We start from the raw sequence: 47041 nt of genomic DNA on the forward strand, positions 1-47041 counted from the left end.
CCGTTGCCGGCCTTGGGGTAGTGCGGCTCTATCACCTGGCACAGGGCGGCCCAAGGCACTATTGTCTCCATGGTCCGCAAGAACTCTTCACGTCGGGTGGGCTTGCGCGACTGCTCGAATCCGTTGTCTTGATCTGCGGCCATTGCCAGGGTCTGCTGCTTCATCTGCGGATAACGTTTGAGAAGCGACAACGGTGGACCTTGATCAGCATTGCCTTAGTATTAGTTTTTTGTGGGGTTCAAGACAGGGCTTTGCGCATCGGCATATCGTTGATTTCCAGCACATGGGCATGCGCTTGGTTCAGTTCGATGGCGGAGACCGTTTCGCGAGCGAAGGGCGGGCAGTGCGGATGGCCGGCACTTTCAATCAGTTTCACGGTAGTTGCGCAGTCTTCGAAGTTCAGAGTGCGCGGCGTCTCGTAGGCCATCTGGCAGGCCAGTTCCTGCATGAACCGACTCAGAACGCCCACCAGGCCACCGCTCAGCAGGTAGCAATGCTTCACCAGCACATCGCGCGGCACGTCAATGGGCCAACCGGATTGGCGAAACAGCTCGGCATACGTCAGAACACAGGACGCAAACGCGCGCTGCTCCTCTACGCTTTGAAAGTTGTAGGGTCGGAACTCGCGCCGGGCTGACGCCCGCAGACGCAACTGCTCGTTGCTTGCGAACAGCCGCTCAAGCCGTGGTACCCCGAAAAGCATCACCGTGATGCCGAGGTTCTCCAGGACTGACTTGAACCAGTCGCCGGCAGCGCGCGGTGGAAGTCGGGCCCCTGGCTCGACCAGATGGCTGGCTTCTTCGAACAGCAACACCCTTGTACCGGCAAGACGCAACTGGTCCGCCATTCGATTGAACATCACGCCTGATGTGATGCCGCGTTGCGGTAGTGGCACACCCAGAGCGGTGAGCACGCTCATGGGCAGCAGCAGTGGTGAAATCGAAGGCGACACCGGCACCGTGAGCACCGGAACGCGACGGACCCCATCGACCTTGGACGAGGGGTAGGCCCGCTCCAACGCATTGATGAGCATGGTCTTGCCGACCCGGGATGGTCCGAGCACACATTCGAGTCTCGGTGCATAGCCTGCCAGCGCATCGTCTGCGCGTCGCTTGAGCAGCTTCAAGTGCTCCGAGAACGCGGCATGCTGCAACTCACAGGTTTCAATGCTGCGGCGCAGTTCAAGGGCGGCGCTCATGCTTGGTCGTCTCCGGTCTTGCGATTGAGAACCGGAAGCGCTGCGACGTCATCAAACGATGCTGCCACAGGCGACGCCGTTGAGGCTTGGTGGACCGTTCTGGCCGGTGGCAGCGGATTGTCCCGGGCGCGGTCAATTGCTTTCACCGCCTTGACGCGCGCAGCGGTTTCGCGTGATTGCTTCACTTTCTTACTTCCACCGGCGGCGGCTTTGGCAGACGTCTCCCGCGAGCGCGCGAAGACATCGCGTTTGAACGCTGCGGCCTCTTCAGATTCGGCATTCCCGTCAGAGGCCGCCTTCACCATTTGTTTGGCCTGTTCAAACGAATAAGCCGGCGTGACCTCGTCGACGTCTTCATTGACCAACTCAATCAACGGTTGGCTTGCGCCCTGCGAGACATAAATGCGCCGGAAATCCTCGGGGTCGACGAGCAACTGCACCTCGGTTTCCCCATGCTTTGCGATGAGGTAGCGAAGGTTATCTCCCTTGAAATTGAACTGTTTGTAGGTGATGCCGGTTTTTCGCGACAGTGTTCTGACTTCGTGTTCGTACAGAGTCATGCGCCAGGCGTCCAGCTCTGGCGGCAGCGGCAGGGCGTACCCTTGCTCCTGTTCGACCGTTTTCCAACGTTGCCAGGGAGTGGTGCCGAGACGCTTTTCCTCGGTGAAAACGCTGTGAACGTGGCGCCGGAGTTCCGTGTTCGCCCACGTCTCAAAGTACCAGCGCACAACCCATTTTTCGAGTTCGGCGAGGGTCATCGGCAGGTCCTGGAGTTCCTTGGGGTCTCTGCGTCCGTCCACCTCGTCAAAGCGTGTGCAGCCCGGCAGTGTCTCCAGCGCTTCTTTCAAAGAGCGATTCAGACGTTCGATGTATGGCTTGCCATGTGCATGCCGTGATTTGCAATGCATGGCGTCGATGCCGAGCTTGGTAAGCCGCTGCATGCGCTCACCCTTGGTCTCCGGGCCGTTGTCCCAGACCACCAGCGCTGGAGTCCCATAGCAGTCCATCGGGAGGTCCAGCCCTAAAGCCGCAAAACGCTCCTTCTTTGAAAACAGGATGGATTCGACGCAACGGAGACTGTCGGACACGGTGGGTGAGCCCACCACAAAGTGCCACCCCACGGGTATACCGGTGTGGCAATCAATCGCATGGACCAGATAGAGATTTCTGGTCTCTCCGTGCGGAGTTCGTATGACCCAAGGAAGGTGAAGTCCGTCCTGCTCCACGCGCATGAGCGGCGCCGACACGCGGATGCGTTTTGTGGCCAACGACTTGGCCGCAGCAGCCGTCCGCGGGTCGAGCCGGTCGAGTTCGATGTCTGAACTCAGGTTTTCTTGAATGGCTCGGAGAACATATTTGCGGCTGATGTGGGAGGTCGGTCCAAGCAGTTGCTCATCGTGCGCCACCTGGTTGACCAATTGGGTGAGGCTGCGGACCGTCCAGCGAGAGGAGGGCTTCAGCAGGCTTTCTTCAGCGACTTTGCATACCATCGCTGTGACGCTCTCGCTGTAGCGGGGAAGTCGATTCCCTTTGTTCTTGTTGCCGATGAGCGCCGGTACGCCGTTACGGCGTTTCTCCAAGTACCTGTACAGCGTTGCTCTTGATGGGAACGGCTTGCCGTCGTTAGGGGCATCCTCATGCTGGGCCTTGAGTGTTCGATAGGCCTGATTTGCACTGATGCATTTGGAGGTCGTCAAGTCACTGACCATGCGTGACAGACGAATGGCCGTTTGTTGGGCGATGTCCCGCTGTTCGTCATCCTGGTAGGCGGCAGGAACCAAGGGGTCACCCTTGCGCTGGATTTTGAGATTGCCAGCCCCGATGCGTGCGCGTAGGTCGCCGAGTTCCACGTAGTGGTCGATGTTTCGTTGAACATCCAGAACGCGGATGCGACCGACGACCGGAACAGGACTGAGGACCGCCATGGTGACCTGCTCGGATTCCGTGTCGAACAACTCATCACCAGACAAGAAATGCCGTTTCATTGTGCGAGCCTCCTCAAGATTTCAAGATGGTCGAGACCTCCATAGGCGGGCGTGACAGGGGCATCGCCGCGTATCTGGTGCTTGACGATGTCCATGCTGAGTGCGCCGAATGCCAAGAGCACTGGAAGCATGCGAGGCGAAATCGATAGACCGGCGCAGTAGTCCTTTGCGGTTGTCGCGCCTGCTTTGAAAAGCTGTTCAATTTGCTCGAACGTTGCGTCAGGAGGGCATAGGTCTTTACGCAGGGCGGCTTGATGAATGAGGGGGACATTCATCCGCAGTGGGTGTTGCCAATAGCTCGGGAAGACCACCTTCGCAAACCCGTACCCGTGCGACCAGAGAATTTCAGCGGCGACGCGCAGCCTGTGCTCGTACTCCGGCTCCCCGGGAAAGGTGTCGAGTTTGATTTCCTGCGCTTCCTTCGTCCCGTCAGACCAAGTGACCGCGAAATCCGGCGTGTAGAAGATGGGCCCTTCCAATCCCTTGTTCTTGGCCCGTGCCGCACTGCGTTGCTCCGGCGTTCGCAGGATTGCTCCGCCTATCAAGTCCACCGTAAATGGTTGCGGTTCAAAGGCCCTGGCCGATGGCTCGAAACCCAGAATGTTCGAAATGAACCGTTCCGTGTCGCTCTCAACGGCCCGCGTGCCTTGGGCTTTGTGCGCGTGCGTAAGAAAAGCGGCCTTGCCGAATGTGGATGCGACTTTGCGAATGCCCGTGTCCGCATTGCGCAATCCAGGCCGATTTGTGTACTTATTTCCCATATCCATGACCTCCTGTGAGTCCCTAAAAAGGTGTCTGGGAGGTGTAGGTACAGCGCGGCTTTAGACCTTGGTCTAAACAAATTGCGAGCCGCTTTCTAAACAAACCGCAGGGCCAGGCCGCGAATATCGGCCGGGAAATATTTCCCAGGCGTTGCTTGGAGACAACGAAATTCGCTCCAGCAATCCGATTCAGCCGAGGTGAAAGGAGTCCACGCATAGAGGTCAACCCTGTGCCGGGGGAGCATTGACTCAGCCGCCAGACCGGATGGCAGCGCGCACCTGGCGTATACACCAAGCGATTTCCGCCGCCGTAAGACCCCATCCCTTCTGTCCCAGCGCCTCCTCGATGCGCATGAGTAGTTCGTCCGGTGTGCGGACCGGCGGTTGAACCTTCTTGCGGTGGTAGTACGCGACAAGCTGCGTCACCAGGTCGACGCATACGTCATAGCGCGTTTCAAGCTCAGCCTGCGTATGGCCACCTACGTACTTGCCGTCGATAAGGCGCACGGCAATCTTTGGATGAGCGCTGCTCAGTGCTGCCGGGTCTTGTTGGCGCGGGAAGTCGTCAGGTATGTTCATGGCGCGCCTCCGAAAAGTGCGAGCTTGTAGGTAAGTTCTTGCTGGGTACTTGGGGCGCTTACCCCATCAAAATCCAGGTACAAAACGTCGCAGCCAGTTCCCTTCATAGCGCCCCCCGCTCCAGTGAGCAGCCGAGGCATAGGTACCCCGCCGAACTCGACGCCCGGGGCTGAAGGTCAAAACTGACTCGGCATGCTCTACTCATGCCATAGATTGGATTACTTTGAGCGTCAGGCTGCTACGGATGCTGGCAGTGTTGAAGGCACCACTGATAGAACTTAAGTTGTGGACTTTTTCTGTGGCCAGAGCCGCGAACGGCACCCAACTTAAAATCGTGAAGGGTTGCCTAAATGCTCTTCGTCTCAGTGTGCTTTGGCGAGGAGACGAATTGCTGATATATATCCAGCATGAGTGGCCTTAAGGACTTTGAGTCGCAGCGCAAGTGCATCGAGCTAGACAAGTTCGAGGCATTTGTTGCGATGGATGCGAGAGCATCGACCGTGCCGCGCCTTGGAAGGGCGGCGCGGTGAGTATTCCTTTGTTCTTCGAGGGCGAGCGCACTCGATTTTTCCGCCCTCTCAACAGTTCCAGACGCGAATTGGTGGTTGCTTGCCTGAGAGCTCTCTATCAGCGTTTGCACAGTCCATCAGCGGACCAACACCAGAACCTTAACCGCGAGCTGTTGCGCGAGCTGTTGCTGCCGGTGGTCCGGGATTATCAGGACAACGTTATCGCGGACGCCGCAGCGGACGAGTTCAACGTTCCGGAGGCTGATGACCCGCAGCAACTGACAACCGTGCTCATTCGCGTTCTGATGGCCGACGGGTGGCTTGAGGTTTTCGCCGACCGTCACGGTCTGGTGAATGCATTTCGCTTTTCTCGTCCTGGCAAGTTTTTCGCCGAGGCCATTTGGACCCTGGACCGTCCTAGCCGCAGTCGCCAGCGCAACATGCGGGGTTGCCGCAATGCATTGGATGCAGCGTTGGAAGACAAAGGTGACGCGCATGACATCGTCGACGCGTTCGAATACGCAGAGAACGTAATTAAGGACCTGAGCGAAGGCATCGACTACTTTCAAGAGCTAGTTCGAAGCCTGATGCAGACAGCATTGATGCACACCGAGTGGAGCGAATTTGTCGAATTTCTGGACCGCTTCCAGCGTGATTACGCCCGCCAACTCACCTCGGACAACGCCACCTTGAACCGTCAGGCTATCCGCCAGAAGCTTGAAAAGCTGCGAATGGTGCCGGAGGCCAAGTTCAAGCGAATGGACTCGCAGTTACATGACGTCGCGCATTGGGCAGTAGCAGAATTCTCTGGAAATTCACTTTATGACTGGATGCTCGACCTTATTGAGGATAAGGTCGATGCCGCCTGCGAATCCAAACAACCCGGCTTCCTGAAGGCGATGGAGACGTATTTGAAGCGGGTCAACGATTTGGCTTTGCAATCGATGATGTTGCGTGCCGGCCAGTCACGGCACGCCTATCTTGCGGCCATCCAGAAGGTCGCTGCGTCAACCCCTGACGACCAGTGCAGGCTCCTGGGAGGCATTGGCGAGCGAATCGCCGCTTCTGAGGTCCGGCTGCTGGACCCGTCCTCTTTCAAATTGCGCACAGCGAGCCAACGCCGCAAGGCAGTCACAGTTTCAATTCGCCCGCGCCCCAGCCGGGAAGAGCGTTTGGCTGCGGCGATGGCGCGCGCCGAATCAGAGGCGTTTTCCATTTCAAATGAGGAAATAGCGCAGGCACTAAGGGCGGACCTACGTCTATTCCAGCACCCACTGAGGTTATCTACCCTTCCCGCCCGTACGGCACGTGACGTGACCAAGGCTATGCAGGCCGTCGAGGCCGCGCGTACCGACGCAGGTGGGGATTTCCAAGTTCGCAAGCTGCCAACCCGTCTAGAAAACGATTCCTATATCGGCTCCGACTACGAAATCGCCCTGAAAAAATGAATATCACCACGGTCGTGCGAGAGCAGCTTGCTGTTGCCAACGTCAAGCCCGAACGGTTTCGTGAAATCGTAGCTAGGCTGTTCGCTTTCGGCGTCGTCGTCAGAGATGAAGACCGCACCGAGCAGCTGCTATATGACGACATGCGTCGTATCGAGGCGTTGCTGGAGGAGTTCTTCGACGTCGCCGGTTTCTTCCTGCACCGCGACGCCAATAGCCAGTTCTACCGGCTCTACGCCCCGGGCGCAGTCGTGGACGGGCTGCAGGAGGACCCGCACGATGCCGTGCCTTCCTTGCGGGCCCGTCTATCGGTGGACTTCGTGGCTGCGGCGCTGGCCTTGCGCTTCCTGTACCAAAACAAGCTAAATAACGGCGACATCCAGCCAACCGGTGAAGCCCTCATTGGGTTTGAAGACCTCGCCGCGACGCTTCAAACCCAACTGAAGCGCCCGCTTCCCTCTAGCGCGACTGAAAAGATGGCCCTGCTCGCAGAGTTGCGACGCCATCGGCTGCTTGGTTACTCATCGACCTTCTCTATCGGAGATGAGGATGCACTTTTGGCCATCCGCCCCACCATCCTGGGCGTCGTAAACAACGACGCGCTCACCGCCGCCTTGGACGCGGACGGCGTCATTGAAATCGAACAGACCGTCGAGGGCCCTGCGGAATGAAGCTCGACCGACTCGTGCTGGTCAACTGGGGACAACTGCGCCCGGGCGACTACGAAATGAGCAACATGACGTTGCTGACCGGCCCTACCGGCGTGGGTAAGTCCACCATGCTTGATGGCCTGCAAACAGTCATGACGGCTGCGTACCAAGGCATTGTGGCCTACAACCCAGGTCAGGACGAGGTGCAGCAGAACCAGCGCCGAGGCAAGACCAAACGCACTCTCGAATCCTTTATATGCGGCGCGGAAGTCAGCCTCTTTTCGAGAAAGGATGGAGCCCAGGGCTACATGGCTGCGGTGTTCCGACCTGGGCCGCACGATGGGGCCACCAAGGCATTTACCGCAGTGGTCGCGGCTGCGGCCCGCGTCGACACCACCGGCGACCGTCGTGAGCCAAAGCTGGAACGGCTAGAGCTCCTCATTGTGGACGACGCTATCCTGTCCGTCGAAGACTTCCTCAAGGACGCCGACCAGAACGAGTGGGTGCCTGTCGAGGACATTCACAAACGGCTGAAGGCTCGCTTTCCGAAGGTCACATCGTTCGACGCGCATAAGCGGGACTACCTATGCGCGCTATACGGCCGCTTCCGTGGACGCAATTCCATAACGTGGGATGAGGCGCAAAACGCTGCCAAAGCGTGGACGCAGTCGATTGCCTATAAACCCATTGGGTCCGTGCACGACCTCGTGCGTGAGGATATTCTGGAGTTTGACGCGAAGCTCCTACAGGAAGGCATCAGCCGTATTGGTGACCTGATGCGTCAGGTCACCTCCCTGCGGCAGGAAGGTCAGCGCATTCAGAGCACGGTCGACCACCTGAAAGACCTGAAGACGCTCATCGGCCGCGCAAGTCAGGCCTTTGAGGAACAGGTGCAGTACGACCTGTTGCTCGCAAAGATGTACATGGCTGCTGACGACGCCCGCATCGCCGAACTGGACTTGGCCATCAAGGAAGACGAAGCTCTGGCGCTGCGCTGCCGCAACAAGGCCGCGAGCGAGACCGTGCTTAAAGAAAAAGTGGACAAGAGCCGTATTGAGGTCAGTGCCAAGCTCAGTGGTATCGCGGCGCACGGGGAAAAAGAACGGTTGGAAGAGAACCTATTGCGCGCCACCGGAATCGCCAAGACTACGCTGGAGTCCCTCACCCGCAACCTGCTCTCGGCCGCACAGCTCAAGAATGTGGCGCAATTGCTGGTCGGAAAGCCCATTCCGGAGCAATTTCCCCGCTTGAAAAAATCTATTCAGGCCGTCGCTCAAGCGATGCGGCAACTTTCTGTCGAGCGTCTGGACGCCCTGCGCGCTTCCATGGTTTCGGCCTCGGAGGACAAGGAGTTGGTGGTCGCCAAGCTGCTGCATCTGCCGCCCGCTTTTGAAGGTGCCAACGGCGGACTGGGCTCCATGCACGATGCCTTGGTCGGCACCGAGGAGAGCGTCGCCATGGCCATCGCTGCTGAGGCGTCGACGCTGTCAGAGCGAATCCAAGCAGCCAAGGTGTCCGTGAACGAGCTGGCTGCAAAGAAGGAGCGACTTGCATCTGGTGCCAGCAACTACAACCGCGGCACGGTGCTAGCGCTGTCACGCATTCGCCAGGAATTGCCAGAGGCGAATGTCGAGGTCTTGTGCGACTTGGTATCTCCAATTTCGGAAGACTGGCAGCCGGCCATTGAGGGCTATTTGGGTGACGCGAGGTTCAACCTCATCGTCAAGCCGGAGTTCGAGGAAGCCACCATCAACTTCTTGCGCAGCATCGGCTCGCGTTCCAGTGTGGTCCAGGGCAAGCGATGCCTGGAGAAGGCCGACCCGTCAAGGTTGCCGCGCGACTCCCTTGTTCACGAGCTGCGAACCGAGCACCCGATTGCGCGGGCCTATCTCGTCGAGCAGTGGGGCTCCGCCATCAAGGTGGAGAGTGTGGCACAGCTGCGCAACACGGCCCGCGGCGTGACCAAGGATGGCAAGGGTGCCGGTTCGCGCACGATGTACGTCTGCGAGGCCAAGGACTTGGTCTTCGGCCGTAAGGCTCGCGAGCGTTCGCTGGAAGAAACTACCCGCCAGCTGGAAAGTGCCGAGCGCGAGGTGACCCGTCTGGAGGGGCTACAGGACACGCTCATGGACGTGCGTCGTGCGCTGCAGAACCTGAAAGAGCCCGTCTTCGACGCCCATCCCCTGACTGCGGCGGCCGCAGATATCGACCACTCACGTCGTTCGCTCGAACAGTTGGACCTCACCGAAGTCACGCAGCTGGAGAAGCACCTTGAAGCGCTGGAGAAGCAGCTTGCGCACCACCAAGGTGAAATCGAGAAGGCCCAGAGGGAGGAGACCCTAGCCGGGCAGCGCGTCATGCAAGCGCAGCAAGTCATTGCCGGCATCATGGGGCGGCGCGACGGCCGCTTTGGCGCACTGGAAACGCAGATTCAGCGCATGAAGCACTTGTGTGAGGCCAACGCTGAAAAGACGTATACGGTACTGTCTCAGCAGGTGGAAGACATGATGGCGTCCAGCACGGTCGACGTCGCCGGCGTACAGGCGCGTGCAAATGTGTTGCGTGTCCAGCCGGAGCAGCTCTTGGGTGACGTTCGCGAAGCGCTGGCCGACTACAACGCCCAGGCGCGTGCGGAAGAGCGTTTCCTGGCAGCCCTCCCGCACCTGCACGACGTCACTACCTTTGACCCGTACTACGGCCCTCTGGTGGTCCTGGGTCGTTCGGTCACCCAGTTGCACGCCGACCTGAAGGGCATCGGCCTGTATCACAACCGAGGCGAGGTGGAGAAGGCGGAGCGCTCTTTCCACGACGTCTTCACCAAGCAGTTCTGCGTCGAAATCAAGACCAAGGTCGATGAGGGCGTCCGCACCCTGAAGCAGTTGAATCTTGAGCTGCAGAAGCTGAAGTTCGGCACCGACCGCTTCACCATTGACTGGTCCAAGTGGGAGCCAGAATTTCAGGACTATTACAGCTTCTTCGGGGCCGTCGCCGAGCTGGCGGACTCCCCCGATACGGTGGACCTATTCGGTGAGACCGAGCTTTCGCCAAAGCACGTGGAGGTGCGTGACCGGCTGGTGAAGCTGCTGCTGGACCCTGACCAAGACCGTGCCGGTCGGGAGCTTTTGCGCGTCGCGGACTACCGCAACTACCGGCGATACGAAATCTGGAACGAGACCGACAGCGGGGGGCGTATCGCACTATCAACCTGGGGCACTGGTTCCGGCGGCCAGCTCGAAACGCCAGCCTACATAGTCCGCGCGGCGGTGGTGACCAACCGAATGAAACTGTTTGACAAGGGCCCGAGCCTACGCCTACTGGTGAGTGACGAGTCGTTCTCCAAGATGGATGAAACGCGTGCTCGTGCTGTGTTGCGCTACCTGCGGGACACCCTTGACCTTCAGGTGGTCAGCGCCATGCCCACGCGCAGCGCGGGCGGCCTTCGGCCGGAGTTTGACCGCGAGTACAGCTACAGCCGCGTGAACGTTGATGAAAACGGGGAGCTCGACTTCGTACTGGAGTACGACGAACGCGTTTTCAAGAAGGACCGCATGCGCGTGCTGTGGGAGGAGCAGCGTGCCGAAATGAGAGAACAGGCCCGTCTTGCCTTCGAAGCCAAAGAAACCGCAACCGCGGTTATCTCCGAAAAGTGAGCCAGCCTCTTTGGTTGGTGTCGGAGCCTATTCAGTCGTTGCTACGGCTGGTAGTTGACCGTCTGGACGCGGCCGAGGTGCGTGGAGCAGAGAAGGCACAGTCGATTGCACTTGGAGAGCGCACGTGGCCGACGTTGTATCAAGCGTCATTCGAGTCGACCAAGGAGGAGCTTTGGGAACATGTCATCGATATGTGCCGCTGGGGGTGGTTTGATGTCCGGCCCAGTACCGCAGGCCGGTCGCTATCGGGATACTCTCAAGCACCGCGGCTCACGGTCATCAACGTTGCAGCTGTTCGCGAAGCGGTTAACCGCCCTACCCGTGCCAAGGGTGCAGGAGAGCTGTGGCGTGAGGCGGTAGCTGCGTATCTGCAGGCTTCAACGGAGTCCAAGAGGACGGCTACAGGCTACTGCATTGAGATTGAGGGGCGCAGCCCTCGCGACATCGTCGAATGCTTAAACCAGCTACCTGGCCTTGCCGACAGTGGAATGTTGCTGAGGGAGGTGTCTTCCCGTCTGTTCTGGGGTATGTCCAAAGTGCTAGACAGCCGTCAGGCGCTGGTAGCCGCCGTCTTAGGGCTTGACGAGTGCCCGTTCCCCGAGTCGCCCATCCAGCTACAGGTCATGCTGCCGACTGGGCAGATGCAAGGTGTCCTATTCATCGAAAACTTGATGTCCTTTGAAAAGGCCATCCGAAGCGGGTCGTCGGTGTATCAAGGGTTGGCCCTGGTCTACGCTTCAGGATTTAAAGCGACTGCCAAGCGACTTCGCAGCGCGCAGGGCGTGTCTCTGTTCTATGCGCGACAGGGCTCGCTTGCTGCGATATCGCATGAGACTTTCGAGAAGTGGCTATTCTCGGATTCCCCGAGCCTACCAGCGTGGTTTTGGGGTGACCTTGACTGGTCAGGCATGCGTATTCTCCGGACCCTCCGTGAAACGTTCCGGGAAGTGGGCGCCTGGGAGCCGGGCTACGCCCCAATGCGTGCAATCCTGCTTGATGGGCGTGGCCACCAGCCTGAAGCGGCTGACAAGCGCGGGCAGCAACCACTAGCAAGCACTGGCTGTGGATATGCGGATGCGCAGTTGCTACCCCTGCTCGGTCGAGGCTTCGTCGACCAGGAGCTTTTCTCCCTTTAGTCGGTTAAGTGTTGGTCCTGTTACGCGCGGGAACGCATTCGCGCTATTTCGCGATGTTTTATGAAGGCTCTGTCACCTAATCGTGTTGGTGGCTAAGATGCCGAACCATGCGCCATCGCGAATTCCAGCGGCTTGTGGACTCTCTCAAGAGCTTGAGCCCTAGGAACCCCGCAGCGTCTTCTCAAGCTCTGGAGATGCAATTTGGTCCAGCCTCCGAAGGGCCCCCTCTAGGTGCGCCATGTCCTTTTGAGACGCATCGAACTTCTCGAAAAACGGCTTCCACGCACGCGCCACCAGCCACACCTCGTGCAGCGCCTTCAGCGCTTCCATCCTGCTCGAAAAGTACACAGCCCAGTGGGTCATCAGGTTGTCCAGGGTGGCTAGCCTGCCCCTTTCCCCAACCTCCAAGTGCAGCATCCGTTCCTGGGCAACAACGCTCATGGGGAGCACGTCATAGAGCGGGCTGAGGGTCCATCCTTTTGCTGCTACCTGGTACAGGAATCCGTGATTGCGCAAGTGGTCATCAGTGTTAGTGACGAAGATGTTGAGCGCCTGCCGCTTGAACAGCTCACGCAAGTCCCGCGCTAGGTACCCAGGGAGCGCGCGGGCGCGCATTTGCTCTGCCAGGGCCTTGTAGGAGCTACGTGTTGCATCATGCTCATCGATGCCCATGAGAGTGAGTGCCGAGCAAAAGCCTATGCGGCCTTCGATAGCCTGCAGGCCTCTAGGTCCCTCCAACGGCTCCCAACTTTCTTTGTCGGGGTTCGGAACGACCCCAGGCTCCGCCCAGTAGCGGTCGAATCGCCGAATGAACAGCACCTTGGCATGGCCTACCTGCTTGACCTTCACGGGAGGCACACGAAGCCCCGCGGCACGTGCAAGCTCCAATGCACCAGCTTCGAGGACAGCGTTACAGGCGCGGTCTGACTTGGATGGGAACTTGGCAAGCCAGAGAACACCGTCATCGGTGCGCACCGAAGCCTTAGGACGCGCGCCGCCGGCGCTGCCAAGGCTTCCGAAGTAGATGGCGAGGTCCTCCCCAACGTGTTCCTCATTCTCGATGCGGTCCGCCGCCTCCATAAGGCGCGCCAGGTCCATCTCGGCGGAAACCGGGGCCGTAGCCTCGGAATCCCGCGCGAGGCGTACATCCAAGGCGCCCACCCGGTCTGAGCCCGCTTCCAAGAGATAGGCCACTTCCGGCAGCTTGTTTACTGCCACCTTGAGCTTGTTCTCAATGACCCTACGCCCCCAGGCATCCGGGGCCGCGTCGCGGATTCCCCCGAACTCCGTGAGTCCAGCCAAGACAAAGCGCTTGGCTCCACCTTCCTCATCCTTCAGTGGCAAGGCGACGGGGTCCACCTCGACTGCATAGGGGCGCTGCACGTAACGCTTGCCGTAGACGAAAACAGGCTGCGGGGTGTTTGCGCCTTCCAGCGAACCCGCTGGCACGAAGTCAGCGCCATGCTCATCCGCCACGTGTGCGAACACGACAACTTCACTTGGGGGACGGGCATAGGGGTTGCGGTCAGAAGTCATACGGGTCCTTTTCAGCCTTGCGCTTGGCGTTCATTTCGGTAGGTTGCCCCGCATCAGACCTGAAGGTCGCCTTGGACCCGCTTTTGATACGAAAAGCGGAGACCAGGTCCTTGCGTCCAGCGCTTGCATTCGACTTGTAGACGCGCTGGACGCGGGGAGCTTCATTGAAGACACGCACGGCAGCCGATTTGCCTGTCAGTAAGCCAGCCAGGGTCAGCTCGGGCTCCAGGGCGTGCAAGTAGCGCAGGACCTGCGAGAGCGTGCGGCTTTCGTCCCCCTTCTCCAGCAGTACCGCGGTGGACCGAGAAACACCTGCGCGCGCTGCCGCCGCACTCTGGGTCATGCCGCGCGCAATGCGCAGTGTGCGGAGCTGGGCGCCAATCTGCTCTGCCTCTTTCAGGCGGACTTCAGGCGTGCGGAGTGATTCGTCATATTTCATGGATTTCCCGTAAAGGTGGAACCCGTTGCTGCAAGGCGGCAGTAACCGGCCGGGCTGTGACATGGCGCAGATGGCTGCGTCTGCAATCGCAGTCCTTGTCACGTATAAGGACTGTGATTACGGTCAATTTCTCATTGAATTCGATGGTGGCAAAGGCGAGCCCACTGCCTGCGATGTCGCTAATAACAATCACTGTAGCGGACAATGACTGTTATTGGCGACATAATATCCTTTGTCTACAGGACTTCGCCCAAGTCCTGGCTATCCCTGACAGGACAACCAAGGATGGACTGGAGTGTTTCGACGCGGGGATGGCCCACGCTAGCGAAGCAGCCGAAATCGGCTTCTACTTCGAGGAAGGCGGATGCCTTGCCATCGTTCTCATACCAGAGGGCAACTTAAAAGTTCGAGCATCAGCTACTTCAGGTTTTAAACGGTCCGACCCATTCTTGCAGTACCTGAGTAAGTTGGTTCTGGCCACCGCCCTCCACGCCAAATTCATACACCGCGCCGACTTGATTCGACTCAATGTAGCTTTTGGCGGCCAATGCAGGGACATCCGCATCACCGGGTACAAGCAGAAGGCAGGGGCTTGGGGCGTTGCCTGATGTCCTCAGGGCATCGTGATAGATGTGAACAGATTCCATGGCCTCCAGCAGATTCGTTCTGCCACTGCGCCACTTGGCATCGAGCACCATGGAGCGAACATCACCCCCATTTACGTCAACCAGGAGGATGTCGGGGTATCGTTCCCTGGAAATGCTCCAACACACTTTTCCCTTAGAGGGTTCGATGGAAGGAAACTTGGGTTGGAAGTGAAGCTCGATTGACCTGTGCTTTGACAGGCTTGCACTGTAGGCCAAGTCAGATTTCACCAGCGCTGAAACCGTTGGAATCAGAGTAAGCCCTAGACTTCGCATGCACTGCAACACAGCTAAGAAGCACCACGTCTCGTAGATGCCCCAGCTGTAATTAACATTGACTTTGTCCTTTTGAATTCCCTCTAGTCCAGAGGCTAAGGCCAAACAACCCAAACGATATGTGCGGTTGTAGGAAGGATTTGCAGCTACTTGGGTAAGTCCGGCCGCTGTAACTTCAACATAAGGCGAAAGCTCAGAAAACGGTTCCATCCGGCAAAGTGCGCGTAGCCGTTCAGAAAGCTGGTTCAGTGCTGCCAGCCGCCGAGTGCTGCGCAGTGCTTGCTCATCCTTGTCACCCTTGAGTTCACAGCGTTGGACCTTGCCTTCAAGCAATCGGGTGCGAGCATGCACTCGACGTAGCAAGGCCAGCAGTGCCCGATTGGCCGGGGTGTCGAAGGTAGGGGTTGAAGTGTGGCTGCGGATTTGGAGGGTATCAAGTTCTTCGCCATCCAATCTGGACGATGTAGCAAGAGCGACTACTCGTCGGTCGCGCATCACACTCGGATGCACTTGGCGAATCCGAGCCAATGGGAGCATGCGCGACTCGGCAGTGAGGCTGCGGTGAGGCGAGCGCACGATGGATGAAACCGCCTCCACAAACATCGGACCATACCGGCGCAATCTTTGGAGTTGAATGTTGGCCGTAAGCAATCCTGCATGGCCTTCCTTGCCAAGCGCCATGGCCGCAGACGCAACGCCTGCCAACAGCGTCTGGTCGAAGTCTCGAATCGCCTCAACCATTTGCACGAACTGCTCATCGCTAGCTTTTGATGCCTGAGGCGAGACGTGAAGACCGAACTCAGCAACCTTGCCGGTTACATCTTCAGCAATGACGGAAACAAAACCTGCAAAGAAAGCCGGTGTCCAGGAATGACGTCCGATAGCTGTTGGGGGTATCAGGACATCGTCAATGTAGAGGTTTGCACTTGGCGCAGTGCAGCTAAGCTGGTAAACGGTTCCCTCGTGCAAGCCTGCGGCCATGCCTCCATTGGCCACCGAGGCCAACAGTTCATTGCCGGACCCGTGCCGAATCTCAAGGACAGGCGTCACGTCAGCGCCAAAACCGTGTCGAACCTGATTCTTCCAAGTCATTGCGCATTTCCTTCACCTTGCCACTGCAACGTGAAAGCCCCATTGACGTCAGGCATTCATGGGTAGCTTTAAGCGCCTGCTCAAATCGCGGTGAGCTGTCCCCTCTGAGCTTCGGGAGGACTTTTGCGTACACCACATCATCCAATGCTGACTCCACACTCCCAGCAAAAGTATTTGTGAACTGGAGGTACTCAATCACATCCGAAATGGTTCGCCAACCAAAATGCATGCGCACCGGCGCGAGGGCTTGGTTGAGCGCATGCAAAAGCTCCCGAGTTTTGGTTTTGATTTCATTCGACAGAGCGTTGTCGTTCCAGCCAGGAAAAGCGTGGACATCAATTTCCCAAAATTCCAGCGTGAATGCACGGTCTAGAACCTTGTCGGACAAACCGTGCGTGGTCTCATCCATGTTGACCGTACCGACGATGGCGAGATTGGCGGGATACTTGATGCGCTGCTGGACCTGAACCTGGTTTTCATCCATCTGGTGCAACTCAATCCAACCATGGGTTTCCATGGCCGACAGTATTGGTGCCAGATACTGCCCAGGATGAGACAAGTTCATCTCATCCAGGATGGCGATATATGGCTGTTCCGGGTCGTCCACCGCACGCAGCAGTAAGTCCAAAAATGGTGTTGAGTGGTATGACGCCTCTTGGAGCGGGTTGACATAGCCAAGAAGGTGTGAAGGGTCGTACCAACCAGGGTGTACGGGTATCACCTTGACTCTGGATTGCTCATTGCTCGGGTCATTGCATAAGGCAAGCCCGTAGTTGAGTGCAAGCTGCGTTTTTCCAGAGCCCGATATACCTGTCAACACTGCGAAGTGCCTTACGGGATGTGACCATAGACCGGCGTGCAGCTGGTTCACAAGTTTTTCGTCAAAGACCATGCGTCCGTTGAGTCGGTCTTGCAGCCTCTTTGTCAATATCGCCTTGTCCGGCAGTAGCGTATGCACTGGACCGAGCGGCTTCTGTTTGTCTATGACGTTTTCGGGCTTGGTGGATTCAGGTTCCCAATTCACTTGTGAACGCCAACGCTGTCCACGCTCGGTGAGGTGCAACTTGCCATCGCTTCCAGTCTCAATGACATTCAGACTGGAGAGCCATGAAAGCAAGGCGTTGGGGGCGTAGGTTGACGTCCAGCTTGGATGCGCGGCCTGGAGTACGGAAATCAATTTCGCTTTTGCTTCCGGGCTATCCCCAAGGTAAACCAGCACGTGGTCTATGCCAAAGATACGGGTCAGCAAATGGTCGCAGAGCTCGTCAGGGTCACGAGTCTCAAGCAAGTTTATTCCTCGTGGACTGAGGAAATAGTCGTCCCCCTGCCGTCGACAGAGGTCAAATTCGCGAGAAAGTGAGTTGATGTTGACCCCGATACTTGCTTTGAGCAGACCGGGATTTCGTTGTGCAATAAGGTCTTCGAACTCGACGCGAGATAAACCTTCTTGTAGCTCCGGCAGCAACTCTAGAAGAGCGCTGAAATTGCCTTTGATGGCGGTCAGGCCCTTGCGGCGTAGTACCGCTGGCAAAGGGTTCAAAGCCTCGCTGGGACGTGGTTGGGGACTCGGTTGGTTTGGGTCCAACTCGCTCATGGTCTTCTCGTACAAGTACCAAGGCAGACTCAGGCGGGCGCAAAATTCGGCAGAAAAATCACCCACCGTGACGGAACCAAGCAGGCTATCAATCCGGTTCTTAATAGCGTGGTGAATGTGAACTATGTGGTCACTTTTGCCGCCGCCCATGGACCTGTGAAGGAACCGTATGGCACCTTCATCAGCAATGGTGGTGAAATGCTCTGGATATATTGCACAAAAGACGCGGTTGACCTTGAGATGCGGAGTCCGACCGCACAGGTCCTTCAATCGCTTTTTGGTTTCGTCATGAAAATCGACCAAGTAATTTTGAGCTTCAATCAGGTCCGCACTTAACGGGGTCGCCACTTTTTGGAAAAACCACTGTCGGAACGCTTCGTTCGCCATGGCTGGCGCAATGATGACGCTACCGTTGCCCGTGGAGGAAATGGTTGTGTCGTCCCAGAGCGACTTGAGATAGGTCTCCGACTGCAATGCAGCGGGAATATCCTTTTTTACCTTTTTGAGAAAGGTCGAAAGACTGTCTGCCCAGCCTTTGGCCTCTTGGGTCATGGCAACAGTTTTGTCGACAGAATCGATGGCAGCCCGCAGGGTGGCATCGGTTTCGAGTGGTCCTGACATTGAGTTTCCTATGGGTGTCTCTTCGGACAATTTATATGTCTGATGATTGTGTGCGATGGCTCAGGCCACATTGCAATGAGAGCGTTCGACAGTGCGCGATTGAAAGTCGTCAAACCGCATCGCCAAACGCCGCGCGTTCAAGAGTCTCGTGACGAACCTTCCAGTCCGCCATGTGTCGTGCGACCAGCGCCCAGAATTGCTTTGTATGGCTCTTTTCAACGGTATGGCACAGCTCGTGCAGGATGACGTAGTCCTGCACGCTAGAGGACAGCTCCATCACGCGGGGATGAAACTCCAATATGTTCCCCGCACTGCAGCTTGCCCACCGGCTTTGGAAGAGCCGGATTCGGGTGCCCCGTGCTTGCAGTCCCGTCGACCGTTCCCACTGGCGCACGCGCGAAAGAAGTCTCTCGTGGGCACGGTCCCGGTAGAAGACGGCAAGCAATGTCGAAAGTGCTGCTGAGTCAATACTTCGCCCTGATGGACTTTCAATCACGAAGCGTGAGGCTGTGAACGTCAGCGTTGGAGCCAGCAAGGCCGGGTTGTGCTTTACCTCCGTGAAATACGACCTTCCACAGTAACGCAACCGGCTTCCCGTGACGATTGCATCGTCAGTGCCGGGAAGCTCAACCAAAGCCTGTTTCGTTCTAATCCAGCGGGCGCGTTGAAGAACCAAGGCTTTCTGTTCGTCAATGCCGACCCGAGGGCCACGCAGCAACACAGGCTGACCGCGCTCAACGGTGAGGTAATGGCGCTTGAGCTTCGCATCGGGTTGGAAGCGCCACTCAATGCTGGACTGGCCGTACTGAACGCTGGGCATGGGACGTCAGTTCTTGAGCAGAATGTCCAGGAGCTTTCCGGAGTGGTCGCGTGCCACGGCGCGTTCCCAACTCGCTAGCGGCATCAACAATCTGCGCAGCAAATCACGAATCTCGGGATGTAAATCCGGCATCTGTTTCCAGTTACCAGCCGCCATGGTCTGGCTCAAATCCTTGTCCTCAAACAGCTTTATTGTCGCCACCCGTGCGGTGTCCTCAGTCAACAGAGCGGCCAGGTAGTGGTAAACCGCCGAATGTGCAGGATGGTCGAATCCCGTCTTGTCTTTGTCGCGGATGCGTTGACCGAACAACTCCAGTTGTTCCAGGAATTGCGCCTGGCTGACCCGGCCAGCGTTTTCCTCGGCAAGCAGCTTTTCCAGCTCCTCCGCGAGCTTGTCGAAAAAGGCGGGGTCCTTGTCTCGGCCCGTTGCAATCGTGTGCTTCAACTGATTCTTCATCACCAAGGCTTGGCTGCCAGGGCTGGCCAACTTCTTCAGTCGCGCCATGTCGCCCGCATCCAGAATCGACACCTCATGCCCTAGCAGGCTCTTGGCGGGACTGGCATCGATGTATTCGTCCAGCAGCCTTTGCAGTAGAGCAGATTCCAGCTTGGTGATGCGCTCGGGGTAGGTGTTTCCAGGTAGTTTGTCGCGCAGCATCAAGCGGATTTCTGCGAACAGGGTGAAATAGGGCTTGAACGGTACACCGCGCACGTCGGGCAGGATGATGTCTATGCTGCGGTTGAACTCCTTCACCAGCTCCAGATAGTCCTCCACGGCATCCAGCCGTGACGCCGGGTCGAGGAAGGCCTCGGCATCGTTTTTGTAGTTCTCGCGTTGCGAGACGGGGTCGTACTTGCGAGGTAGAAGTTTGAGGATGCGGTCGAGCGTACTTTGAATTTTTGGAAGTTCGGTCTCTACGCCTTGCCACACCTGTGATGACTGCACTTCGCCCCCATAGACCTTTAACGCATGGTCAAGGTGCTCCACCACGCCGTGGTAGTCCACGATGTAGCCCGCATTCTTCCCCGACAGCGTGCGATTCACGCGCGCAATCGCCTGTAGCAGGGTGTGCTCCTTCAGGGGCTTGTCCAGATACATGGTGCTGACGATGGGCGCGTCCCAACCGGTAAGCAGCATGTCGGAAACGATGACGAGACCAACATTGTTGGCGTGCGGCTGTCCATCGAGGCCCTTGCTCTCGTTGCCATAGGGCAGTGGGAACAACTTGCCCACGAAGTGGCCAATCTGTTCTGACGGCATGGCAACAGGCTCTTTGCCCGACTTGAGCTCAGCCCGCACCCGTTCCTCGATGCTCTGTACTTTGGCGATGTCCAGCTTGTACTCGGCCGCCTCCTCTGCAACGGTAGCGCCAGTGCGCGACGCGGTGATGCCAGCCAGTGAAATGACCACCCTGCTCTCGAAGGTCGGCAGCCCCTGCTCGGCGCGCTGCGTCATCAGGTCGTCCAGCAGGTCCTTGTAGCGCACGGCCATGTCACGACCATCACACACCAGCATGGCCTTCAGACCTTTGGCTTGAACGTTGCTGATGAAGTTCTCCACCAGATGCACTGCCACTTGTTCCATGCGGTCGTTGGCCATGCGCCACTTGGCCAGAAGCTCCTTCTTGAGGGCGTGCTGACGCACTTCAGATTCTTTGGAAAACTGCGCATCGAATGCCGCATCTAGCTTGGCGTCAGCCGCCAGCTTGACCCAGGCGTCCTGGTACTTAATGGGCAGAGTCGCGCCATCGGCCACAGCCTCATGTAGGCGGTACTCGTCGATGTAGGTGTCACCGCCGAACTCTGAAAGCGTGTGCTTGTCATCATTGAGTAGCGGTGTGCCGGTGAACGCGATGAATTTGGCGTTCGGCAGGCTGGCGCGCATGAAAGCGGCCAAGAAGTCGTATTGGCTGCGATGGGCTTCATCGACCAGCACGTAGAAGTTCGGCTTGGCACTCAGTACTCGGAAGTTGACCTTCTCGCGGCTGACTTCTTCCCCCTTGGACGCCAGCAGCACGCCGTCCTCATCGTGCAGGCCGAAGTTGGCGTTGCGCTCCTCCAGCATGAAGAAGTCCTTGCCCTCGCGCACCCGCTGGTGCCGGGTCGCCTTGAGCAGTTCCTCGTCATGGTCCAAGTTGCTATCGGCTGTATCTATCGCCGGGAGGGCCGACTCGTCGTTCTCCTGAAACTTCTGAACGGTACTCGTGAACACGCTGCCGTAGTCATTGCTCAGCATCTTCACCAGGCCAGCCACAGAGACCGCCTGGATGGCCTTGATTCCCACCGCATGGAAGGTATCAAAGATTTGCTTATCCAGGTCCTTGCGGTCGGTCAGTACCAGTACCGTCGGGTTTGCCAAGCCCGTGCGGTCGGCTCGCAGTAGCCTGGCTAGCAAAGCCATGGTGAGTGACTTGCCGCTACCCTGGGTGTGCCAGATGACCCCACCCATGGGCTTGGTGCTCGTCAAGCGGTTGATGGTCTTGCTAACGGCCCGCCATTGCTGGTATCGCGGCAGCTTCTTGACCGTCTTGCCATCCCGCGTCTCGAACAGAACGAAGTGCGTAACCAGTTCCAGAAAGCGTGTGGGCTCGAACAAGGCCCACAGCAGCTTCTCCTGGTCACTGGGTTCGCTGCCCAGCAACGCTGTGACGGATTTCAACTCGGCTTCCTGCAAGCGATACCGCGCGTAAAAGGCAGGCTTGGTGAGGATTGCGCTGTATAGGCCTTGCCGCCGAATCAGGCCTACGCAGACCTGGTTGAAAACGAACTGCGCTGGAAAGCTGCGTTGGTAGCCATCCAGCTGCCCTAGCGCCTCGTCCAGCCGGTGGTGGGTGGCTTTGCATTCGATGACCGCCAGCGATAGGCCGTTGACGAACAGCAGCAGGTCAGGGCGGAACAGGTCACCCTCGGCATTGCGGCCCACGTATTGGTCCACCACATGGAAGTCGTTGTTGGCAGTGACGGTGGCATCGAAAAAGCGCACGCTGTGCGGCTTGCCGTCGGCATCCTTCACCTGGATGTCGGAGCGATGCACCACCTGCTCCCAGAAGGCCTTGTTCGCTGGCAGTAGCTCGTCGTTGACCCGCTTGCGCAGCTCTATCAAGGCCGAGTCAACGCCGCCCGGTGCAATGGCCAGCCAGGGGTTGAGAGCAAGCAGGCGTGGGCGCAGCACACTCTCAAGCAGCGGGGCGAGATGGCGGTATTCCACCTGCACGGCATTGCCCGGCAGATGGACGTAGCCCAACTTGACCAGCGACTCGATGGCAGGCGTTTCGACGCCAGTCTTTTCAGGTGACTGGCTCATGAGCTTCTCTTCCCTTGCATGCTGGCTTCCTCCTGACGGCTGCGATACCAAACCTCGCCGCAGCCTTGTTCTGTGTTCACCATCCTGCGAATCTCAAACTGCTGGGACTCGTGAATGACTTGCCGCCAACTGCCACAGCCATAGCGCTGGGGGTGTTGGTCGGGATGCTCCGAGCGAATCCATGCGGTCGCCGTGTTGAGCTTTGTCCAACCATTCGCCATGAACTTTGACTCGGCTTCACGCAGGCAGCGTACGGCTCCACTGGCAAGCCAGTCCACCGAACCATCCGGGGCAATGCCGTTCACTAGCAGGTCCTCAAACGCCGCAGTGCGCACGAACGACGCCATCAACGCTCGGGCTTCATCCATAGTTTGAGCCCATCCACGCAAGGTCAGGTAGTGGCCGTCAATGGTCTCGAAGCTGGCATCCAGGTAGGCATCTGCGTCGATGCAACCCTGACGCTCCCAGATGTTGAACCGCTGTAAGAAGTGGTGAACCAGCTCGTTGCGCAAGTCCACCAACTCCTTCAGCGTGGCCGTGGTGGCTTGATACTGGCTGGCGTCGAGCCCCACCTGAAAGTGGAATCGGAGCCAAATGCCACCGTCGCCCTGCGGCTCTTCAGTGCTGTCATCTTCCTCGGAAGTGGTCAGATGGCGCTCGGTCAGCATGCCGACCAAGGTCCCCAAGGTCTTCTTGTGGGCTGAGGCCACCTGAGCGTCTCGCACAGCCTGAAATCCAGCCGGTGACCCGGCAATGTCGCCGTGCGCTACCAGTGCCTTGAGCAGGATTTCATACTGCTGCAGGCGAAGCAGGCACCGCCCCAGCTTGCGCTGCACATCGCGCTGCAGTTCAAGCGGGGGTTCTGGGGTGACCAAAGCCTGCGACGCCATGCCGGTCCCCTACGTCCCGGTCGCGCTGGCGTCCACACTGACCAGCAATTCGCCGGTGAGGAGCTTTTGCATCAAGCCGCGTTTCAGGGTTCGAAAATGCGATTGCCGGGTCCTCAGTAGTTCAATCTTCGAATCAACGCCGGAGAGAACCTCGGCGATTCGCATCTGCTCGCCGATGGGTGGCAAGACCAGCGGGTTCTTTTCCATGCCAGCCTTGGTGAGGTGCATCATCGTTGAGCCGTGTGTCTTCCCTTTCATCGCAGCGGTCAGCCGGACGAGCGAGTAGTACATGAAACCCTGGTGGAGCCGCTCTCCGCACTCAACCTTCCAGATGTGATAGTGGTAGATGGCCTTATCGCCCCACCAGATGTACGGCCCGAAAGTCGCGGACCACATGTAAAGCAAGTCGCCCTTCTCTACGTACTGATGGTCCGGGAGAACAAGGTTCGAGTAGTAATACTTGTCGCCGCTCCCGGTCAGGTTTTGCAGCCGTATCACGGGGGTTCCCGTCTCTTCCCACTCTGTCAGCTTGTAGGCCCGACCATTGAAGAAGGTCGCCACCGAGCCTTGAGGCACGACTTCCCACCCTGCCGGAATTTCCCCCAGCTCAGTGTCCTTGAACTCGGCGTGAGGCACCCATCGGCCACCGGTATCTAGGGTGCCGACACCTCGGCTGAACAGGGTGTGCATCAAGCCTCGCTTGAGGGCCTGGGTGGCTTCAATCTGGCGCGCAATCACGGCCAGTTTGTCGTCCGCCGCCGACAGGATAGTGGCGATTTCTTGCTGTTCGGGTAGTGGCGGGATGCCGAGAACAATGTCCGACAAGTCAGTCCAGCTAACGCGCGGCATCTTTGTGCCATAAGACAGCACCTTGACGGTCGCGAAGACCCCATCCCCCTGCATCAAGTGAAAGAGGAATCGGTTGTCAGACTGGCCGTCCCTATCGTGAATCGCCAATATCTCTGTGGAGCAGATGCCATCGAATGGAGCGATGGCGTACTTTCGAAGGTACGGGCGCAGCTTTCCGAACAGCACATCGCCCCGCTTAAAGGTCGTCTTGATGCTGGCCTGCACGCCGCTGCTGTCCCAACCCAGCAGGCGGCCCGTTTCTGGCTCGACGTGCTCAAGCTCAACGCACCGGACGCCTTGCTTGGCAACACCCCTGTCCTTCCTAACCGAGGCAATAGCGCCAAGGGGCAAGGCAGACCAATCAGTCGGAATCCACCCCGCGGCGGTCTCCTGATAACCCGGCACGCCTACGATGCTCACGCCCCGGTCTCCAGCAGCCCCAACTCCGCCAGATAGCCGTTCAGACGCGCATCAATGTGGGCTTCTTCCTCGGCCAATGCCGCCAGTTGCGACAAGGTGGCCGCAATATCGACGGTCTCCTCGGTCTCGCCGTTGTCGATATACCGGGCAATATTGAGGTTGCCGTCGTTGCTGCGGATTTCGTCCAGCGGCACCACCCGGCAGTAGTTATCGACCTCGGTCTGATGTTCGAAGGCCGCTTTGTGCGTGCCAGCAATGCGAGCGATGTCCTTGGGGCGCAGGCTGTTCTGGGCCTTGCCTTCGAGGTAGTCGCGGCTGGCGTCGATGATGATGACCTTGCCCTTGAGCGCAGCCGGTTTGCGCTTGTTCAGGACGAGCACACAGGCCGGAATGCCGGTGTTGTAGAACAGGGCCGAGGGCAGACCGATGACCGCCTCGATGAGGTCGCCGGGTTGGTTGCCGCTGGCGGCGTCGGTGCCGAACAGCAGACCCTCGCGAATCTTGCCTTCTTCGCCGCTCCGGAACAGCACGCCGTGCGGCAGGATGATGCCCATGCGGCCATCGGCCTTGAGGCTGGCCAGCATGTGCTGGGCGAAGGCGAGGTCGGCATAGCCTCGCGGCGGGATTCCGTAGACAAAGCGGCCGTAGGGGTCGCTGACCTGCTTGTAGTTGGGCGCCTTGGGTTTCTTGTCGCCTTCCTGTTCGGCCTCGTTTGCCAGCTCCAGCGGCGACCACCAAGCCTTGGCCGAAAACGGCGGGTTGGCAATCACCCGGTCGAAGGTCTTGAGGTAGTCCCCGTCGAGGTGCTTGGGTTCCACCAAGGTATCGCCGCGCTCAATCTCGGCACGCATGTTGTGCAGGTAGAGATTCAACTTGGCGATGGCCCACGTGCCAAGGTTCTTCTCTTGCCCGAACAGCAGCACATTGGGTTTGTCGCTCAAGAGCAGGCCGCCCGGCAATTTGGCGATGTGGTGGGCGCTTTCCACCAGCATGCCGCCGCTGCCGCAGGTGGGGTCGTACACGCTGTGGCCAGGCTGCGGGTCGAGGAGTTCGACCACCAGTTGCACCACCGCCTTGGGCGTGTAGAACTCACCACCTTTCTTGCCCGCGTCGTCGGCGAACTGCTTGATGAGGTACTCATAGGCGTCGCCCAGCATGTCAGCCTTGTATAGGTCGGCATTGCCCAGCTTGTACTGGTTGAAGTGGCGCAGCAGGCGCTGCAACGTCGCGTCCGACAGCACACGCTTGTCACCGTACTGGGTGGCGGTCAGCACGTGTTGCAACTCGGTGTTGTTCGCTTCGATGGTGGCGAATGCCTTGTCCAGTGCCTCACCGATGTTTTCGGTGCGGGCAACGAGACTTGGCCAACGTGCACTGGAAGGGAAAACTCCCCACTTGTCCTGTACTTCGGCCAGGGCGTCCAGTTCGCTCAGTCCGTCGTTTGCCTGTAGTTGTTTGACACGTTCCTCGAAAACATCATTGAACCGCTTTAGGAACAGTAGGCCAAAGATGTAATTTTTAAAGTCTGAGGAGTCGATGGAGCCGCGCAGGATGTTGGCGGATTCCCACAGCCAGGATTCAAGGGCTTCGAGAGTGAGTTGGTTGGCCATGGGAGGGTATAGGTATCAGGGAGCGCAGGAAGGTGATTATTCAATCAACCATGCCTGATAGCGCCGGCCAACTCAAAGAAAAAGACCCATAAATTTCTCAACTTATGGGTCTCAATTTCTCAGCTTATGAGGCTACCTACATGATAAATCAGACGTCAATATTCCCCGCGCGCAGCGCATTGGCCTCGATGAACTCCCGGCGCGGCTCCACCTCATCGCCCATCAGCATGGTGAACACGCGGTCGGCCTCGATGGCGTCGTCGATCTGCACGCGCAGCAGGCGGCGCACGGTGGGGTCCATGGTGGTTTCCCACAGCTGGGCGGGGTTCATTTCGCCCAGGCCTTTGTAGCGCTGGCGGCTGGTGGAGCGTTCGGCCTCCGAGATGAGCCACTTCATGGCCTGGCGGAAGTCGCCCACTTTTTCTTCTTTTTGCTTTTCGCCTTCGCCGCGCATTACCTTGGCGCCTTCGCCGAGCAGGCCGCGGAAGGTTTCGGCGGCTTCGGCCAGGGCGGCGTAGTCGGCGCCGTGCACAAAGTCTTGCGTGATGACGCTGCTCTTGATGTTGCCGTGGTGGCGGCGGCTGATGCGCAGCAGGGGCTTGTCGGTGCGCGCGTCAAACTCGCCGGCCACTTCGGCGGGGGCACCGGTGGTGTTGAGCTCGCGCAGCTTGGCCTGCAGGGCCACGGCGCTGGTTTCGGCTTCGGCCACGGTGTCGAGCTGGAGGGAAACGCCGTCGGCAATGGCGCGCAGGGCTTCTGCGTCCATGAAGTTGCCCAGACGGGCAATGACGCTTTCGGCGATCTGGTGCTTGCGCGCCAGCTCGGCCAGTGTGTCGCCGCTCAGGGTCTGGTTGCTGGCGGTGCCGGTGAACACGCTGGCGTGGTTCAGCGCAATGCGCAGCAAAAAGCCGTCGAGTGCGGGCGCGTCTTTGAGGTACAGCTCTTCCTTGCCGGCCTTCACCTTGTAAAGCGGCGGCTGGGCAATGTAGATGTGGCCGCGCTCCACCAGCTCGGGCATCTGGCGGTAGAAGAAGGTGAGCAGCAGGGTGCGGATGTGGGCGCCGTCCACGTCGGCGTCGGTCATGATGATGATGCGGTGGTAGCGCAGCTTGGCGACGTCAAAATCGTCGTTGCCGGTGCTGCCGCCGGCCTTGCCGATGCCGGTGCCTAAAGCGGTGATGAGCGTGAGGATTTCGTTGCTGGTCAGCAGCTTTTCGTAGCGGGCTTTTTCCACGTTCAGGATCTTGCCGCGCAGCGGCAGGATGGCCTGGAACTTGCGGTCGCGGCCCTGCTTGGCAGAGCCTCCGGCGGAGTCGCCCTCGACGATGTAGATCTCGCACATCGCGGGGTCTTTCTCCTGGCAGTCGGCCAGCTTGCCGGGCAGGCCCATGCCGTCGAGCACGCCCTTGCGGCGCGTCATTTCGCGGGCCTTGCGGGCGGCTTCCCGGGCGCGGGCGGCTTCCACAATCTTGCCGCAGATGATCTTGGCGTCGCCGGGGCGCTCTTGCAGGTAGTCGGTGAGCAGCTTGCCCACGATGTCTTCCACCGGCGCGCGCACTTCGCTCGACACCAGCTTGTCCTTGGTCTGGCTGCTGAACTTGGGCTCGGGCACCTTCACGCTGAGCACGCAGCACAGGCCTTCGCGCATGTCATCGCCGGTCACCTCGACCTTGGCTTTTTTGGCAAAGTCGTTTTCTTCGATGTATTTGTTGATGACGCGGGTCATCGCGGCGCGCAGGCCGGTGAGGTGGGTGCCGCCGTCACGCTGGGGGATGTTGTTGGTGAAGCACAGCACCTGCTCGGTGTAGCCGCTGTTCCACTGCATGGACACTTCCACGCCGATGTGCGTGCCGGGAATGCCGCCGTAGGTTTCTGCCGGGCGCTCGCCCGCCGCATAAAACGAGGTGGGGTGCAGAACGGTCTTGCCCTTGTTGATGAACTCGACAAAGCCGCGCACGCCGCCGGCGCCCGAGAAGTCGTCTTCCTTGCCGGTGCGCTCGTCTTTCAGGCGAATGCGCACGCCGTTGTTCAGAAAGCTCAGCTCGCGCAGGCGCTTGGCCAGGATTTCATAATGGAAATCGCTGTTTTCCTTGAAGATTTCGGTGTCGGGCAAAAAGTGCACTTCGGTGCCGCGCTTTTCGGTGTCGCCGATCACCTTCATGGGCGAGACTTCGACGCCGTCCACCGTTTCGATGATGCGGTTTTGCACAAAGCCTTGGCTGAAGTCCAGCACATGCATCTTGCCTTCGCGGCGCACCGTGAGGCGCAGCTTTTTGGAGAGCGCGTTCACGCAGCTCACGCCCACGCCGTGCAGGCCGCCCGAGACCTTGTAGCTGTTCTGGTTGAACTTGCCGCCGGCGTGCAACTCGGTCAGCGCAATCTCGGCCGCCGAGCGCTTGGGTTCGTGCTTGTCGTCCATCTTCACGCCGGTGGGAATGCCGCGGCCGTTGTCGGTGACGCTGATGGAGTTGTCCGAGTGGATGGTGACCACGATGTCGTCGCAGTGGCCGGCCAGCGCTTCGTCGATGGAGTTGTCCACCACCTCAAACACCAGGTGGTGCAGGCCGGTGCCGTCGCTCGTGTCGCCGATGTACATGCCGGGGCGCTTGCGCACGGCCTCCAGGCCTTCCAGGATGGTGATGGCGCCTTCGCCGTAGCTTTCGCTGGCGCCAGCCTGGTTGGTGTCGATTTTTGGCACAACGGGCTCACCATTACCGGTGGAGCCGTTCTCGATGGGCTCGGGTTGCGTGTTGTCTGCGGTCATGGTGGGCCTTGGGATCCGTGGAAACCGGCGGTTTCCAATATGTTCAATGATAAAAAGTGGCTCTAGCGCTTATGGGGTAAGCGCTAACAGCTATCAAAACAATAGTGTTCTGGTGGCTGTGCTGCGTCAGATGCGCATGGGCATGACGACGTACTTGAAGGTGCTGTTGTCGGGAATGGTCAGCAATGCCGAGCTGTTGCCGTCCGACAGCTCAACCTTCACCATGTCCTGGCTCATGTTGGCCAGGGCGTCGATGAGATAGGTGACGTTGAAACCGATCTCGATAGTGTCACCGCCGTAGTCGATGTCGAGCTCGTCCACGGCCTCCTCCTGCTCGGCGTTGTTGCTGGCCACGCGCAGGGTGCCGGGCTCCAGGTTCAGGCGCACGCCCTTGAACTTGTCGCTGGTCATGATGGCGGTGCGCTGCAGGCTGGCCAGCAGCGGCGCGCGGCCCAGGGTCACGCTGTTGGTGTGGTTGCGCGGGATCACGCGGTTGTAGTCGGGGAACTTGCCCTCGACCAGCTTGGTGACAAACTCCATGCCACCAAACGTGAACTTGGCCTGGTTGTTGGCAAACTGCATTTCGATGTGGGGCTGGTTGTCGCCACCCGCATCAGACAGCAGGCGCTGCAGCTCGATCACCGTCTTGCGCGGCAAAATCACCTCTTGCTTGGGCACTTCCACATCCAGTGTGGCGCTGGCAAAGGCCAAGCGGTGGCCGTCGGTGGCCACCAGGCTCAGTTGCTTGCCTTCGGCGACAAACAAGATGCCGTTGAGGTAATAGCGGATGTCCTGCACCGCCATGGCAAACGACACCTGGCCCAGCAGGTCTTTGAGCGTCTTTTGCGGCACGCTGAACACGGGGCCAAAAGCCGCCGACTCCTGCACCAGCGGAAAATCTTCAGCCGGCAGCGTCTGCAGCGTGAACCGGCTTTTGCCGCCCTTCAAGATGAGCTTGGACTGGGCCGATTCCAGGCTCACCGTCTGGTCGCCGGGCATGGTGCGCAGGATGTCGATGAGCTTGCGTGCGCCCACCGTGGTGGTGAAGTCACCGGTGTCGCCACCCAGCTCGGCGGTGGTGCGGATCTGGATTTCGAGGTCGCTGGTCGTCAGCTGCAGGGCATTGCCCGTCTTGCGGATCAGCACATTGGCCAGGATGGGCAGGGTGTGCCGGCGTTCAACAATGCCGGAGACCGATTGCAGAACCGCGAGAACCTTGTCTTGTGTTGCCTTCAGGACGATCATGTCAACCTCTTGTGGTTTTTGGAACGGTGCGTGGACAGCAGCACAGGTTGTGCCTCCTCCCTGCCGCATAAACCGCCATTTTGCCCGTTAACCGGGGCGCTTCCGTTGGGGGCTTGCACCACCTGCATCAGCCCTTGAGTGTTTGCTCCAGCACATGCAGCTGCTGGTTCAGTTCGGTGAGTTGCTGGCGCTCGCCAGAAATCTTGCGCACGGCATGCAGCACGGTGGTGTGGTCGCGCCCGCCAAACAATTCTCCGATTTCGGGAAGACTCTTTTGCGTCAACTCCTTGGCCAGGTACATGGCAATCTGGCGCGGGCGGGCAATGCTGGCCGGGCGCTTCTTGCTGTACATGTCGGCGACCTTGATTTTGTAATAGTCGGCCACCGTCTTCTGGATGTTTTCCACACTGATCTGCCGGTTCTGGATGGACAGCAGATCGCGCAGCGCCTCGCGGGCCAGCTGGATGGAGATTTCCTTTTGGTTGAAGCGTGAATAGGCCAGGATCTTGCGCAGCGCGCCTTCGAGTTCGCGCACGTTGGAGCGCACGTTCTTGGCCACGAAAAATGCCACTTCCTCGGGCATTTCGGTGCTTTCAGCGCGCGCCTTGTTGATCAAAATGGCCACGCGCATCTCCAGCTCGGGCGGCTCGATGGCTACCGTAAGGCCCGAATCAAAGCGCGAAACCAGCCGCTCGTGGATGTTGGCCAGACCCTTGGGATAAGTGTCCGACGTCATTACGATATGGCTCTTTTTGGCCAGCAGGGCTTCGAACGCATTGAAGAATTCTTCCTGCGTTCGGTCCTTGTTGGCAAAAAATTGCACATCGTCGATCAACAGCAGATCGAGCGAGTGGTAGCGCTCCTTGAATTCGTCAAAAGTGCGGCGCTGGTAGGCCTTAACCACATCCGACACAAACTGCTCGGCGTGGATGTAGAGAACTTTGGAATCGGGCCGGTCGGCCAGCAGCTTGTTGCCCACGGCATGCACCAGGTGGGTTTTGCCCAAGCCCACACCGCCATAGATGAAAAGCGGGTTGTACAGGTGCCCGGGCATGCCCGCCACGTGCATGGCCGCCGAGCGCGCCATGCGGTTGGCCGTGCCTTCCACCAGGGTCTCGAACGTCAGCGCCGGATTGAGCCGGGTGCGAAAGGCGCCGGCAGGGGCTTCGTCGCTGCTGTGGTTCTGTGCGTCAGAAGGGGCGGTGGGTTGGGTGGTTGCGGGCCGGATGTAAGTGCGCGCAACGGATTCGCGCTGAGCAAGCGCTAACTCCAGCGTAACGGATTGCCCGTAAATTGACTCCAGCAGAGCGGCAATACGGCCCGCGTATTGGGCGCGAATCCAGTCGAGCTTGAAACGGTTGCCAACCAGCAGCGTGACCTTGGAAAAATCTTCGGCTACCTGCGCTATCAGGGGCTTGATCCAGGTGTTGAATTGTTGCTCGGGCAGGTCTTGGGCGAGCTGCTCTACGCAGGCCTGCCAAAGGCCCTGGCCGGCGTCGGCACCGGGCTGGCCCATGGGGCTGCGATGGGATTCCTCGGTCATTTCAGGGGGCATTCTTGTTGTGGATAGGAGGAACGGTTCCAGGCGGCGGATTGTAGCTTGTCAAGGAGTTATCCACAATTTTCAAAGCACCTGCGAAAGGCAGGGCTGCGGGGCCTGGGGGCAGGGTTTTTTGTGTTCCGACAAAGGCCCACAGTGCGATGGGCATTGCCAGTTGGCACCAAGCCTGCGATAATTTTCGGTTTCCCTGAATGTGTTCAGGGTGATTTGACCCGGCGCGCCGTTATTTCTGCCCCGCAAGTCTTCGGTTGTGAGCGACTCCCGCATGGGGCGCTGCGGCCACGGATGGCGGGGTTCAAGAGCAGCAGCCCGGAACTGAACCTCAAGGAATAGCATCATGAAACGTACTTATCAGCCCTCCAAGACGCGCCGCGCACGCACCCACGGTTTCCTCGTCCGCATGAAGACCCGCGGCGGCCGCGCCGTGATCAACGCACGCCGCGCCAAGGGCCGCAAGCGCCTGGCCGTCTAAGGCCGTTACGGTCTCCGGCCTGCTCCCCGGTTTGCGCCGCCAGGTTCCAAACGGGGTGCTTGCGTGCAACGGTTGAAAACCCGTCCGCAGTTCCAGGCGGCCATGGCGGGAGGCACTGTCTCCCGCACTGCGCATTTTGCGCTGCACCGTCTGGTGCTGGACGCCAATAGCGCTGCTGCCGCAGTGAACCCCATTGCTTCCTCAGGGCCCGACTCCTTGCCATCTGTGCAAGGGTCGCAGGCCCTGTTTGCCGTGCATGATGTCTGGCTGGGCGCCATGGTGCCCAAACGCTGGGCCAAGCGCGCTGTCACACGCAACACCATCAAGCGGCAGATTTATGCCGTGGCGGACCTGTTCGAGGCCCGTTTGCCGCAGGCGGCCCATGTGGTGCGCCTGCGTGCCACGTTTGATCGCAAGCAGTTCGTCAGTGCCACGTCCGACCCGCTCAAGCTGGCCGTGCGAGCTGAACTGTTGCAGTTGTTTGGCCATGCGGCACGGCGTCCTGCCGTGGCGCCAGTGCCTGAGCAAGTGGCCCCATGATGCGTGCAACACTCATGGGGCTGGTCAAGGGCTACCGGCTGTTCCTCAGCCCCTGGCTGGGCTCGTCCTGCCGGTTTGAGCCCACCTGCTCGGCTTATTCGCTGCAGGCGCTGGAGCAGCATGGTGCTGCGGCGGGCAGTTATCTCACGGTGCGCAGGCTGGTACGCTGCCATCCCTGGTGTGACGGGGGCCATGACCCGGTCCCGCAACAATTGCCGCGCAGCATGCGGCTTTTTTCGCGGCTTTCTCCTTCCAACACCCAACCATCCTCACCAAAGAAGTCTTCATGAACGACATTCGCCGCACCATCCTGTGGGTGATTTTTGGCTTTTCCATGGTTCTGCTGTGGGACAAATGGCAGCTGCACAACGGTAACAAGGCCACATTCTTCCCTTCCTCCAACCCCGCCGTGACGGAGACTGCGCCGGGCCCTGCTGGGGCAGCGACCACCGCCACGGGCGCGGCCAGCGTGCCTTCGCCCACCACGGCGCTTGCCGCGCCCGCGCAAGGCGCGGCTGCGGTGCCGGGCCAGCCCGCCCCCGCGGCGCCCGCCGCGCGTGAGCGCGTCGAGGTGACCACTGACGTGTACCGCCTGACGTTCGACAGCGAGGGTGGCTCGCTCACCCATGCCGAGCTGCTCAAGCATGTGGACATGGCGGACAAGAGCCGCAACTTCCTGCTGTTCGACGAAAGCGCCGCCCGGGTGTATGTGGCCCAGACCGGGCTGATCGGTGGCGCCTACCCCACCCATAAAACGGTGATGCAGGCCGTGCCGGGCCCGCGCGCGCTTCTGGACGGCGAAAACGAGTTGAGCGTGCGCTTTGAGTCGCCCGACCTCGGTGGCCTGAAGCTGGTCAAGACCTGGACGCTCAAGCGTGGCTCGTACGACATGGCCGTGGCCCATGAGGTAGTGAACACCGGCAGCACGGCTGTTTCGCCCCAGCTGTATCTGCAACTGGTGCGTGACGGCAACCCGCCTCCCGGAGAGTCGTCGTTCTATTCCACCTTCACCGGCCCTGCCGTCTACACCGACGCCAAGAAATACCAGAAGGTCGATTTCAAGAAGATCGAAGAAGGCAAGCCCGAGTTCGAAAAGACTGCCACCAATGGCTATGTGGCCATGGTGCAGCACTACTTTGCCAGTGCCTGGCTGCTGGGTGACGGCATCACGCGCGAACTCTTCATGCGCAAGGTGGACAGCAACCTGTACTCGGTGGGCATGATCACGCCCGTGGGCGAAATCGCGCCCGGCGCCAGCAAGACCGTGCAGGCGCAGCTGTTTGCCGGCCCGCAGGTCGAGACCAGCCTGGAAAAGCTCGCCCCCGGCCTGGAGCTCGTCAAGGACTACGGCTGGCTGACCATCCTGTCCAAGCCGCTGTACTGGCTGCTCGACAACCTGCACAAGCTGCTGGGCAACTGGGGCTGGTCCATAGTGGCCCTGGTGCTGCTGCTCAAGATCGCGTTTTACTGGCTCAATGCCAAGGCCTACGCCAGCATGGCCAAGATGAAGGCCGTCAACCCCAAGATCATGGAGATGCGTGAGCGTCTGAAGGACAAGCCGCAGCAGATGCAGCAGGAGATGATGCGCATCTACCGCGAGGAAAAGGTCAACCCCATGGGCGGCTGCTTCCCCATCATGATCCAGATCCCCGTGTTCATTGCGCTGTACTGGGTGCTGCTGTCCAGCGTGGAGATGCGCAACGCGCCCTGGATCGGCTGGATCCACGACCTGTCCACGCCCGACCCTTACTTCATCCTGCCGCTCTTGATGACGGCCAGCTCGCTGCTGCAGACGGCGCTGAACCCCGCGCCACCTGACCCGATGCAGGCCAAGATGATGTGGTTCATGCCGCTGATTTTCAGCGTGATGTTCTTCTTCTTCCCGGCCGGCCTGGTGCTGTACTGGCTGACGAACAACATCCTGTCGATTGCGCAGCAGTGGATCATCAACACCCGCATGGGCGTGCCGCCGCAATTCAATTTGCCGAAGTTCAAGTGATGCTGCAGCGGCAACGCTGACATCCACGAACTGATCCCCGAAAGGCCGCGCAAGCGGCCTTTTTTCTGTCCACCTTGTAAAGTCCTTGCCCATGCTCGCCCGCCACCACGATCCCATCGCCGCCATCGCCACCGCCCCCGGACGCGGGGCTGTGGGTATCGTGCGCGTGTCGGGCAAGGGGCTGGGGGCGCTGGTTAAAGCCTTGTGTGGGCGCACCTTGCGCCCGCGCGAGGCCACTTACCTGCCCTTCCGTGATGCGGTGGGGCAACCCATTGACCAGGGGCTGGCGCTATTTTTCCCCGCGCCCCACTCCTACACCGGGGAAGACGTGCTGGAGCTGCAAGCCCATGGTGGGCCGGTGGTCTTGCAGCTATTGCTGGCGCGCTGCCTGGAGGCGGGCGCACAGGCGCACCCGGCCACAGGCCAACCCGCCCTGCCCGGCCTGCGCGTGGCCCAGCCGGGCGAATTCACCGAGCGTGCGTTTCTCAACGACAAGATCGACCTGGCACAGGCCGAGGCGATTGCCGACCTGATCGACGCCTCTACCACTGCGGCGGCGCGCAGCGCCAGCCGCTCGCTCACGGGCGCTTTCTCGCACGAGATCCATGCACTGCGCGATGCGCTCATTCACCTGCGCATGCTGGTGGAAGCAACGCTCGACTTTCCTGAAGAAGAAATCGACTTCCTGCGCAAGGCAGACGCGCGCGGGCAGCTATCGAACTTGAAGCAAACGCTGTCGCAGGTAATGCAGCGGGCCCGCCAGGGCGCGCTGCTGCGCGAGGGCATCAAGGTGGTGATTGCCGGGCAGCCCAACGCCGGCAAAAGCTCGTTGCTCAACGCCTTGGCCGGCGCCGAGCTGGCCATCGTCACGCCCATTGCCGGAACCACGCGCGACAAGGTGCAGCAGACGATCCAGATCGAAGGCGTGCCCCTGCACATCATCGACACCGCCGGGCTGCGCGACAGCGATGACGAAGTGGAACGCATTGGCATCGCCCGCGCCTGGGACGAAATTGCCGGCGCCGATGCGGTGCTGTTCCTGCACGACCTCGCGCGCCGGGATGCGATGGACTACAGGGCAGCGGACGCAGTGATAGAGAGCACCCTGGCCGAAAAATTGCCTTCATCCGTGCCCGTCATCGACGTATGGAACAAGGTGGACTGCGTGCCGGGGGCCGCACAACCTGCGTCCGCAGGGCGGGCCGCCGTGCACCTGTCGGCCCGCACGGGCGAAGGGCTGGATGCCTTGCGCCGCATTTTGCTGGAGGTGGCGGGCTGGCAGTCGGCGCCAGAAGGCGTGTACATCGCTCGCGCCCGGCATGTGCAGGCGCTGCGCACCGTGCAGCAGCACCTGGAGGAGGCAGCGGCCCAGCTGGATGCCCTTGGCCCCGCACTGGACCTGTTGGCCGAAGAGCTGCGCCTGGCGCAGAACGCGCTGAGCAGCATCACCGGCGAATTTTCGTCCGACGACCTGCTGGGTGTCATCTTCTCCAGTTTTTGTATCGGCAAGTAACGGCATTGGCCGGCTTTTGTTGTAAACAGTCGTAAAGAATGCTTGTGCCTGCTCTGTTACAAGGTTAGCTTCAACAGACCATGAACGCCATTACACCCATCGCATCCAAAATCGATCTCACGGGCCTGCTGAGCGCCATCGCCCAGGCGGATGCAGACGACAGCATGTCCAATCCTCTGACGCCCGCACAGTGGGATACGGTTTCCGCCTACCTGCAGCCCTATGCCGTGCCAGCCGGCCATGTGCTGTTTTCCCAGGGTGCGACGGACAGAACGCTTTATCTGGTCGAGAGCGGCAGCCTGAGCGTGCACTACCAAGACGAAAAGGAGCGCCTGCGGCTGGCGATTGTGGGGCCGGGGTCGGTGGTGGGAGAAGGCGCCTTCTTTTCGATGCGCCCCCGCAGCGCCACGGTGCAGGCCAGCGCGCCGACCAAGCTGTGGACCCTGACGGCTTTGCGCTTTACCGAGCTGACCAACCGCCAGCCCGCCATTGCGCTGGGTCTGGCCATGGCCGCAGGGGCTGTGCTGGCGAAACGGCTGGGCAACCGCCGCCGCCGCGTTGCAGCTACCTGACACCGGGCGTTCTTCACGCTTTTTCCGGGTTCATTGGGAGGTGCTCGCGTGGGCGCGCCGGGTAAACTCAATTCGGATATTTACCGGTGCCTCCGCCAGAAAGCAAACCATGTCCCTGTTCAGTTGGTTTAGCCGCAAACCTTCACCGTCGAAACCCCGTTCGCCCATCGAACCCTCGGGCCTGCTCAACGCGGATGCCACGGTTCCGCTGGCGGTGGGACGCAATCCGGCCCTGGAACCCCGGCCCGTGGAGCACGCTGCCAACCGCAAGAATGAACGCATGGAGCGGCGCGAACTGCTCTACACCGTGGTGCGGGATGCCATGGTGCGTGCCGGGGTACTGTCGGCCAGTTACAAGTTCAAGGTGTTGTCGCTGGACCAGCGCGGCCGGCAGTTTCTGGTGATGATGGACCTGGCCCGCGAGTTTGGCGGAGAAACCGTGCGGCTCAGCGAGATCGAGGCGCTGATTGCCCAGACGGCCAAGGCCCGTTACGACATTCTGGTGACGGCGGTTTACTGGCGCATCAATGACCATGTAGCAGTGGGCATTCCGCAAAAAGGCATTGCCCCGCTGGGGGCCTCTCTGCCCGCAGCCTCTGCCGCAGCCGGTGTGCCTGTGCGGGCGGCTGCTCCCGTGGCTCCTGCGTTGCGCCCTGCCGGGCCGGTTGCCGCCGCAGCGCCCCCTGTGCGGCCAGCCCCCATTGCGCAGGCCCGCCCCGAGGCTTCTGCGGTGCGCCCTGCGCCGCGCTACGAACCCATCGAGGCCGACGAAGTGGCGGCATTCAAGCGCGCGCTGTCGGATGCCGCTGGCGCACGGGCAGCGCCTGCCGCGGCCAGCAAGCCGGGTGTCCCGTTGCGGTCGGGACCTTTGCTGCCACCCTCCCGGCCGACCGGATTTGAAGACACCGTGATGCCCGGTGCGGATGGGGCCTCTCCGGACCTCAGCAGCACCCAATACGGCGACCTCAACTGAAATAGGCTGTGTCGGGCAGCGGCGCCCGACTGCACGCCTTTGCCGGCCCTGCGCTCAACCGGGGGTCAGTGCCCGGTGAAATCCACCAGGGTGTAAAGCGCAAGGCCGCTTTCGCGCAGGCGCTGTGATCCGCCCAGCTCCGGCAAATCGACAATGGCGGCGCCTTCGGTGACCGTGGCGCCCAGTTTTTCCAGAAGCTTCTTGCCAGCCATCATGGTGCCGCCGGTGGCAATCAGGTCGTCGATCAGCAGCACGCGGTCGCCTGGTTTGACGGCATCGGTGTGCAACTCTACGGTGGCGCTGCCGTATTCGAGTTCGTAGGTTTCTTCCACCGTGGTGAAAGGCAGCTTGCCCTTTTTGCGGATGGGCACAAACCCCACATTCAATTCGTAGGCAACCACTGCGCCCAGGATAAAGCCGCGTGCGTCCAGCCCGGCCACCACGTCGGGGCGCAGCGCGCGGTCCATGTAGCGGTGCACGAAGGCATCTATCAGGACGCGGAAAACCTTGGGGTCCTGGAGCAGGGGCGTGATGTCGCGAAACTGCACCCCCGGAGCGGGCCAGTCGGGGACCGTGCGGATGTGCTGGCGAAGGAAGTCGTTGACGCTGAGGGGCTGCATGGGATGGCGCGGTGGGGCAAGGAGCAAAGAAGAAGGCGGCGAAGGCATGGTCTGCCCTTGGGGGAGTGTAAGAGCCGCTTGCCGATCTGTTGAGGGGATGTGCGTGCCAGAAACACCTACCAGCGCTGCCCCCCGTCCACCCCATAATGGGTAAATGTTGTTTCTCCCTGTTCCGCGGGCGGCGTTTGCTCTACCTGCGGTCCGCGCATCGGATTGACCCATGCCCATCTCAGTCCTCTTGATCGATGGTGATTGTGCCCACGCGCAGGCAGTGGTGGGTGCGCTGGTCGATCCCTGGCTGGACTGGACGGTCGAGGTGGCACCTTCGCTGGCCCACGCCCGCCCTGTGCTGGCCCGCCAGCAGACCGATGTGGTGCTGACGGTGCGGCGCGTGGTGGATGGCACTGCCTTTGACGTGCTTGAACTGCTTGACAACGTGCCCGCCCTGCTCATCGTGCCTGAGGGAGAAGAGGCGCAGGCGGCACACGCCATGCGGCATGGCTTCTGTGACTTTCTCGTGCAGACCCCGCAGCGGGACCATCTGCTGGCGCTTCCGGCGCAGATTCAGGCGGTGCTGGAACGCAGCACGGGCGCCCGGGCGCGCCAGAGCGCCGAGGCCATGCTGGCACGCCAGCACCGCTTGCTGCAGGCCATCACACAAGCCCAGGCCATCTTCATTGCCGGCTCGTCGCCTCGCGCCGCGTTTGAGGCGGTGCTGCAGGAATTGATGGCGCTCACCGGCAGCGCGTTCGGGCTGGTGGGGCAGGTGCAGCACAAGCCCGAGGGGCAGCCATTCTTGCGCGTGCATGCCATGACCGACATCAGCTGGGATGTCGCTTCGCGCGCCCAATATGCGCAGCATGCCCAGGAGGGAATGGTCTTTGACAACCTGCACACCCTGCTGGGTGCGGTACTTTTGACGGGTGAGCCCGTCATCAGCAATGACCCCGGCACCGATCAGCGCAGCACCGGGGTGCCGCCGGGGCATCCCGCACTTGAAAGCTATCTGGGCCTGCCCATCCATGCCGCAGGGGCGTTTGTCGCCATGGTCGGGCTGGCCAACCGCCCCGGCGGGTATTCGCAGGCAGATGTGCAATTTTTGCAGCCGTTGCTCAACACGGTGGGGCATCTGGAGCTGGCCCGCCGGGCCGAGCTGGCGCGCAGTGAAGTCGAGTCCCAGCTGGCGCGCACCAGTGCGCTGCTGGCCGAAAAAACCCGTGCGCTGGAAGGCACGCTGGCCAGCGTTTCCCAGGGCATCACCAGCGTGGATGCCACTGGGCACATCCGTGTCTACAACCGGCGTTATCTTGAACTGCTGGATTTGCCCGAAGAACTGCTCGCAACGCAGCCGACCGTGGAAGAGGTGGTGCGGTTCCAGACCGGCAGGGGTGATTTCGGACCCGGGTTCGAGTTGATCGAGCCGTCCGCACGGGCATATGTGGCATCGGATCACTCGTGGCGCGTGGATGGCCCCAGCGTGCCCGAAACCTATATCCGCAAAACACGCGCGGGGCGGTTTCTGGAGGTGCGCACACGGCTTCTCGAGGCCGGTGGGCGCGTGCGCACTTTTTCCGATGTGACCGATTACCTGGGCACACTGCAGGCGCTGCGGGAGAGTGAGGCGCGCTGGCGCAGCCTTACCCATCTTTCTTCGGACTGGTACTGGGAGCAGGATGCCGACTTCCGGTTTGTCCGGTTCGACGGCAGCGCAGAGCGTGATCGGGATATCCCGGATGAATCGCAATACGGCCTGACCCGCTGGGAACTGCCCGACGCCGTGGTGGCGCCCGGGCAATGGAGCAAGCACCGCCAGCAGCTGCAGGCCCACGAGGTCTTTCATGACTTCGAGATGCGGCGCACCAGCAGCGACGGCACGCCCATCTGGGTATCCATCAGTGGCGAACCCATCTTTGATGCCGAAGGCCGATTTACCGGGTATCGCGGCATTGCACGCAATATCACCCAGCGCAAGAAGGCCGAGGCCGAGATCGAGCGGCTCGCGTTTTATGACGAGCTCACAGGGCTGCCCAATCGCCGGCTGTTGCTGGACCGGCTCGCGCAGGCGGCCCAACTGTGCGCGCGCGAAGAGTGCCACGGCGCCCTGCTGTTTCTGGACCTGGACAACTTCAAGGCCATCAACGACACGTTCGGTCACGAATGGGGAGACCACCTGCTGGTTCAGGTGGCGGAGCGCTTGCAGGCTGGTGTGCGGTCTGTGGACACCGTGGCCCGCCTCGGGGGTGATGAGTTTGTGCTGATTCTCCAGCACCTGCACAGCGTGGAGCCCGAGGCCGCTGTCGAGGCCGAAGCGATTGCCCAGAAGGTCATCGCATCGCTGAACGAACCTTTTCAGGTGGACAAACGCGAGATTCACAGCACACCGAGCATCGGTATCGCGCTGTTTCGGGACGCGCAGCAGTCGGTGCACGAATTGCTTCAGCGTGCGGACCTGGCCATGTACCAGGCCAAGGTCCAGGGGCGCAATACGCTGTGCTTTTTTGACCCCGCCATGCAGGCCGCCGCCAGCGCGCGGTCGGCGCTGGAGGGGGATATCCGGCTGGCGCTGCAGCGCAACGAGTTTCTGCTGCACTACCAGCCGGTGGTGAACGAGCAGGGCGAGGTGATGGGCGCAGAGGCACTGGTGCGCTGGATGCATCCGCAGCGCGGCATGGTTTCGCCCGGCGAGTTCATTCCGCTGGCCGAGCAGACCGGGCTGATCCTGCCGTTGGGGCGGCTGGTCATGCGGCTGGCATGTGAACAGCTGGCGCTGTGGGCGGCCATACCCCGCACCGCTGGCTGGAGCGTGTCGGTGAACGTCAGCGCCAAGGAGTTCCGGCACCCCCATTTTGTGCCGCAGGTGCTGGAAATCTTGCAAGAGTCTGGCGCCGACCCGAGCCGGTTGAAGGTGGAGCTGACCGAAAGCCTGATGCTGCACGACGTGGAGGACAGCATCCTCAAGATGCAGGCCCTGCGCACCCTGGGTGTGGGCTTTTCGCTGGACGATTTTGGTACGGGCTATTCATCGCTGGGTTACCTCAAGCGCCTGCCGCTCGACCAGCTCAAGATCGACCAGAGTTTTGTGCGCGACGTGCTCACCGACCCCAACGACGCGGCCATTGCCTGCACCATTGTGGCGCTGGCCCATAGCCTGGGGCTGAAGGTGGTGGCAGAGGGGGTCGAGACCCCGGGGCAGCTCGATTTTCTATTGCGCAACGGCTGCCGCAGTTTTCAGGGCTATCTTTTCGGACGTCCAGGGCCTGTTGAATTGCTATATAAATAATAGCTGTAGGCGCTTTATGGATAAGGGCTTCAGCCGTATTTCATCAAAATTTTTGCTGACCGCTGCAACGGATACGCCCCCGGCCTGGGCTGCCGCGCTGCGCCTCATGGGAAGGTGCCTTGTTACCCCTGCAGCAGCTTGTCCTCGGCCAGCGCCAGTGCGGCCGGGTGCCCCGAGAGCACCAGTGTGTCCCCCGCCGCCAGCAGCGCTTCGGCCACGGCGGCACTCGGGTGGCCGTCGCCCCGCCGCAAATTGACCACCCGCACGCCCATGGCGGGCAACGCCAGCCCACCCAGCGGCTGGCCAATGACCTTGGCCCCTACCGGCAGGGTGACGGTAGACAGGCGCTCCTGGTCGCGCTCGTTCACGGTGTCGTCGTCGGCCCCATGGAAGTAGCCGCGCAGCAGGTTGTAGCGCGCGTCACGCTGGTCCTGCACCAGCCGCAACACCCGGCGCATGGGCACCCCCACCAGCGCCAGCGCGTGGCTGGCCAGCATGAGCGAGCCCTCGATGGACTCGGGCACCACCTCGGTGGCGCCGGCGGCCTGCAGCTTGTCCAGGTGCAGATCATCTTGTGTGCGCACCACCACGGGCACATGCGGCGCATGGGCGCGCGTGTTGGCCAGCACCTTGAGCGCCGACGGCACATCCAGGTAGGTCACGGCCACCGCGCTGGCGCGCACCAATCCAGCTGCCATCAGCGCCTGAAGGCGTGTGGCATCCCCATAGACCACGGAGTTTCCGGCAGCGGCGGCCTGGCGCACGCGGTCGGGGTCCAGGTCCAGCGCCATGTAGGGAATGCCCTCGCGGTCCAGCATCCGGGCCAGGTTTTGCCCGCAACGGCCAAAACCACAAATGATCACGTGTTTGCTGGTGTTGATGGACTTGCGTGCAATGGTGGTCATCTGCAGTGACTGCTGCAGCCAGTCGCTGGCCACCAGCTTCATCACGATGCGATTGCTGTACATGATGAGAAACGGCGTGGCCAGCATCGACAGCACCATGGCCGCCAAAATGGGGTTCATGAGTGCTGGCTGCACCAGCCGGTTCTCCAGCGTGAGCGACAGCAGCACAAAGCCGAACTCGCCCGCCTGCGCCAGATACAGGCCGGTGCGCAAGGCCACCCCGGTGGTGGCGCCCATGCTGCGCGCCAGCACCAGGATGAGCACCAGCTTGAGCAGCAGCGGCACCGTGATCAGCACCAGCACCAGCGCCCAGCGGTCCACCAGAATGTGCCAGTCCAGCATCATGCCGATGGTGATGAAAAACAGGCCCAGCAGCACGTCATGAAACGGGCGGATGTCGGTGCCCACCTGGTGCCGGTATTCGGTCTCCGAGACCAGCACCCCCGCAATGAAGGCGCCCAGCGCCAGGCTCAGGCCCGCCAGCTCGGTCAGCCACGCCAGCCCCAGCGTGATCAGCAGCAGGTTCAGCATGAACAGCTCGTCGCTCTTGCGCCGGGCCACCTGCGTGAGCCACCAGCGCATCAGGCGCTGGCCGCCCGTGAGCAGCAGGCCCACCAGCACGGCGGCCTTGAGCAGCGCCAGCCCCAGGGCGGTCAGCAGGCGGTCGGGCGACGAGCTGAGCGCCGGAATCAGAATCAGCAGGGGCACCACCGCAAGGTCCTGGAACAGCAGGATGCCCATCACGCGGCGGCCATGTTCGCTTTCGAGCTCGGAGCGCTCGGCCATCAGCTTGACGACGATGGCCGTGCTGCTCATGGCCAGCACGCCCGACAGCGCCAGCGCCGACTGCCAGCCCATCTCCCACACACCACCCACCAGGTGCGCCAGCGCCAGGGCCAGCCCCGTGACCACCAGCATGCTCAGCACCACCTGCGCCAGCCCCAGGCCAAACACCTGGCGGCGCATGGCGCGCAGCTTGGGCAGGCTGAACTCCAGCCCGATGGCAAACATCAGGAATACCACCCCGAACTCGCCCAGATGGCGCACACCCTCCGAGTTCTGGGCCAGTGCCAGCGCATGGGGCCCGATCAGCACGCCCGCGGCAAGATACCCCAGCATCGGCGGCAGTTTGAGGCTGCGGCACACCACCACGCCCAACACCGCGGCCAGTAGGTAAAGCAAGGTCAGCGCGAGTGAGGACATCTACCAATGCTATCCGAGCCCATGCACCCCGGTCGATAGAATCCGCGCATGACTCCCGCCACCCATTCCACTCTTGATCCGGATCAGGCCCTGCACCTGGCGCGGGAAACGTTTGACATCGAGGCGTCTGCCCTGAGGGGGTTGGCTGCCCGCGTGGATGCCCGGTTTGTGCAGGCGGTGCAGCGGGTTTTGCAGACCACCGGGCGCGTGGTGGTCATGGGAATGGGCAAGAGCGGCCATATCGGACGCAAGATTGCGGCCACGCTGGCATCCACCGGCACGCCGGCTTTTTTTGTGCACCCCGCCGAGGCCAGCCACGGTGATCTGGGCATGGTGACCGGCCAGGATCTGGTGCTGGCGATCTCCAACAGCGGCGAAAGTGGCGAACTCACGGCGCTGCTGCCGGTGCTCAAGCGCCTGGGCGTGCCCCTGATCGCCATGACGGGCGGGCTGAACTCCACCTTGGCCCGCCACGCAGACCTCACGCTCGACTGCAGCGTGGAGCGCGAGGCCTGCCCGATGAACCTGGCACCCACGGCCAGCACCACCGCCCAGCTGGCGATGGGCGATGCCCTGGCCGTGGTCCTGCTCGATGCGCGGGGTTTTCGCCCGGAGGACTTTGCGCGCTCGCACCCCGGCGGCGCCCTGGGCCGCAAACTGCTGACGCATGTGAGCGATGTCATGCGTTCCGGCGATGCTGTCCCTCGCGTCTTGCCCGAAGCTTCTTTCAGCGAATTGATGCGGGAAATGAGTGCCAAGGGACTGGGCTCCGCCGCCGTGGTGGATGGCGCGGGGCAGGTGCTGGGCATCTTTACCGACGGCGATTTGCGCCGCCGCATCGAAGCGGGCGCCGACCTGCGCACGGCCACGGCCGCCCAGGTCATGCACGCCACGCCCCGCCGCATTGCACCCGACGCCCTGGCGGTCAATGCCGCCGAAATGATGGAGACCCACGGCATCACCAGCGTGCTGGTGGTGGGCGCGAACGGAACGCTGGAAGGCGTGGTCCATATCCGCGACCTGATGCGGGCCAAGGTGATCTGATGAGCGCCATCCCCCCTTCATTTTCAGCAGCCGACAGCAGCCCGGCGCTCAGCTTCGATCCCGTGCTGCTGCTGCAGGCCCAGGGCGTGCGCGTGGCCTTTTTCGATGTGGACGGGGTGCTGACCGATGGCGGCCTGTATTTCAGCGAAACCGGCGAAACGCTCAAGCGCTTCAACACCCTGGACGGGCATGGCCTGAAGTTGCTGCAGAAGGCCGGCATCACCCCGGCCGTGATCACTGGCCGCGATTCGGCCCCGTTGCGCCTGCGCCTGAAGGCGCTGGGTGTCGAGCATGCTGTGTTTGGCACCGAAGACAAGCGCCCCGCGGCCGAGCAGATGCTGGCGAGCCTGGGGTTTTCGTGGTTGCAGGCGGCTGCCATGGGTGACGACTGGCCCGATCTGCCCGTCATGCGCCGCTGCGCCCTGGCCTGCGCCCCCGCCAATGCCCATGTGGAGGTTCGCCATGCAGCGCACCACACCACCGTGGCGCGTGGCGGTGAAGGGGCTGCGCGCGAGTTTTGTGATCTGCTACTGGTGGCCAGTGGCCGCTATGCAGCCTTGCTGGCGGACTACACGCAATGACGCCCGTGATGCGCCAAGGCTGGGAAAAGTTTTCACTTTACCTCCCGATCATCCTCATGGGGATGCTCGCGCTGGGCACCTGGTGGCTGGTGCGCAATGCCCCCGCGCCCATTGCCGCAGCGGCCGGGCCCAGCAATCCACACCAGCCCGACTATTTCATGAAGCTCTTTTCGGTCAAGAGCTTTGATGCCACGGGGCGGATGCAAAGCGAAATCAAGGGCGAGATGGGGCGGCATTATCCCGATACGGACACCCTGGAGGTCGACAAAGTCCACATGCGATCGGTGACGCCGCAGGGTCTTGTGACCCTGGCCACGGCCGATCGCGCCCTGAGCAACGCCGACGGCTCTGAAGTGCAGTTGTTTGGCAATGCGGTGGTCACGCGCGAGGCGCTACCGGGAGGCGCTGGCACGGCGCAACCGCGCCTGGAGTTCCGTGGTGAATTCCTGCACGCCTTCACACAGGCCGAGCGGGTGCGGTCAGACCAGCCGGTCGTCCTCATCCGGGGCAACGACCGGTTCACGGCCGACGCCATGGAATACGACCACCTTGACCAGGTGCTGCAATTGCGCGGGCGTGTGCGTGGCGTTCTGATGCCTGCTGCGTCGCGATAAGTCGAGCACAGCGCCGAAGCCGCCCCATGACTGCACCACTCGTCTTCATTACCGGCGCCTCCAGTGGAATCGGCCAGGCGCTGGCCCTGCGTTTTCATCGGCAAGGCTATCGGCTGGCGCTGGTGGCGCGGCGCACATCTGAGATCAAATCATGGGCTGGCGCCCATCAGATAAGCGCTGACAGCTATGAAATATATAGTGCGGATGTGTCCGTGCCCGAAAGCATCATGGCGGCGGGCCAGGACTGCAAGGCACGCCAGGGGCTGCCCGATGTGGTGATTGCCAACGCCGGCATCAGTGTGGGCATGGACACCGCCATTGGCGCAGATATTGAGGTCATGGCGCGCACCTTTGCCACCAACAATATCGGCATGGCGGCCACCTTCCAACCGTTTGTGGACGGCATGGTGCAACGCCAGTCCGGCACCTTGGTGGGTATTGCCAGCGTGGCGGGAGTTCGGGGCTTGCCAGGGCATGGGGCCTACTGCGCCAGCAAGGCGGCGGTCATCAGCTATTGCGAGAGCCTGCGTGGCGAAATGCGCCCGCATGGGGTGCGTGTGGTCACCCTCTCGCCCGGCTATATCGACACGCCGCTCACCCGCCAGAACCGCTACGCCATGCCGTTCCTGATGCAGGCCGATGATTTTGCAGACCGTGCTTTCAACGCCATTGCCGCAGGTGCACGCCACCGGGTCATTCCCTGGCAGATGGGCATCGTCGCCGGGCTGCTGCGCATGCTACCGAACGCGCTGTTCGACCAATTGTTGGCAGGCCGCCCGCGCAAGCACCGCCAGGGTGAGGTGCAATAGCCCGAAGGGCGGGGTCAAGCCTGTCATGCGATGGCGTGCCGGGTGCCGACATTTTTCAATAAGGCCGCCTGATTTTTCCAAACCCTTGGCCATGAAAAAAGCCCCCGAAGGGGCTTGTCTCAAGAAAACCTGTAGGTGAGTGGTTCAGTAGCCGTTGCCGCCACCGTAGCCACCACCGCCGCCGCTGCGGCCACCGCTGCCGCCGCCATTGCGTGAACCCGTGCCATAGGGGCTGCGAAAGCCGCCTTCACTGCGACCGCCGCCACCGTAGCCGCCACCATCACCTCGGCCACCACCTCCATAGCCACCGCCGCCGCCTTCACGGCCACCTCCGTAGCC

The 47041-nt window shown here is 60.8% G+C and carries 36 protein-coding genes and 1 pseudogene; 17 read left to right on the forward strand and 20 right to left on the reverse strand.

Features of this window, described 5'->3' with window-relative positions:
• The 5 genes and pseudogenes from DTW89_RS07685 to DTW89_RS07705 all read right to left on the reverse strand — a co-directional run.
• Positions 1 to 164: pseudogene (locus tag DTW89_RS07685) on the reverse strand (IS5/IS1182 family transposase); the annotation flags it as partial.
• A gap of 74 nt (positions 165 to 238) precedes the next feature.
• Positions 239 to 1198: a TniB family NTP-binding protein gene (locus DTW89_RS07690; protein WP_114655508.1), complete on the reverse strand. Its 960-nt coding sequence runs from the start codon at positions 1196 to 1198 to the stop codon at positions 239 to 241.
• Positions 1195 to 3183, reverse strand: a complete 1989-nt coding sequence (locus DTW89_RS07695; RefSeq protein ID WP_114655509.1) for a DDE-type integrase/transposase/recombinase — start codon at positions 3181 to 3183, stop codon at positions 1195 to 1197. Before DTW89_RS07695 ends, DTW89_RS07690 begins: the two co-directional genes overlap by 4 nt.
• Positions 3180 to 3950, reverse strand: coding sequence for a hypothetical protein (locus tag DTW89_RS07700; protein WP_114655510.1), 771 nt, complete (start codon positions 3948 to 3950; stop codon positions 3180 to 3182). Before DTW89_RS07700 ends, DTW89_RS07695 begins: the two co-directional genes overlap by 4 nt.
• A 243-nt stretch (positions 3951 to 4193) precedes the next feature.
• On the reverse strand, positions 4194 to 4523 hold the full coding sequence (locus DTW89_RS07705; protein ID WP_114655511.1) for a hypothetical protein: 330 nt from the start codon (positions 4521 to 4523) through the stop codon (positions 4194 to 4196).
• Between the two features lie 407 nt (positions 4524 to 4930).
• Here DTW89_RS07705 and DTW89_RS19895 point away from each other — a divergent pair, with 407 nt between their 5' ends.
• From DTW89_RS19895 to DTW89_RS19510, 5 genes are read left to right on the forward strand one after another with little or no spacing between them, the layout of a single operon-like run.
• The gene (locus DTW89_RS19895) at positions 4931 to 5053 is read left to right on the forward strand and encodes a hypothetical protein (RefSeq protein WP_269089835.1); all 123 of its coding nucleotides are present in this window, start codon (positions 4931 to 4933) and stop codon (positions 5051 to 5053) included.
• Positions 5050 to 6480, forward strand: coding sequence for a Wadjet anti-phage system protein JetA family protein (locus tag DTW89_RS07710; protein ID WP_236637072.1), 1431 nt, complete (start codon positions 5050 to 5052; stop codon positions 6478 to 6480). Before DTW89_RS19895 ends, DTW89_RS07710 begins: the two co-directional genes overlap by 4 nt.
• Positions 6477 to 7148, forward strand: coding sequence for a DUF4194 domain-containing protein (locus DTW89_RS07715; protein ID WP_114655513.1), 672 nt, complete (start codon positions 6477 to 6479; stop codon positions 7146 to 7148). The genes DTW89_RS07710 and DTW89_RS07715 overlap by 4 nt, the downstream gene beginning before the upstream one ends.
• Positions 7145 to 10777 (forward strand): SbcC/MukB-like Walker B domain-containing protein, encoded by a 3633-nt coding sequence (locus tag DTW89_RS07720; RefSeq protein ID WP_114655514.1) that lies wholly within the window; start codon positions 7145 to 7147, stop codon positions 10775 to 10777. The genes DTW89_RS07715 and DTW89_RS07720 overlap by 4 nt, the downstream gene beginning before the upstream one ends.
• Entirely contained in the window at positions 10774 to 11913 is a 1140-nt protein-coding gene (locus DTW89_RS19510) for a Wadjet anti-phage system protein JetD domain-containing protein (protein ID WP_201740964.1), read from the forward strand. Before DTW89_RS07720 ends, DTW89_RS19510 begins: the two co-directional genes overlap by 4 nt.
• A 159-nt stretch (positions 11914 to 12072) precedes the next feature.
• Here the strand turns inward: DTW89_RS19510 and DTW89_RS07730 are convergent, their stop codons facing one another.
• The 12 genes from DTW89_RS07730 to dnaA all read right to left on the reverse strand — a co-directional run bounded on the left by DTW89_RS07730 (position 12073) and on the right by dnaA (position 31559).
• Entirely contained in the window at positions 12073 to 13449 is a 1377-nt protein-coding gene (locus tag DTW89_RS07730) for a type II toxin-antitoxin system HipA family toxin (RefSeq protein WP_114655515.1), read from the reverse strand.
• Entirely contained in the window at positions 13439 to 13888 is a 450-nt protein-coding gene (locus DTW89_RS07735; RefSeq protein ID WP_161555631.1) for a helix-turn-helix domain-containing protein, read from the reverse strand. Before DTW89_RS07735 ends, DTW89_RS07730 begins: the two co-directional genes overlap by 11 nt.
• Before the next feature lie 422 nt (positions 13889 to 14310).
• On the reverse strand, positions 14311 to 15900 hold the full coding sequence (locus DTW89_RS07740) for a DUF2357 domain-containing protein (RefSeq protein WP_114655517.1): 1590 nt from the start codon (positions 15898 to 15900) through the stop codon (positions 14311 to 14313).
• A complete protein-coding gene (locus DTW89_RS07745; protein WP_114655518.1) occupies positions 15860 to 18115 on the reverse strand; it encodes an McrB family protein in 2256 nt (751 codons plus the stop codon). Before DTW89_RS07745 ends, DTW89_RS07740 begins: the two co-directional genes overlap by 41 nt.
• 109 nt (positions 18116 to 18224) lie before the next feature.
• Positions 18225 to 18935, reverse strand: a complete 711-nt coding sequence (locus DTW89_RS07750) for a YgjP family zinc-dependent metalloprotease (RefSeq protein ID WP_114655519.1) — start codon at positions 18933 to 18935, stop codon at positions 18225 to 18227.
• Positions 18936 to 18941: 6 nt separating this feature from the next.
• Positions 18942 to 22238: a type I restriction endonuclease subunit R gene (locus DTW89_RS07755; protein ID WP_114655520.1), complete on the reverse strand. Its 3297-nt coding sequence runs from the start codon at positions 22236 to 22238 to the stop codon at positions 18942 to 18944.
• Positions 22235 to 23128: an OST-HTH/LOTUS domain-containing protein gene (locus tag DTW89_RS07760; protein ID WP_114655521.1), complete on the reverse strand. Its 894-nt coding sequence runs from the start codon at positions 23126 to 23128 to the stop codon at positions 22235 to 22237. The genes DTW89_RS07755 and DTW89_RS07760 overlap by 4 nt, the downstream gene beginning before the upstream one ends.
• Positions 23129 to 23137: 9 nt before the next feature.
• Positions 23138 to 24397: a restriction endonuclease subunit S gene (locus tag DTW89_RS07765; RefSeq protein WP_114655522.1), complete on the reverse strand. Its 1260-nt coding sequence runs from the start codon at positions 24395 to 24397 to the stop codon at positions 23138 to 23140.
• Entirely contained in the window at positions 24394 to 26007 is a 1614-nt protein-coding gene (locus DTW89_RS07770) for a type I restriction-modification system subunit M (RefSeq protein WP_114655523.1), read from the reverse strand. Before DTW89_RS07770 ends, DTW89_RS07765 begins: the two co-directional genes overlap by 4 nt.
• Positions 26008 to 26155: 148 nt before the next feature.
• Positions 26156 to 28771 carry a DNA topoisomerase (ATP-hydrolyzing) subunit B gene (gene gyrB / locus DTW89_RS07775; RefSeq protein WP_114655524.1) on the reverse strand — a complete coding sequence of 872 codons (2616 nt, stop codon included), beginning with the start codon at positions 28769 to 28771 and terminating at the stop codon, positions 26156 to 26158.
• A gap of 126 nt (positions 28772 to 28897) precedes the next feature.
• The gene (gene dnaN / locus DTW89_RS07780) at positions 28898 to 30016 is read right to left on the reverse strand and encodes a DNA polymerase III subunit beta (RefSeq protein ID WP_024813491.1); all 1119 of its coding nucleotides are present in this window, start codon (positions 30014 to 30016) and stop codon (positions 28898 to 28900) included.
• Between the two features lie 127 nt (positions 30017 to 30143).
• Positions 30144 to 31559: a chromosomal replication initiator protein DnaA gene (dnaA, locus tag DTW89_RS07785; RefSeq protein WP_081739319.1), complete on the reverse strand. Its 1416-nt coding sequence runs from the start codon at positions 31557 to 31559 to the stop codon at positions 30144 to 30146.
• Positions 31560 to 31914: 355 nt separating this feature from the next.
• Here dnaA and rpmH point away from each other — a divergent pair, with 355 nt between their 5' ends.
• The 7 genes from rpmH (at position 31915) to DTW89_RS07820 (ending at position 37646) form a co-directional block, all read left to right on the forward strand.
• On the forward strand, positions 31915 to 32049 hold the full coding sequence (gene rpmH, locus DTW89_RS07790; protein WP_005798102.1) for a 50S ribosomal protein L34: 135 nt from the start codon (positions 31915 to 31917) through the stop codon (positions 32047 to 32049).
• Between the two features lie 63 nt (positions 32050 to 32112).
• Complete coding sequence (locus tag DTW89_RS07795; RefSeq protein WP_114655525.1) at positions 32113 to 32589, forward strand: ribonuclease P protein component; 477 nt, start codon at positions 32113 to 32115, stop codon at positions 32587 to 32589.
• Positions 32586 to 32879: a membrane protein insertion efficiency factor YidD gene (gene yidD, locus DTW89_RS07800; protein WP_111865151.1), complete on the forward strand. Its 294-nt coding sequence runs from the start codon at positions 32586 to 32588 to the stop codon at positions 32877 to 32879. The genes DTW89_RS07795 and yidD overlap by 4 nt, the downstream gene beginning before the upstream one ends.
• Positions 32876 to 34588, forward strand: a complete 1713-nt coding sequence (gene yidC / locus DTW89_RS07805) for a membrane protein insertase YidC (protein WP_114655526.1) — start codon at positions 32876 to 32878, stop codon at positions 34586 to 34588. Before yidD ends, yidC begins: the two co-directional genes overlap by 4 nt.
• 91 nt (positions 34589 to 34679) lie before the next feature.
• The gene (gene mnmE / locus DTW89_RS07810) at positions 34680 to 36101 is read left to right on the forward strand and encodes a tRNA uridine-5-carboxymethylaminomethyl(34) synthesis GTPase MnmE (RefSeq protein ID WP_114655527.1); all 1422 of its coding nucleotides are present in this window, start codon (positions 34680 to 34682) and stop codon (positions 36099 to 36101) included.
• 80 nt (positions 36102 to 36181) lie between these two features.
• The gene (locus DTW89_RS07815; protein ID WP_024813485.1) at positions 36182 to 36673 is read left to right on the forward strand and encodes a Crp/Fnr family transcriptional regulator; all 492 of its coding nucleotides are present in this window, start codon (positions 36182 to 36184) and stop codon (positions 36671 to 36673) included.
• A 109-nt stretch (positions 36674 to 36782) separates the two neighbouring features.
• A complete protein-coding gene (locus DTW89_RS07820) occupies positions 36783 to 37646 on the forward strand; it encodes a hypothetical protein (protein ID WP_114655528.1) in 864 nt (287 codons plus the stop codon).
• Positions 37647 to 37711: 65 nt separating this feature from the next.
• On the opposite strand, the gene DTW89_RS07825 is transcribed toward DTW89_RS07820, so the two are convergent.
• Entirely contained in the window at positions 37712 to 38266 is a 555-nt protein-coding gene (locus tag DTW89_RS07825) for an adenine phosphoribosyltransferase (protein ID WP_114655529.1), read from the reverse strand.
• Between the two features lie 220 nt (positions 38267 to 38486).
• Between DTW89_RS07825 and DTW89_RS07830 the strand changes: the two genes are divergently transcribed.
• Entirely contained in the window at positions 38487 to 41546 is a 3060-nt protein-coding gene (locus DTW89_RS07830; protein ID WP_114655530.1) for an EAL domain-containing protein, read from the forward strand.
• Between the two features lie 122 nt (positions 41547 to 41668).
• Here the strand turns inward: DTW89_RS07830 and DTW89_RS07835 are convergent, their stop codons facing one another.
• On the reverse strand, positions 41669 to 43654 hold the full coding sequence (locus DTW89_RS07835; protein WP_114655531.1) for a cation:proton antiporter: 1986 nt from the start codon (positions 43652 to 43654) through the stop codon (positions 41669 to 41671).
• 48 nt (positions 43655 to 43702) lie between these two features.
• Here DTW89_RS07835 and DTW89_RS07840 point away from each other — a divergent pair, with 48 nt between their 5' ends.
• The 4 genes from DTW89_RS07840 to DTW89_RS07855 are packed head-to-tail and all read left to right on the forward strand — an operon-like array spanning position 43703 to position 46702.
• Positions 43703 to 44698 (forward strand): KpsF/GutQ family sugar-phosphate isomerase, encoded by a 996-nt coding sequence (locus DTW89_RS07840; RefSeq protein WP_024813480.1) that lies wholly within the window; start codon positions 43703 to 43705, stop codon positions 44696 to 44698.
• Positions 44698 to 45279 (forward strand): KdsC family phosphatase, encoded by a 582-nt coding sequence (locus DTW89_RS07845; protein WP_114655532.1) that lies wholly within the window; start codon positions 44698 to 44700, stop codon positions 45277 to 45279. Before DTW89_RS07840 ends, DTW89_RS07845 begins: the two co-directional genes overlap by 1 nt.
• The gene (gene lptC / locus DTW89_RS07850) at positions 45276 to 45893 is read left to right on the forward strand and encodes an LPS export ABC transporter periplasmic protein LptC (RefSeq protein WP_114655533.1); all 618 of its coding nucleotides are present in this window, start codon (positions 45276 to 45278) and stop codon (positions 45891 to 45893) included. Before DTW89_RS07845 ends, lptC begins: the two co-directional genes overlap by 4 nt.
• Positions 45894 to 45919: 26 nt before the next feature.
• Positions 45920 to 46702: an SDR family oxidoreductase gene (locus DTW89_RS07855; RefSeq protein WP_114655534.1), complete on the forward strand. Its 783-nt coding sequence runs from the start codon at positions 45920 to 45922 to the stop codon at positions 46700 to 46702.
• A gap of 144 nt (positions 46703 to 46846) precedes the next feature.
• Here the strand turns inward: DTW89_RS07855 and DTW89_RS07860 are convergent.
• Positions 46847 to 47041 (reverse strand): hypothetical protein (locus DTW89_RS07860; protein ID WP_201740965.1); only part of this gene is annotated, 195 nt, incomplete at its 5' end.

It is taken from the genome of Acidovorax sp. BoFeN1 (assembly GCF_003345135.1).
GTDB lineage: Bacteria > Pseudomonadota > Gammaproteobacteria > Burkholderiales > Burkholderiaceae_C > Acidovorax > Acidovorax defluvii.

What these genes read in the sequence shown, in the direction of transcription:
- DTW89_RS07690 (WP_114655508.1), bottom strand. Translation starts at nt 1,198, where the DNA reads ATGAGCGCCGCCCTTGAACTGCGCCGCAGCATTGAAACCTGTGAGTTG.
- DTW89_RS07695 (WP_114655509.1), bottom strand. Translation starts at nt 3,183, where the DNA reads ATGAAACGGCATTTCTTGTCTGGTGATGAGTTGTTCGACACGGAATCC.
- DTW89_RS07700 (WP_114655510.1), bottom strand. Translation starts at nt 3,950, where the DNA reads ATGGATATGGGAAATAAGTACACAAATCGGCCTGGATTGCGCAATGCG.
- DTW89_RS07705 (WP_114655511.1), bottom strand. Translation starts at nt 4,523, where the DNA reads ATGAACATACCTGACGACTTCCCGCGCCAACAAGACCCGGCAGCACTG.
- DTW89_RS19895 (WP_269089835.1), top strand. Translation starts at nt 4,931, where the DNA reads ATGAGTGGCCTTAAGGACTTTGAGTCGCAGCGCAAGTGCATCGAGCTA.
- DTW89_RS07715 (WP_114655513.1), top strand. Translation starts at nt 6,477, where the DNA reads ATGAATATCACCACGGTCGTGCGAGAGCAGCTTGCTGTTGCCAACGTC.
- DTW89_RS07720 (WP_114655514.1), top strand. Translation starts at nt 7,145, where the DNA reads ATGAAGCTCGACCGACTCGTGCTGGTCAACTGGGGACAACTGCGCCCG.
- DTW89_RS07730 (WP_114655515.1), bottom strand. Translation starts at nt 13,449, where the DNA reads ATGACTTCTGACCGCAACCCCTATGCCCGTCCCCCAAGTGAAGTTGTC.
- DTW89_RS07735 (WP_161555631.1), bottom strand. Translation starts at nt 13,888, where the DNA reads ATGAAATATGACGAATCACTCCGCACGCCTGAAGTCCGCCTGAAAGAG.
- DTW89_RS07740 (WP_114655517.1), bottom strand. Translation starts at nt 15,900, where the DNA reads ATGACTTGGAAGAATCAGGTTCGACACGGTTTTGGCGCTGACGTGACG.
- DTW89_RS07745 (WP_114655518.1), bottom strand. Translation starts at nt 18,115, where the DNA reads ATGTCAGGACCACTCGAAACCGATGCCACCCTGCGGGCTGCCATCGAT.
- DTW89_RS07750 (WP_114655519.1), bottom strand. Translation starts at nt 18,935, where the DNA reads ATGCCCAGCGTTCAGTACGGCCAGTCCAGCATTGAGTGGCGCTTCCAA.
- DTW89_RS07755 (WP_114655520.1), bottom strand. Translation starts at nt 22,238, where the DNA reads ATGAGCCAGTCACCTGAAAAGACTGGCGTCGAAACGCCTGCCATCGAG.
- DTW89_RS07760 (WP_114655521.1), bottom strand. Translation starts at nt 23,128, where the DNA reads ATGGCGTCGCAGGCTTTGGTCACCCCAGAACCCCCGCTTGAACTGCAG.
- DTW89_RS07770 (WP_114655523.1), bottom strand. Translation starts at nt 26,007, where the DNA reads ATGGCCAACCAACTCACTCTCGAAGCCCTTGAATCCTGGCTGTGGGAA.
- gyrB (WP_114655524.1), bottom strand. Translation starts at nt 28,771, where the DNA reads ATGACCGCAGACAACACGCAACCCGAGCCCATCGAGAACGGCTCCACC.
- dnaN (WP_024813491.1), bottom strand. Translation starts at nt 30,016, where the DNA reads ATGATCGTCCTGAAGGCAACACAAGACAAGGTTCTCGCGGTTCTGCAA.
- dnaA (WP_081739319.1), bottom strand. Translation starts at nt 31,559, where the DNA reads ATGACCGAGGAATCCCATCGCAGCCCCATGGGCCAGCCCGGTGCCGAC.
- rpmH (WP_005798102.1), top strand. Translation starts at nt 31,915, where the DNA reads ATGAAACGTACTTATCAGCCCTCCAAGACGCGCCGCGCACGCACCCAC.
- yidD (WP_111865151.1), top strand. Translation starts at nt 32,586, where the DNA reads ATGATGCGTGCAACACTCATGGGGCTGGTCAAGGGCTACCGGCTGTTC.
- yidC (WP_114655526.1), top strand. Translation starts at nt 32,876, where the DNA reads ATGAACGACATTCGCCGCACCATCCTGTGGGTGATTTTTGGCTTTTCC.
- mnmE (WP_114655527.1), top strand. Translation starts at nt 34,680, where the DNA reads ATGCTCGCCCGCCACCACGATCCCATCGCCGCCATCGCCACCGCCCCC.
- DTW89_RS07815 (WP_024813485.1), top strand. Translation starts at nt 36,182, where the DNA reads ATGAACGCCATTACACCCATCGCATCCAAAATCGATCTCACGGGCCTG.
- DTW89_RS07820 (WP_114655528.1), top strand. Translation starts at nt 36,783, where the DNA reads ATGTCCCTGTTCAGTTGGTTTAGCCGCAAACCTTCACCGTCGAAACCC.
- DTW89_RS07825 (WP_114655529.1), bottom strand. Translation starts at nt 38,266, where the DNA reads ATGCAGCCCCTCAGCGTCAACGACTTCCTTCGCCAGCACATCCGCACG.
- DTW89_RS07830 (WP_114655530.1), top strand. Translation starts at nt 38,487, where the DNA reads ATGCCCATCTCAGTCCTCTTGATCGATGGTGATTGTGCCCACGCGCAG.
- DTW89_RS07835 (WP_114655531.1), bottom strand. Translation starts at nt 43,654, where the DNA reads ATGTCCTCACTCGCGCTGACCTTGCTTTACCTACTGGCCGCGGTGTTG.
- DTW89_RS07840 (WP_024813480.1), top strand. Translation starts at nt 43,703, where the DNA reads ATGACTCCCGCCACCCATTCCACTCTTGATCCGGATCAGGCCCTGCAC.
- DTW89_RS07845 (WP_114655532.1), top strand. Translation starts at nt 44,698, where the DNA reads ATGAGCGCCATCCCCCCTTCATTTTCAGCAGCCGACAGCAGCCCGGCG.
- lptC (WP_114655533.1), top strand. Translation starts at nt 45,276, where the DNA reads ATGACGCCCGTGATGCGCCAAGGCTGGGAAAAGTTTTCACTTTACCTC.
- DTW89_RS07855 (WP_114655534.1), top strand. Translation starts at nt 45,920, where the DNA reads ATGACTGCACCACTCGTCTTCATTACCGGCGCCTCCAGTGGAATCGGC.